The organism is Stenotrophomonas sp. PA-6-5C, from assembly GCF_021605635.1.
In the GTDB taxonomy this organism is placed as follows: domain Bacteria; phylum Pseudomonadota; class Gammaproteobacteria; order Xanthomonadales; family Xanthomonadaceae; genus Stenotrophomonas; species Stenotrophomonas lactitubi.
Map to the genome: position 1 here is coordinate 1 of NZ_WKEE01000032.1, position 54,650 is coordinate 54,650.

At 64.0% G+C, this 54,650-nt stretch carries 49 protein-coding genes and 1 tRNA gene; 36 read left to right on the top strand and 14 right to left on the bottom strand.

Annotated features, from left to right (window positions below; translation table 11 throughout):
- The first annotated feature begins 185 nt into the window (after positions 1-185).
- From folP to GIW57_RS14250, 12 genes are all read left to right on the top strand, one after another.
- Entirely contained in the window at positions 186-1,082 is an 897-nt protein-coding gene (folP, locus tag GIW57_RS14195; protein WP_236511613.1) for a dihydropteroate synthase, read from the top strand.
- Entirely contained in the window at positions 1,082-2,035 is a 954-nt protein-coding gene (gene miaA, locus GIW57_RS14200) for a tRNA (adenosine(37)-N6)-dimethylallyltransferase MiaA (protein WP_236511615.1), read from the top strand. Before folP ends, miaA begins: the two co-directional genes overlap by 1 nt.
- A gap of 95 nt (positions 2,036-2,130) precedes the next feature.
- Positions 2,131-2,406, top strand: a complete 276-nt coding sequence (hfq, locus tag GIW57_RS14205; protein WP_025878916.1) for an RNA chaperone Hfq — start codon at positions 2,131-2,133, stop codon at positions 2,404-2,406.
- A 14-nt stretch (positions 2,407-2,420) separates the two neighbouring features.
- On the top strand, positions 2,421-3,731 hold the full coding sequence (gene hflX / locus GIW57_RS14210) for a ribosome rescue GTPase HflX (protein WP_236511618.1): 1,311 nt from the start codon (positions 2,421-2,423) through the stop codon (positions 3,729-3,731).
- 103 nt (positions 3,732-3,834) lie between these two features.
- Complete coding sequence (locus tag GIW57_RS14215; protein WP_088101362.1) at positions 3,835-4,329, top strand: nicotinamide-nucleotide amidohydrolase family protein; 495 nt, start codon at positions 3,835-3,837, stop codon at positions 4,327-4,329.
- Between the two features lie 35 nt (positions 4,330-4,364).
- On the top strand, positions 4,365-6,047 hold the full coding sequence (gene ubiB, locus GIW57_RS14220; RefSeq protein WP_236511620.1) for a 2-polyprenylphenol 6-hydroxylase: 1,683 nt from the start codon (positions 4,365-4,367) through the stop codon (positions 6,045-6,047).
- A gap of 115 nt (positions 6,048-6,162) precedes the next feature.
- Positions 6,163-6,798: a transcriptional repressor LexA gene (lexA, locus tag GIW57_RS14225; protein ID WP_089240271.1), complete on the top strand. Its 636-nt coding sequence runs from the start codon at positions 6,163-6,165 to the stop codon at positions 6,796-6,798.
- A gap of 201 nt (positions 6,799-6,999) precedes the next feature.
- A complete protein-coding gene (recA, locus tag GIW57_RS14230; protein ID WP_025878921.1) occupies positions 7,000-8,037 on the top strand; it encodes a recombinase RecA in 1,038 nt (345 codons plus the stop codon).
- A 109-nt stretch (positions 8,038-8,146) separates the two neighbouring features.
- On the top strand, positions 8,147-8,638 hold the full coding sequence (recX, locus tag GIW57_RS14235; protein WP_099820106.1) for a recombination regulator RecX: 492 nt from the start codon (positions 8,147-8,149) through the stop codon (positions 8,636-8,638).
- 105 nt (positions 8,639-8,743) lie between these two features.
- Positions 8,744-11,392: an alanine--tRNA ligase gene (gene alaS, locus GIW57_RS14240; protein WP_236511622.1), complete on the top strand. Its 2,649-nt coding sequence runs from the start codon at positions 8,744-8,746 to the stop codon at positions 11,390-11,392.
- A gap of 148 nt (positions 11,393-11,540) precedes the next feature.
- On the top strand, positions 11,541-11,744 hold the full coding sequence (gene csrA, locus GIW57_RS14245; protein ID WP_025878924.1) for a carbon storage regulator CsrA: 204 nt from the start codon (positions 11,541-11,543) through the stop codon (positions 11,742-11,744).
- A 78-nt stretch (positions 11,745-11,822) separates the two neighbouring features.
- Positions 11,823-11,915 (top strand) — tRNA-Ser (locus GIW57_RS14250).
- Between the two features lie 42 nt (positions 11,916-11,957).
- On the opposite strand, the gene GIW57_RS14255 is transcribed toward GIW57_RS14250, so the two are convergent.
- From GIW57_RS14255 to GIW57_RS14270, 4 genes are read right to left on the bottom strand one after another with little or no spacing between them, the layout of a single operon-like run.
- A complete protein-coding gene (locus tag GIW57_RS14255; protein ID WP_191078893.1) occupies positions 11,958-12,206 on the bottom strand; it encodes an AlpA family phage regulatory protein in 249 nt (82 codons plus the stop codon).
- An 11-nt stretch (positions 12,207-12,217) separates the two neighbouring features.
- Entirely contained in the window at positions 12,218-13,009 is a 792-nt protein-coding gene (locus tag GIW57_RS14260) for a hypothetical protein (protein ID WP_236511624.1), read from the bottom strand.
- Complete coding sequence (locus GIW57_RS14265) at positions 13,002-13,586, bottom strand: phage N-6-adenine-methyltransferase (protein ID WP_236511626.1); 585 nt, start codon at positions 13,584-13,586, stop codon at positions 13,002-13,004. The genes GIW57_RS14260 and GIW57_RS14265 overlap by 8 nt, the downstream gene beginning before the upstream one ends.
- Entirely contained in the window at positions 13,579-13,920 is a 342-nt protein-coding gene (locus GIW57_RS14270) for a hypothetical protein (RefSeq protein WP_236511628.1), read from the bottom strand. The genes GIW57_RS14265 and GIW57_RS14270 overlap by 8 nt, the downstream gene beginning before the upstream one ends.
- A 309-nt stretch (positions 13,921-14,229) precedes the next feature.
- Here GIW57_RS14270 and GIW57_RS14275 point away from each other — a divergent pair, with 309 nt between their 5' ends.
- Positions 14,230-14,790: a hypothetical protein gene (locus tag GIW57_RS14275; protein ID WP_236511629.1), complete on the top strand. Its 561-nt coding sequence runs from the start codon at positions 14,230-14,232 to the stop codon at positions 14,788-14,790.
- Between the two features lie 30 nt (positions 14,791-14,820).
- On the opposite strand, the gene GIW57_RS14280 is transcribed toward GIW57_RS14275, so the two are convergent.
- Positions 14,821-15,309: a hypothetical protein gene (locus GIW57_RS14280; RefSeq protein ID WP_236511631.1), complete on the bottom strand. Its 489-nt coding sequence runs from the start codon at positions 15,307-15,309 to the stop codon at positions 14,821-14,823.
- A 240-nt stretch (positions 15,310-15,549) separates the two neighbouring features.
- On the opposite strand from GIW57_RS14280, the gene GIW57_RS14285 reads away from it, so the two are divergent.
- The 14 genes from GIW57_RS14285 (at position 15,550) to GIW57_RS14340 (ending at position 27,160) form a co-directional block, all read left to right on the top strand.
- Entirely contained in the window at positions 15,550-16,221 is a 672-nt protein-coding gene (locus tag GIW57_RS14285) for a phage major capsid protein (protein ID WP_236511633.1), read from the top strand.
- On the top strand, positions 16,218-16,511 hold the full coding sequence (locus tag GIW57_RS14290; RefSeq protein WP_236511635.1) for a hypothetical protein: 294 nt from the start codon (positions 16,218-16,220) through the stop codon (positions 16,509-16,511). The genes GIW57_RS14285 and GIW57_RS14290 overlap by 4 nt, the downstream gene beginning before the upstream one ends.
- A gap of 1,238 nt (positions 16,512-17,749) precedes the next feature.
- Complete coding sequence (locus tag GIW57_RS23705; RefSeq protein WP_268927391.1) at positions 17,750-17,881, top strand: hypothetical protein; 132 nt, start codon at positions 17,750-17,752, stop codon at positions 17,879-17,881.
- 61 nt (positions 17,882-17,942) lie between these two features.
- The gene (locus GIW57_RS14295) at positions 17,943-18,788 is read left to right on the top strand and encodes a HEAT repeat domain-containing protein (protein WP_236511637.1); all 846 of its coding nucleotides are present in this window, start codon (positions 17,943-17,945) and stop codon (positions 18,786-18,788) included.
- Positions 18,779-19,597 carry a hypothetical protein gene (locus GIW57_RS14300; protein WP_236511639.1) on the top strand — a complete coding sequence of 273 codons (819 nt, stop codon included), beginning with the start codon at positions 18,779-18,781 and terminating at the stop codon, positions 19,595-19,597. The genes GIW57_RS14295 and GIW57_RS14300 overlap by 10 nt, the downstream gene beginning before the upstream one ends.
- On the top strand, positions 19,594-20,295 hold the full coding sequence (locus tag GIW57_RS14305; protein ID WP_236511641.1) for a YIP1 family protein: 702 nt from the start codon (positions 19,594-19,596) through the stop codon (positions 20,293-20,295). The genes GIW57_RS14300 and GIW57_RS14305 overlap by 4 nt, the downstream gene beginning before the upstream one ends.
- The gene (locus tag GIW57_RS14310; RefSeq protein WP_236511642.1) at positions 20,292-21,509 is read left to right on the top strand and encodes an efflux RND transporter periplasmic adaptor subunit; all 1,218 of its coding nucleotides are present in this window, start codon (positions 20,292-20,294) and stop codon (positions 21,507-21,509) included. The genes GIW57_RS14305 and GIW57_RS14310 overlap by 4 nt, the downstream gene beginning before the upstream one ends.
- Complete coding sequence (locus GIW57_RS14315; protein ID WP_236511644.1) at positions 21,509-22,204, top strand: ABC transporter ATP-binding protein; 696 nt, start codon at positions 21,509-21,511, stop codon at positions 22,202-22,204. The genes GIW57_RS14310 and GIW57_RS14315 overlap by 1 nt, the downstream gene beginning before the upstream one ends.
- Complete coding sequence (locus GIW57_RS14320) at positions 22,197-23,426, top strand: ABC transporter permease (RefSeq protein WP_236511646.1); 1,230 nt, start codon at positions 22,197-22,199, stop codon at positions 23,424-23,426. Before GIW57_RS14315 ends, GIW57_RS14320 begins: the two co-directional genes overlap by 8 nt.
- Positions 23,427-23,552: 126 nt before the next feature.
- The gene (locus tag GIW57_RS23710; RefSeq protein WP_268927392.1) at positions 23,553-23,687 is read left to right on the top strand and encodes a hypothetical protein; all 135 of its coding nucleotides are present in this window, start codon (positions 23,553-23,555) and stop codon (positions 23,685-23,687) included.
- 62 nt (positions 23,688-23,749) lie between these two features.
- Positions 23,750-24,664: a hypothetical protein gene (locus tag GIW57_RS14325; protein WP_236511648.1), complete on the top strand. Its 915-nt coding sequence runs from the start codon at positions 23,750-23,752 to the stop codon at positions 24,662-24,664.
- Positions 24,651-25,466 (top strand): hypothetical protein, encoded by an 816-nt coding sequence (locus GIW57_RS14330; protein WP_236511650.1) that lies wholly within the window; start codon positions 24,651-24,653, stop codon positions 25,464-25,466. The genes GIW57_RS14325 and GIW57_RS14330 overlap by 14 nt, the downstream gene beginning before the upstream one ends.
- Positions 25,467-25,520: 54 nt before the next feature.
- Positions 25,521-26,399 carry an ABC transporter ATP-binding protein gene (locus tag GIW57_RS14335; RefSeq protein ID WP_236511652.1) on the top strand — a complete coding sequence of 293 codons (879 nt, stop codon included), beginning with the start codon at positions 25,521-25,523 and terminating at the stop codon, positions 26,397-26,399.
- Positions 26,396-27,160 (top strand): ABC transporter permease, encoded by a 765-nt coding sequence (locus GIW57_RS14340; RefSeq protein WP_236511654.1) that lies wholly within the window; start codon positions 26,396-26,398, stop codon positions 27,158-27,160. The genes GIW57_RS14335 and GIW57_RS14340 overlap by 4 nt, the downstream gene beginning before the upstream one ends.
- Before the next feature lie 169 nt (positions 27,161-27,329).
- Here the strand turns inward: GIW57_RS14340 and GIW57_RS14345 are convergent, their stop codons facing one another.
- The gene (locus GIW57_RS14345; protein WP_236511656.1) at positions 27,330-27,761 is read right to left on the bottom strand and encodes a DUF4189 domain-containing protein; all 432 of its coding nucleotides are present in this window, start codon (positions 27,759-27,761) and stop codon (positions 27,330-27,332) included.
- 114 nt (positions 27,762-27,875) lie between these two features.
- Entirely contained in the window at positions 27,876-30,206 is a 2,331-nt protein-coding gene (locus GIW57_RS14350; RefSeq protein ID WP_236511658.1) for a TonB-dependent receptor, read from the bottom strand.
- A gap of 178 nt (positions 30,207-30,384) precedes the next feature.
- Between GIW57_RS14350 and GIW57_RS14355 the strand changes: the two genes are divergently transcribed.
- Positions 30,385-30,867 carry a LuxR family transcriptional regulator gene (locus tag GIW57_RS14355; RefSeq protein WP_236511660.1) on the top strand — a complete coding sequence of 161 codons (483 nt, stop codon included), beginning with the start codon at positions 30,385-30,387 and terminating at the stop codon, positions 30,865-30,867.
- 57 nt (positions 30,868-30,924) lie between these two features.
- Here the strand turns inward: GIW57_RS14355 and aceE are convergent, their stop codons facing one another.
- Positions 30,925-33,597 (bottom strand): pyruvate dehydrogenase (acetyl-transferring), homodimeric type, encoded by a 2,673-nt coding sequence (gene aceE, locus GIW57_RS14360; protein WP_236511661.1) that lies wholly within the window; start codon positions 33,595-33,597, stop codon positions 30,925-30,927.
- Positions 33,598-33,868: 271 nt separating this feature from the next.
- Here aceE and GIW57_RS14365 point away from each other — a divergent pair, with 271 nt between their 5' ends.
- The 4 genes from GIW57_RS14365 to GIW57_RS14380 all read left to right on the top strand — a co-directional run bounded on the left by GIW57_RS14365 (position 33,869) and on the right by GIW57_RS14380 (position 40,100).
- Positions 33,869-34,384 (top strand): sigma-70 family RNA polymerase sigma factor, encoded by a 516-nt coding sequence (locus GIW57_RS14365; RefSeq protein ID WP_100464763.1) that lies wholly within the window; start codon positions 33,869-33,871, stop codon positions 34,382-34,384.
- A gap of 20 nt (positions 34,385-34,404) precedes the next feature.
- On the top strand, positions 34,405-35,418 hold the full coding sequence (locus GIW57_RS14370) for a FecR domain-containing protein (RefSeq protein WP_236511662.1): 1,014 nt from the start codon (positions 34,405-34,407) through the stop codon (positions 35,416-35,418).
- Between the two features lie 141 nt (positions 35,419-35,559).
- On the top strand, positions 35,560-38,493 hold the full coding sequence (locus tag GIW57_RS14375; protein WP_236511664.1) for a TonB-dependent receptor: 2,934 nt from the start codon (positions 35,560-35,562) through the stop codon (positions 38,491-38,493).
- Positions 38,494-38,504: 11 nt separating this feature from the next.
- Entirely contained in the window at positions 38,505-40,100 is a 1,596-nt protein-coding gene (locus GIW57_RS14380; protein WP_236511666.1) for an alkaline phosphatase D family protein, read from the top strand.
- Between the two features lie 55 nt (positions 40,101-40,155).
- Here GIW57_RS14380 and GIW57_RS14385 read toward each other — a convergent pair whose 3' ends face one another.
- From GIW57_RS14385 to GIW57_RS14400, 4 genes are all read right to left on the bottom strand, one after another.
- Entirely contained in the window at positions 40,156-42,264 is a 2,109-nt protein-coding gene (locus GIW57_RS14385) for a phospholipase C, phosphocholine-specific (RefSeq protein ID WP_236511668.1), read from the bottom strand.
- 10 nt (positions 42,265-42,274) lie between these two features.
- Entirely contained in the window at positions 42,275-44,653 is a 2,379-nt protein-coding gene (locus tag GIW57_RS14390; RefSeq protein WP_236511670.1) for a TonB-dependent receptor, read from the bottom strand.
- A gap of 118 nt (positions 44,654-44,771) precedes the next feature.
- Positions 44,772-45,698, bottom strand: coding sequence for a c-type cytochrome (locus tag GIW57_RS14395; protein WP_236511672.1), 927 nt, complete (start codon positions 45,696-45,698; stop codon positions 44,772-44,774).
- A complete protein-coding gene (locus GIW57_RS14400) occupies positions 45,695-47,041 on the bottom strand; it encodes a cytochrome c (RefSeq protein WP_236511681.1) in 1,347 nt (448 codons plus the stop codon). The genes GIW57_RS14395 and GIW57_RS14400 overlap by 4 nt, the downstream gene beginning before the upstream one ends.
- Positions 47,042-47,224: 183 nt before the next feature.
- Between GIW57_RS14400 and GIW57_RS14405 the strand changes: the two genes are divergently transcribed.
- Positions 47,225-48,376, top strand: a complete 1,152-nt coding sequence (locus GIW57_RS14405) for an alpha/beta fold hydrolase (protein ID WP_236511674.1) — start codon at positions 47,225-47,227, stop codon at positions 48,374-48,376.
- A gap of 4 nt (positions 48,377-48,380) precedes the next feature.
- Here GIW57_RS14405 and GIW57_RS14410 read toward each other — a convergent pair whose 3' ends face one another.
- Positions 48,381-49,520 carry an MFS transporter gene (locus tag GIW57_RS14410; protein WP_099820119.1) on the bottom strand — a complete coding sequence of 380 codons (1,140 nt, stop codon included), beginning with the start codon at positions 49,518-49,520 and terminating at the stop codon, positions 48,381-48,383.
- Positions 49,521-49,707: 187 nt separating this feature from the next.
- On the opposite strand from GIW57_RS14410, the gene GIW57_RS14415 reads away from it, so the two are divergent.
- A complete protein-coding gene (locus GIW57_RS14415; protein ID WP_236511676.1) occupies positions 49,708-50,403 on the top strand; it encodes an alpha/beta hydrolase in 696 nt (231 codons plus the stop codon).
- 156 nt (positions 50,404-50,559) lie between these two features.
- Positions 50,560-52,755, top strand: a complete 2,196-nt coding sequence (locus GIW57_RS14420; RefSeq protein ID WP_236511678.1) for a TonB-dependent siderophore receptor — start codon at positions 50,560-50,562, stop codon at positions 52,753-52,755.
- Positions 52,756-52,809: 54 nt separating this feature from the next.
- On the opposite strand, the gene GIW57_RS14425 is transcribed toward GIW57_RS14420, so the two are convergent.
- Positions 52,810-53,511 (bottom strand): pirin family protein, encoded by a 702-nt coding sequence (locus tag GIW57_RS14425; RefSeq protein ID WP_100464797.1) that lies wholly within the window; start codon positions 53,509-53,511, stop codon positions 52,810-52,812.
- A 140-nt stretch (positions 53,512-53,651) separates the two neighbouring features.
- Between GIW57_RS14425 and GIW57_RS14430 the strand changes: the two genes are divergently transcribed.
- Positions 53,652-54,572 (top strand): LysR family transcriptional regulator, encoded by a 921-nt coding sequence (locus tag GIW57_RS14430; protein ID WP_089240309.1) that lies wholly within the window; start codon positions 53,652-53,654, stop codon positions 54,570-54,572.
- The last annotated feature ends 78 nt before the right edge of the window (positions 54,573-54,650 follow it).

Consider the following 54,650-nt stretch of genomic DNA (forward strand, 5'->3'; position numbering starts at 1 on the left):
GGGGTGTCCGCGGCATGGATGCCGCGGCCAAGCCCCAGGGATGGGTTTACGGCGTCCCCCGCAGCCGGACCCACCCCGCCATCCCACGGAAACCCGCTGTTGCTGTGGCTTGCGCCCTGGCCTCTGCGGGTGCAGGGCGCAGCCCTGCCGCCGTAAACTAAGCTTCGTTGCCCGCAGGATCTGCCATGTTCGATATCTCTCCCCAGCTCGATTGCGCCGGCCGCATCCTGCGCCTGGACCGTGCGCGGGTCATGGGGATCGTCAACGTCACCCCGGATTCGTTCTCCGACGGCGGTGCCCATGACACCACCGAAGCGGCGGTCGCGCATGGCCTGAAGCTGGTGGAGGAGGGCGCCGACCTGCTCGACATCGGCGGCGAATCCACCCGCCCGGGTGCCGCGCCGGTGTCGATCGATGAGGAGCTGCGTCGTGTCGTCCCGGTCATCGAGCAGCTGGCGGCGCGCACGGCGGTGCCGATCAGCATCGACACCTTCAAGCCCGAGGTGATGCGTGCCGCAGTCGCTGCAGGCGCCGGGATGATCAACGACATCTTCGGCCTGCGCCAGGAGGGTGCGTTGGAGGCGGCGGCAGACACTGGCGTGCCGGTGGTGCTGATGCACATGCAGGGCGAGCCGGGCCACATGCAGGCCGACCCGCAGTACGACGATGTCTTCACCGAGGTGCATGGCTTCCTGGTGCAGCGCTTGTTCGCTGCCGAGATGGCCGGCATCGCCAAGAAGAATCTGCTGATCGATCTTGGCTTCGGCTTCGGCAAGACCACTGTGCACAACATCACCCTGCTGGCCCGCTCCGAGCGCTTTCTCGAGCTGGGCGTGCCGATGCTGGCCGGGCTGTCGCGCAAGCGCAGCCTGGGCGAGCTGACCGGTCGCGAGTCACCAGAAGAGCGCGTCGCTGCGTCGGTGGCCGCACACCTCATCGCCGCCCAGCGCGGTGCCCGTATCGTGCGAGTACACGACGTTGCAGCCACGGTCGATGCGTTGAAGGTCTGGCAGGCGGTCGACGCGGTGCCCGCTGTCCGGGTGGATGCCAAGCCGACCCTCCGCTGGCCGGACGAAGACTGATGGCAGTCGATCAGCGGCCGCTGGCGATCGCCGTGATGGGGCCGACCGCCAGCGGCAAGACCGCGACCGCGATCGCGCTGGCGCAGCGGCTGGATGGCGAAATCGTCAGCGTCGATTCGGCGCTGGTCTATCGCGGGCTGGATATCGGTTCGGCCAAGCCTGATGCTGCCGAACGCGCGCAGGCACCGCACCACCTGCTGGACCTGCGCGATCCCTGGCAGACCTATTCGGCCGCCGAGTTCGCCGCCGACGCCGGCCGCGTGGTGGCCGACATCGTCGCCCGGGGCAAGACGCCGATCCTGGCAGGCGGCACGGGCCTGTACTTCCGTGCGCTGCTACAGGGGCTGTCGCCGATGCCGGAGGCCGACCCGGCGATGCGCGACGCGTTGAGCGCCGAGGCCACCGAGCGTGGCTGGGCGGCCCTGCATGCCGAACTTGCCACCGTCGATCCCGCCGCCGCCGCACGCATCCATGCCACCGACCCGCAACGTATCCAGCGGGCGCTGGAGGTCTACCGCCTGACCGGCACGCCGATCAGTGAATGGCAGCGTCGTCCCGGCGTCGCGCCGTTGCCGGTGCGTACATTGAAGCTGATCCTGGCGCCGCGCGACCGCGCCGTGCTGCACCAGCGCATCGAGGCGCGCTTCGACGCTATGCTCGCCCAGGGCTTTCTCGACGAAGTGCGCTCCCTGCGTGGGTTGCCGGAAATGCGGTCGGTTGCCGCGCCGCTGGACCTCCCGGCCGTCCGCGCGGTCGGGTATCGCCAGGCCTGGGAGTACCTGGACGGCGAGGGGGACCAGGCCCGCTTCCGTGACAAGTCCATTTTCGCCACCCGGCAACTGGCCAAGCGCCAGCTGACCTGGCTGCGCGGCGAGCTTGATGCACGCTGGTTCGACCCCCATATGGATAGGGAGCGCCTGGCAGGCGCGGTGTCGACCTTCGTTGCACGCTGAACCGACGCTGGCCGTGTACCATCATGGGCCGGCAAGCGGCTCGGGTGCCGCGGCAACGGCCGGCTACCAATAAGAACAATAATCAGGAGTGTGCAATGTCCAAGGGGCAATCGCTGCAGGATCCTTTCTTGAATGCACTGCGGCGCGAACGCGTGCCGGTTTCGGTGTACCTGGTCAACGGCATCAAGCTGCAGGGCACGATCGAATCGTTCGATCAGTTCGTGGTCCTGCTGCGCAACACCGTCAGTCAGATGGTCTACAAGCACGCCATTTCCACCGTGGTGCCGGCGCGCAACGTCAAGGTCGGCCCGGGTGGTGGGTACGTGCAATCAGGTGAGGATGGTCAGGCGGGTGATGAAGCAGACGAATGATGTTGGAGCGGTGAATGTTTGACCGCTCGAAAAAGGGCGAACACGCCCTGTTGATCCAGCCGCATTTCGGCAAGCTGGAAGACGATGTGCTGGAAGAATTCGGTGATCTGGCCCGCTCGGCTGGGGCCAGCATCGCGGTGACCATCACCGCGCGCCTGGATCGCCCCAATCCATCGACCCTGCTTGGCAGCGGCAAGCTGGATGAGATCAAGGCCGCCGCCGAAGCAACCGGCGCGGATCTGATCCTGGTCAACCACGCGTTGAGCCCGGGTCAGGAACGCAATCTGGAGCGCTTCCTGGAGCGTCGGGTGATCGACCGTACCGGTCTGATCCTGGACATCTTTGCCCAGCGAGCGCGCAGCCATGAAGGCAAGTTGCAGGTCGAGCTGGCCCAGCTGCGCCATATGGCGACCCGCCTGGTTCGTGGCTGGACCCATCTGGAGCGCCAGCGTGGTGGTTCGATCGGCCTGCGCGGCCCGGGTGAAACCCAGCTGGAAACCGATCGTCGCCTGCTGCAGAAGCGGGTTGAACAGCTGCAGAAGCGGCTGGAAAAAGTCGAAGTACAGCGCACCCAGATGCGCCGTGCGCGTGTGCGCAGCGAATTGCCGCGCGTGGCCCTGGTGGGCTACACCAATGCCGGCAAATCGACCTTGTTCAATGCGATGACCGGCGCCGAGGCCTATGCGGCTGACCAGTTGTTCGCGACCCTGGATCCGACCGTGCGCCGGATCGCCGTGCCCGGTGGCAACGTCGTGCTGGCCGATACGGTTGGTTTCGTGCGCGACCTGCCGCATGACCTGGTGGCGGCCTTCCGCTCGACCCTGTCTGAAGCGCGGGAAGCGGATTTCCTGCTGCACCTTGTCGATGCCGCCGATCCGCACCGCGAGGAGCGCATCGCCCAGGTCGACGAAGTGCTGACCGCCGTCGGTGCCGGTGACCTGCCGCAGCTGCTGGTGTTCAACAAGATCGACCGCATCGAGGGTGCCGACGTGCGCCACGATGGCCAGGACGGCGTGCCGGACGAATCGCGGCGTGAGCGGGTGTGGATTTCCGCACGCGACGGGCAGGGCATCGAGCTGTTGCAGGCCGTGCTCGGCAAGCGCTTGGGTCTGCAGCACGTCACCGGCGAGCTGCGCCTGCCGCCCGGTGCCGGCCGTCTGCGCGCGCGCCTGCACCAGCTGGAAGTGGTCCGCAGTGAACAGGCCGATGAAGAAGGCTGGCTGTTGCAGGTCGATCTTCCCATCGCCGAGGCCGAGAAGCTGGCGGCCAGCGCCGATGGCGAGCCGATCCGGGCCCTGCTGCCGGAAAAGCTGCCCGAATGGTGAGGTAGTGCCGGCCGCTGGCCGGCAGTTCCTGCGGCCCCGTGCCGCGACACCACGTTGCGATCTGCGGTACAACGTGCAGGTTCTTCACCTTTCAGCTACCCCGATGTCCTTCCCGACCGACGCCGAACTCAACGCCCAGGCCGCTGCGCTGGGCCAGCGCCTGCAGCAGGCTTCACTGCAGCTGGTGACTGCTGAAAGCTGCAGCGGTGGCTGGATCGCCAAGTGCATGACCGACATCGCCGGTTCTTCGGCGTTCTTCGACTGCGGCATGGTGGTTTACAGCTACGAAGCCAAGCAGCGCCTGCTCGGTGTGCGCGCGCAGACACTGGAACAGTTCGGTGCGGTCAGCCGCGAAGCCGTGCTGGAGATGGTGTCCGGAGCGCTGGTCAATTCCGGTGCCGGCATCGCGGTGGCCGTGACCGGTATCGCAGGGCCGGGCGGTGGCAGCCCGGACAAGCCGGTCGGCAGTGTCTGGATCGGCTGGAAGCGCCGCGGCGGCTATGCCCGTGCCGAATTGTTCCAGTTCGACGGTGACCGTGAAGCCATCCGCCGGCAGACCGTAGCGGCGGCATTGCACGGTATCGACGCCCAGCTGTGACATGCTGCTCCGGCAATCAACCGGAGTAGGCAACGATGTGGGAGACGCTGGGCACCGTCCGTGACCTTGGTAGGCTGCAGGAAATCGCCGCCGTCCTGATCCGCTACGGCTTCGGCGACGTCGTGCGGCGCATCGGCCTGGCCACGGTACTGGAACGTACCGGCCGCCTGCTGCACTGGAACGAGGAGCGGCAGGAGATGCTGCGGATGACCGCGCCAGTGCGCGTGCGCAGCGCCCTGCAGGAGCTTGGGCCGACCTTTGTGAAGCTGGGCCAGGTGCTCGCCACCCGCGTCGATCTGCTGCCGCCGGACTGGATCGCCGAACTCTCCGAGTTGCAGAACGCGGTCCCTGCATTGCCCTACGAGAAGATCCGCGACCAGCTGGAGGCCGACCTCGGTGCGCCGCCGTCGCAGGTGTTCGCCTTCCTTGATGAAACCCCGATGGCGGCTGCTTCATTGGCCCAGGCCCACCGTGCGCGGCTGCGGGACGGCCGCGAAGTGGTGTTGAAGGTGCGCCGCCCCGGTATCCGTGACGTGGTTGAAGCCGATCTGCGATTGCTGGCACGGCTGGCCGAGATCGTCGAAGCACGCCTGCCGGACCTGCGCCGCTACCGGCCTGCCGAGGTGGTGCAGCAGTTCACCGTATCGCTGCGGCGCGAGCTGGATTTCGCCGCGGAGTGCCGCAACGCCGAGCGCATCGCGCGCAACTTCGAGGGCCGTGACGACATTCTGATTCCGGCGGTGCACTGGCAATGGACCTGCGAAAGCCTGAATGTCCAGGATTTCGTCGACGGCATTGCCGGCCGTGATCTGGCCGGTGTCGATGCAGCCGGCCTCGACCGCCGTGAACTGGCCCGCCGTGGTGCCGACATCGTATTGAAGATGGTGCTGGAGGACGGCAGCTTCCACGCCGATCCGCACCCGGGCAACATCATCTACCTGCGCGACGGCCGCATCGGCGTGATCGATTTCGGCATGGTCGGTGCCTTGTCGGAGGTACGCCGTTTCCAGGTCGCGCAGCTGCTGCATGGTCTGGTGGAACAGGACCCGCAGGGGGTGGCCGATGTGCTGCTGGACTGGGCGGGGGGCGTGGAGGTGGACGAGAACCGGTTGCAGCACGACATCAGCCTGTTCGTCGACCAGTACCGTGGCGTGCCGCTGAAGGACCTGCGCATCGGCCTGATGCTGGGCGACATCACCCAGCTGCTGCGCAGCTACAACCTGACCCTGCCGGCGGATCTGGCATTGATGATCAAGGCCTTCCTGACCCTGGAGGGCATGGGCCGCCAGTTGGACCCCGATTTCGACATGGCCAGCGCCGCGCGACCGTTCCTGGAGCGGGTGGTACTGCAGCGCTATGCGCCGCAGGCGCTGTTCAAGCGCGGCCGACGCAGTCTGCTGGGCATGATCGACTTTGCCGGTGAGTTGCCGCGGGATCTGCGCAAGCTGGTCCAGGCTGCGCGCCGTGGCCGCCTGCAGCTGAAGGTCGAGACCAGCGCGCTGCAGGGCTTCGGCGACCAGGTCAATCGCGCCGCGAACCGGCTGGTGATGGGCATCGTCACTGCGGCCCTGATCATCGGCTCTTCGATCGTGATGCACAGCGTAGGCGGCGTCTCCAGCCGCTGGCTGCTGGCGCTGGGCGTGTGCGGTTTCATCGGCGCAGGGTTCTGCGGGGTGTGGATCCTGTTCTCGATCTGGCGCAGCGGTAAACACACCTAGATGTGTACTGCGGAATCGCGCAGCGATTCCTGTAGAGCCGACCGCTGGCCGGCTGCTTTCACCTTGTCGCCCACGGCACTTGCAGTCCGGAGTGTTAGTAGTAATACTACTAACCATGGACCTGACCGACACCCAGCAGGCGATCCTGCAGTTGATCGCCGAGCGTATCGAGAGCGAAGGGGCACCTCCTTCGCAGACTGAAATCGCACGTGCCTTCGGCTTCAAGGGGGTGCGTGCAGCGCAGTACCACCTGGAAGCGCTGGAGCAGGCGGGGGCGATCCGTCGCGTTCCGGGCCAGGCACGCGGCATCCGCCTCGTGCAGGCGCCACCGGTGGAGAAGGTTGCCGAGCCGGGCCTGCCTGACAGCGTCCTGCGCCTGCCGATCCTGGGTCGGGTCGCGGCAGGTCTGCCGATCGGCGCCGACATCGGCTCGGATGATTTCGTGGTGCTGGACCGGGTGTTCTTCTCGCCGGCGCCGGACTACCTGCTGAAAGTGCAGGGCGATTCAATGATCGATGAAGGCATCTTCGACGGCGACCTGATCGGCGTGCACCGCACCCGCGACGCCCATTCCGGGCAGATCGTGGTGGCGCGCATCGATGACGAGATCACCGTCAAGTTGTTGAAGATCGCCAAGGACCGGATCCGCCTGCTGCCGCGCAATCCCGACTACAAGCCGATTGACGTGCTTCCGGACCAGGATTTCTCGATCGAGGGCCTGTACTGCGGGCTGCTGCGACCAAACCGTTGACGATTCACCCTGTAATTCCCGCGGTCTTTTGTGGCGATTCTCTGGTTCTGCTGAGGTTGGTACGGATGTCCGATAATTTTTTTCCGAACGCCGGGCAGAATCTCAGCCTGTGCGATACGCCAGCCTTAAAGTGAACCCATGGCCAAGAAGACTTCCAAAGACAGCACCTCCAACGACGTGACCTCTGCAAGGACCAATCCGATGGACGAGAACAAGAAGCGCGCCCTCGCTGCAGCTCTGGGCCAGATCGAAAAGCAGTTCGGCAAGGGCTCGGTGATGCGCATGGGCGACCGTGTGGTCGAGCCCGTCGAGGCGATTCCGACCGGTTCTCTGATGCTGGATATCGCACTGGGCATTGGTGGCCTGCCCAAGGGCCGCGTGGTTGAAATCTACGGACCGGAATCCTCCGGCAAGACCACCTTGACCCTGCAGGCCATCGCCGAGTGCCAGAAGCTGGGTGGTACGGCTGCCTTCATCGATGCCGAACACGCACTGGACCCGATCTACGCTGGCAAGCTGGGCGTCAACGTCGATGATCTGCTGCTGTCGCAGCCGGATACCGGTGAGCAGGCGCTTGAAATCGCCGACATGCTGGTCCGCTCCGGCTCGGTGGACATCCTGGTGGTCGACTCGGTCGCCGCGTTGACCCCGAAGGCCGAAATCGAAGGCGAGATGGGCGACCAGCTGCCGGGCCTGCAGGCTCGCCTGATGAGCCAGGCGCTGCGCAAGCTGACCGGCAACATCAAGCGTTCGAACACCCTGGTGGTGTTCATCAACCAGTTGCGCATGAAGATCGGTGTGATGATGCCGGGCCAGAGTCCGGAAGTGACCACCGGCGGTAACGCGCTGAAGTTCTATGCCTCGGTGCGCCTGGACATCCGCCGTATCGGTGCGATCAAGAAGGGCGACGAGATCATCGGCAACCAGACCAAGATCAAGGTCGTCAAGAACAAACTGGCGCCGCCGTTCAAGCAGGTCATCACCGAGATCCTGTACGGCGAAGGCATCAGCCGCGAAGGCGAACTGATCGACATGGGCGTGGAGGCCAAGCTGGTCGAGAAGGCCGGTGCCTGGTACAGCTACGGTGAAGAGCGCATTGGCCAGGGCAAGGACAACGCTCGTGGCTACCTGCGCGACAACCCGCAGGTTGCCGCGAAGCTCGAGGCCGAGCTGCGCGAAAAGTTCCAGCCGACCGAAGCCGTCCGTGAGGAAGGCGAAGACGAAGGCGACGACGAGTAAGGCTTGCTGTGGGGCAGGGCGGCGCCGTCAGTGACGTCGCCCTGTCCTGCAGATTCGGTTTCCCCGACGGGGGACGCGCCAGGGACGGCGCATTTGATTGAAGGCGAGCATGAACGATTCCGACGCCCCGGAACCCGGCCGCAAGCGCCGTGTACGCGAACAGACCCCCGTCCAGCGTGCCCTGGGGTTGCTGGTACGGCGGGAGCATTCGCGCAAGGAGTTGACCCGCAAGCTGACCTCCCGGGGTATCGAGGGCGAGGCGGCGCAGGCCGCGGTCGACAAGCTGACCGAGGCTGGCTGGCAGGACGACACCCGGTTTGCCGAAAATCTGGTGCGCATGCGCGCCAATACCGGCTACGGCCCCATCCATGTGCGTGCCGAACTGGGCACCCATGGACTGGACAGCGAGCAGATCGCTGCCGCCATGGAGACCTTTGAAGGCGACTGGACGGAGAACGCCCGGGATCTGGTCCGTCGCCGCTTCGGTGAGGCTGGCCCGCAGGACCTGGCGCAGCGTCGCAAGGCCGCCGATCTGCTGGCCCGCCGGGGCTTCGATGGCGACAGCATCCGCCGTGCGACCCGTTACGATCCGGACGACTGAGACTGATGGCGCCGGGCCTGATACCCTTTGGGGTTTCGGCGGTCCGTTCGACCCTGGCCACTGCGGCCGGCGGCACGGGCCCCGGCCCGCAGACTGCCAGCCCCCATGAACGCATCCGCCAAATTCACGACATCCCAGATCCGCAGCGACTTCCTTGAGTTCTTCAAGGGCAAAGGCCACACCATCGTGCCGTCGGCGCCGCTGGTGCCGGGCAACGATCCGACCCTGCTGTTCACCAACTCCGGCATGGTGCAGTTCAAGGACGTGTTCCTGGGCGCGGAGAAGCGCAGCTACGTGCGCGCGGCCGACGTCCAGCGCTGCCTGCGTGCCGGTGGCAAGCACAACGATCTCGACCAGGTGGGCTACACCGCCCGCCATCACACCTTCTTTGAAATGCTGGGCAACTGGTCCTTCGGCGATTACTTCAAGAAGGATGCGATCGCCTGGGCCTGGGAGCTGCTGACCCAGGTCTGGAAGCTGCCCGCCGAGCGCCTGCTGGTCACGGTCTACCAGACCGACGACGAGGCCTACGCGCTGTGGCGCGACATGATCGGCATTCCGGAAGAGCGCATCGTGCGCATCGGCGACAACAAGGGTGCGCCGTTCGCCTCGGACAACTTCTGGCAGATGGCCGATACCGGTCCGTGCGGTCCGTGCACCGAGATCTTCTACGACCATGGCGACCATATCGCCGGTGGCCCGCCGGGCTCGCCGGACGAGGACGGTGACCGTTTCATCGAGATCTGGAACCTGGTGTTCATGCAGTTCGATCGCCAGCAGGACGGCACGCTGATGCCGCTGCCGGCGCCGTGCGTGGATACCGGCATGGGCCTGGAACGCCTGGCCGCGATCCTGCAGCACGTGCATACCAACTACGAGATCGACCTGTTCCAGGCGCTGATCCGCAAGGCATCGGAGTTGACCGGCACCGCCGATCTGGAGAACAAGTCGCTGCGGGTGATCGCCGACCACATCCGCGCCTGTTCGTTCCTGATCGTCGATGGCGTGCTGCCGTCCAACGAAGGCCGCGGCTACGTGCTGCGCCGGATCATCCGCCGCGCACTGCGACACGGCTGGATGCTGGGCGTGCGCCAGCCGTTCTTCAGCAAGCTGGTGCCGACCCTGGTCGAGCAGATGGGCGAGGCCTACCCGGAACTGCCGGCGCAGGTCGATACCGTCGTGCGTGCACTGCAGGCCGAAGAAGAGCGTTTCGCCGAAACCCTCGATTCGGGCATGAAGATCTTCGACGACGTTGCGGCCAAGGTCAGCAATGGCGTGATCCCGGGCGTGGACGCGTTCCGCCTGTACGACACCTACGGCTTCCCGCTCGACCTGACCCAGGACATCGCCCGCGAGCGTGACCTGACCGTGGACATCGACGGCTTCAACGCCGCGATGGAGACGCAGCGCGAGACCGCGCGTGCGGCCGGCAAGTTCGGCGGTGGCGTGACGCTGTCGGCCGATCTGGTCGCCACGCTCAAGCCCACCGTCTTCCTCGGCTATGACCGCCTGCAGGCCGACGGCCTCAACGTGGTCGCGATCCTCAAGGATGGCCGCCCGGTGGACGCTGCCCAGGCCGGTGACGAGGTCATCGTGCTGACCAGCCAGACCCCGTTCTACGCCGAGTCCGGCGGCCAGGTCGGTGACACCGGCACCTTGTCCGCTGCCGGCGTGCAGGTGCAGGTGAGCGACACCCAGAAGTTCGCGGGCCAGTTCCATGGCCACGTCGGCAAGCTCACCCAGGGCAGCCTGAAGATCGGTGACGTGCTGTCCGGCCAGGTCGATGGCGAGCGCCGTGGCGCCACCATCCTCAACCACTCGGCCACCCACCTGCTGCATGCTGCCCTGCGCGAAGTGCTGGGCACCCACGTGCAGCAGAAGGGCTCGCTGGTGGCGCCGGACCGCCTGCGCTTCGACTTCTCGCATTTCCAGCCGATCAGCGCCGAGGAACTGGCGATCATCGAGCGCAAGGTCAACCAGCAGGTGCGCGCCAACAACGCCGCCGAAGTGCACAACATGGGCATGCAGGAAGCGCTGGACTTCGGCGCGATGGCCCTGTTCGGCGAGAAGTACGGCGAGAACGTGCGCGTGCTGAAGATGGGTGACTACTCCACCGAGCTGTGTGGTGGTACCCACGTCAACCGGACCGGTGACATCGGTCTGTTCAAGATCACCTCCGAGGGCGGCGTATCGGCCGGCGTGCGTCGTATCGAGGCCGTCACCGGCCAGGGCGCGCTGGACTACGTGGATGCCGAGGAGGCGCGCCTGGCCGAGGCCGCGGAACTGCTGGGTGGCAGCGCTGCCGACGTGGTCGAAAAGATCCGTGCGCTGGGCCTGCGCCAGAAGCAGCTGGAGCGCGAGCTGGAGGCCGTGAAGGCCAAGGTCGCTGCCGGCGCCACGGCTGATCTGTCCGGCCAGGCCGTCGAGGTCGCCGGCGTGAAGGTCCTCGCCGTCCGCCTGGAAGGCTTCGACGCCAAGGCCCTGCGCGATGCCATGGACCGCCTGAAGCAGCAGCTGGGCAACGCGGTGATCGTGCTGGCCGGTGCCCAGGACGGCAAGGCAGCCCTGGTCGCGGGCGTGAACGGCAGTGCAATGGGCAAGGTCAAGGCCGGGGAACTGTTGTCCCATATCGCCGGTCAGATCGGGGGCAAGGGCGGCGGACGCCCGGACCTCGCCCAGGGTGGTGGTGAGGACGGGCCCGCCCTTGCCACCGCGCTGGCTGCGGTCGTCGAATGGGTCAGCCCCCGCCTGTGATGAACCCCTGCCGTCCCCCTCCTTGTAGGAGCGGGACGGCTGACGGTACCATTGCGAATCTTTTCCCTTTGTCGTGGGCGCGCTTCTTGACGGAGCGTCAAGCCGGTGGGGGATACCCTTCCACACGGTTCCATGGAGACTTAAAAAAATGTTGATCCTGACTCGCCGCGTCGGCGAAACCCTGATGATCGGTGACTCGGTGAGCGTCACCGTGCTTGGCGTCAAGGGTAACCAGGTGCGTATCGGCATCACTGCGCCGAAGGACGTCGCTGTGCATCGCGAAGAGATCTACCAGCGCATCCAGCGTGGTGACGAAGCCGGCAGCACCGGTGGTGAAAATTCTGCGGAATAAGGCTTTACCTTCGCGCGTGATTAACGTTATGATTCACGCCCCGCTGAGGTGCAACGCACCAGACGCGGAGAAAACCCCGGAGCGATGCCCGAGCGGCTGAAGGGGCTCCCCTGCTAAGGGAGTATAGGGTCAAAAGCTCTATCGAGGGTTCGAATCCCTCTCGCTCCGCCAAGTTCAGAACTAAGCCACTGGAAACAGTGGCTTTTTTCTTTTCTACGCCGCTTGCCCCATGTTTTCACCCACATTCTGTGGATTCGTCACTTCGGCGATAAAGCGGTCGATGTCCTCTTTCAACCATACCGCACGCGCTCCGATCTTGTACGAGTGCGGGAAGGTGCCTTCCTTCATGCGTCGATAGATTGAAGACTGGCCGAGGCTGGTACGCACGGCGACAACCTCAATCGGTTGCAGGTCAGCGTGCAGTTCGGCGACGGTGATTTCGCGAATGTTCTTCGGCGGCATGTTGTCCTCCTTCAGTTCGTGGCCAGCGCAGCGCGCAGCTGCTCGGTGGCCTGGTTTGCGGCGTCGCGCAGGCGCTGGATTTCCTCGGCCTGCTCGATGATTCGATCCGCGGCGACGGCCAGCTGCTCGCGCAGCACATCCTTGGCCGGCTGCTTCATGCGGCGCGGTTCGTAGGGGAAAAGCTGGGCGGTCATGCAAACAGGTCCAGTTGGCCCGGGCAGCGCCGGCCGAGTGGCCGCGACGGCCAAGGGCGCGGGCCTTATGCGGATCAGGCACTCTCCCTCGCCACGCATCTGCCACGGTCTGCCGGCGATGGGCACAAGGTCGTGGCAGCCACCACTACCGCCCACGCGGTCCTTGATCTTCACCTGGTAGTAGTCCCTGCCGCCGAACTGTGTGTGGTGCCCGGGATGCGGCCGCACAGCCCGCACTTCATCTTCGTAGTTCCACGACCCTTCCAGATCGCGGTCCATCGAGAGAACCTGATCGCCAACTTCGAACGGTTCCAGGCTGTCGACTTCGCCGTGCGCAGACTTCTGGACCGGAGGGAAGAAGTCGCGGATGGGGAAGAAAAGCCCGCGGCCGTTAGCGTCAGTGAACTCGGCAATGGGGAAGTAGGCAACGGCGATGCCGCCATCCCGAACCAGGTAGAAGGCAGTACCGCACGGGGTCGGCCCGGCCGCCTCGTGCTTCCGCAGCGACTGGCGCGACCAGCCGCTTTCCAGCAAGTCGAGGACGACACGCTCTGCGAGATCCATTCCGATCTCCCGGTGCATCACGCGTTCGCGCTGTGTGTCAGCCATGAGCGCACCTCCGCCAGCACCAGCGCAGCCATGCGCGCGCGGCGCGGTATGCCTGCCGGGCCAGCCAGAAGGCGCCGGCCACCAGCAGGAACAGCGACCCGGCGATGCCCCACGTCAGCGCGGTGGTGAGCAGCTGGTCAGCCATGGGCGGGCTCCTTTTGGAACACCAGCAACAGACAGTCGACGGGACTGTTGTGGCCTTTGCCGGTGTGCTCGGGAAGTTCAAAGCTCGGACGGCCTTTGAAGAATCTGACGGTTGCTCCGAGATCCAGCGCGTGATGGAACCAACCAACGTTCGTGCGGGGACGAGGAACACGGCCACCTCTGCCTGCACGGCCAAGTCAATGAAGGGGCGGATGTTGGACCACGGCGGGTTGCAGAAGACACGCTGACCTGCCCAGCTAATAGGGGCCTCGGCAGTTGAGGCGACCGGCAACAGGCCATTCCCTGGCTCGCTCGCCCCATCCATCGTGAAGCCGAACTCTGCGTTTAGGGCGTCGAACATGCCGCGTGGCGTACGCCAGTTTTGCTTGCGCCCCTTGCCGTACCAGTCGATGTAGGATTCGCCGTCAGCCATTGCCCACCGCCTGGCTGTCGAGCAGGGCGTGCTCGGCGCAGTTCGCGCGGCTGTTGGCATACGCCCGGACCTCACTGGCGGATTCAAGGAACTCGGTGTCCTTGGTCGAGTTAGCAATGGTCCTGAGCGACCTCGCCGCAGCCAGCAGTGCGCCACGCGTGCGTTGCAGAACCAGGGCGTCAGCTTGTGCTGCCCGCCAGAACGGCTCCAGCCAGTGACCAGCCGGCGGCAGCGTGTGACCCTGAGCGCCAACCCATAGCGTGCCCGTGATCGAATCAGCAACGCGCGAGCGGATGCCTGCCGGATCGGCGTCGAGCGAGTAGGGCAGGTCCACTGCCTGCGCGGGCGGGGCGGCGATAGTCGGACACGGCCCCTCATGGCACTCTGCCAACGTGCATGCCCAGCCGCTCGGTGGCAGAGCGCAGCGCTCGACCGGCAGGATGGACCACGCGTCCTCGTTTTCAGCTGCAAGCGCCTCGGCATCGGCGCGACGAACCAGCCAGAGTGCGGCCGACCTGTCAGCGGTCCACTCGGAGCCTACCTGCCCCCACGCCATGTATTTCTCGCCGCTGCCGTTAGAGACTGCGAACCCACCGCTGCAGACCGGCTCCGCCACCGGCTGGCGGGCGGCGATCCGAAGCGCATGGGTGAGGCTTACGACCGGATGCAGGGTGAGCTGCAGTGGCTTGGCCAGCAGCTGGGTCGTGAGGCGCCTGGCTTCGATCCACTGAGTGCTCACCCGGACCTGGCCGGCCGCGTCACCTCGGGCGACATCACCCGCGACGTGGCCCTGGAGCTTGCCCAGCACCGCCACACCGGCCAGCTGCAGCAGAGCCACACGCAGGCGCAGCAGGATCGGCAGCAGCAGGACGTGCAGTACCAGCAGGGCATCGCGTCGGTGCAGCAGCTGGGCGCACAGCTCCGCGCGAGCGACGCACAGTTCGACCAGAAGCTGGCGCTGCTGACGCCCAGCATTGAGCTGATCCAGCGCACACTGCCGCCGTCGCAGTGGCAGACCGAGATCCACCGTGCGTACCTGGCCCTGCCGGCCACCGCCATCGCTGCTCCCGCTGCTGCAGCACCTGTGGCCCGGAACGCGCCCAACCCGATCAGGGCGAACTCTGCCGCACCGGTGGCGCCGCAGATCACGCCCGAAAACGCGTTTGATCTTGGGGTGCAGGCCGCGAAGGCGCGCGGGCAGTAAAGAAAAAGGGGCCTTTCGGCCCCTTTCTCTTTAATCGACCTTCGGAATGGAAACCACGTTGAAAAGTGGTTCATCCCCGATCTGGCGACCATCCGGCCGAACGAGCCACGCCGACCATTCAGTGAATCGCCGGCGGCATCCAGAAAGACCGTTTCCCTTGCTCCAGACTCCATCGAGACCGAACACAGCATCGCCATTCCCGTGCTGGGAGTAGATTGCGAACGAATCCCCGATGATGATCGAGGCGTTCCAGTTTCCTTGCTGCCGATCCACGGTGGCCTCGATGCCGGGCACACGGATCTCGACCTGGTATTCCCCACCCACATAGGTGACGGTTCCTATGTCCCGGGGGAAGAAAACGCCGGTGTGTTCGCCTGTCAGACAGATAGCGGAAAGGCTGCCGCCCTGGCCATGGTTGGCGTCGACTGACATGAACCACTGGCCCTTGTTGATGTAGAAGCGTCCTGCTGGCACTTCCGATGCTTCGGCCACAAAGAACGCAGTTACGGGAAAGCTCATTCCATTGCCCCTTTTTGATATAGCCGGCTTGCCCCGGCTCTCCGAATGTACCCGGGGGATCGCCCATTGACGCGCCCACCAGCGCTGGCATCTTGACCACCGAGCGGCACACCAGCCGCCCCGCGTGTGACGTAAGCCGGGTTCGCCGCCGGTAGCGCTGTAACGAGCTTCGCGCCCTCGGAACGCGGAAAGAACCTCAGCCCTCGCGGGCTGGCCATCTTTCCTTCCGAGGCCATTCCTATGCCGCTTACCGCTGCGCAGATGGTGTCTGGTGCCAATACCCAGCTCCAGACCTATGCGACCAACGACCCGGTCGACCAGTTCACCACCCAGCGCCCGCTGGCCAACTGGCTGATCCAGAACCGCCAGGATTCGATCTTCGGCAACGGCGTCTTCAACGAGAAGATCCGCTACACGAACGACTCGAACTACCAGAACTACACCGGTGACGACCAGGTCACCTACAACCGCAAGAAGACCGTGCGTCTGGCGCCGTTCCAGGCGTATGAGGCCTTCGACGGCTTCACTCTCAACGAGACCGAGCTGGCCAACAACGGCATCATCCTCACCGATGACCGCAACGCGGTGATGACCGAAGCCGAGAAGATCCAGATCGTCAACATCCTCCAGGAGAACTGGACCACCCTGAAGGATGGTTTCCAGGAGAACTGGGACATCGAGGTGCACCTGGACGGTGCCACCAACCCGAAGGCGGTTCCGGGCTTGGACGCGCTGGTCAGCACCACCCCGGCAGTGGGCACCGTCGGCGGCATCGATCGCGCGGCCACCACGTACTGGCGCAACTGGGCCGATATCGGCATCAGCACTGCCACCGCCGGCAACCTGATCTCGCATCTGGAAACCCTGTGGCGCAAGTCCATCGCCTACGGCAAGTTGGGTGGGGGCGTATGAGCATGGAAGCCCAGCCGAGCCAGGACGGCCGCATTCGCATCTCCCTGGGGCCGGTTGAAAAGTGGATTGTTGGCGTCTTCACCAGCTTCACGATCGCCGGTGGCATCTGGTTGGTCGGCTCTATGCAGGCCGTGCTCACCCAGCAGCAGGTCACGAACCAGCAGATGACCACGGTCCAGCAGCAGCTGCAGACCATCGACACCCAGCTGGCGGACGTGCCGGCGCTGAAGCTCGAACTGGCCAAGCAGCCGTGCAGGTCGAGCAGAACAAGCAGGACATCCGCGAGCTGAAGCAGCTCACTCGATGCTCCCCGCGACAAGTTGGAAGATCGCTTCTTCGTCCTGCACCGCTCTGGCTCCGGTGCACGCCCAGGCCGTCGCTGGCCGACCTTCAATTCAAGAAGACCCCGATGAGGCCAGAAGGCACGACATGGGCTGTATGAGGTGGCAGCAGCCCTGTGTGCCTGTATGTCAGAGCAGGGTGGATGACCTTCTACCGCACTAAGGGCGTTTCGGTTCTTCCGCGACCTGGACCCACAGTCGTCGGCGCCAGCCCGGGAAGACATCTTTAACTCCACCAATAGAGGCGCATCCCAGATTGGTCAACACAAGGGAATGTTGTGGGCGTTGGTTGCGATCCTGGGCCGTTTAATCGGAGCATGCAGTCCGACGCCAAAGGTCGCCCTGCCAGTTGGAATAAGAAGTGGGGCTTACTTCGGGAAGGGCAGGGGGGGCGATGCCGACCCCACACCTGGCCGGCGCTTCGCCGATCTGCCGGCACATCTTTCGTTGAAGCCGTCGAATCGCTGAGATGGTCGCCAAGGTTGGCCATACGTATGCGACGCAAACAGTCAAGTGGCGTCATTGCCCAAGGCTCGAAGTCAGAAGCGCTGAGAGGCAGTTCATCGCGATGTCGCCTTTGACAACAGGGTGGCTGTACGGCGTACACGCAGTGTAGACGCGGGATGCTTGGTTCTTGCTTCGGAGGCAGATCGTTGACGCGTCCGAGCAATTGCATGATGTCTTCGGACAGTTGCTAAGAGACTCCTGCAGTTAACGCTGGGCGCCGGCAAGCCGCCGCCACTGCAAAGAACCCGGTGGCGGTCACCAGCACAGGTATCAACTAACAGGATGCACTCTGCCATAGCGACGCCGACGAGTTACAAACGGCTGGCCTAATTTGACAGTTCCGCGGCTCTGCAAAGCCACTGTTCTTGAAAGCAGCAGTAGATACACCTTCTTGGTGGTGGACCTGTCGTAAGTGGACGCTAGGTAGTAGTTGAAAGCTCCTGTCCAGGCGCCAGAGAAAAGAGCTGTGACACTGCGAACCTTCTTGCGCGTGAACGTGCTGAACATCAATGGTCCCTAGGGAGGGCGGGCAGCGTCCCGAACTTGTGGCGCGTTGCGTCGCGTCTTATTCGGAAAATGTCGCTAATGAACATTGAGGTTTCTGAGGTCGCGATGCTACGGTCAGGTCGCGCTCAGGGTCTTGCGCGCGTTTACAACCTGCAGTGATAAGGAGAATCGATATGAAAATCACGCTCCCGGCACTCGCATTGGCTGTCGTTCCCGCTGGATTTGGTGATCCCCAAGCTGTAGCTCCGGTATTCGTTGCAATCGTTGCCCTTGATCTCATTCTCTACGCAGGCGATCTGCACTGAGGGTAGCGTGCGCTGCGTGACGTCAGTCGCGCAGCGCTCCTTGAAACGAGCTTCCAGAGCAATGGGCATCATCATGTTTCCCAACGAAGGTATGGGCCGGTTGCAGGCTGCATTGAACGACACCAGAAATGCAGAGGGCGAACTGCTATCTCTGGTTCCAATGATTGCTGAAATCGCTGCTGGGAACAGCTGTGCGCAGTTCTTCGCTGACTATTTCTATCGCCATAACAAGGGGCAATCGGCTCTTGATAGGGTTGGAAACCTGCTTCCGATTCTCGACGAAAACGGCTACTCGGTTGCACTGGGCGTGGAGGCTGCTGGGCGCACCCGCCCGCGGGAAATGTGCAGTGTTCCGCAGGACTGTGTCATCGCTCTAGTAAGTGAATGCTGCGTGCATTTGGAAGTCTTTCGCAGCCCTTATGGAGAGCAGGGGGAGCTTGAAGACAGCCGCGCTGTGGAGAACGGCTATACCGAGGTGCTGAAGCGTGGCTGCGCTCTGTTCCTGGATGGGAAACGCGACCATATAGTGGCCTGGTCAAAGCGGGCGTACGTAACGTTGGTCGTAAGCCGACAGGCGTTCGGTCGGCACTTGATAACCCGCCACGACTCGCAGACCGGTCAGGCAATCTATGCCACGGCGGCCAGTCAGCACCTCTCTCGCTTGCAGCATGCTTGTGAATACATCGCGAATTTCGGCGATGTGAAGTTGATCCCGGTGCTCCAGAAGCTCTTGCGCCACCCGGCACATTTCATTCGGTGGAAGGCCATCGAGGCACTCCTGAACGTCGACCTCGACATTGGCTTGCGCGCTCTGGATGCGCTGCGCGACGATCCGCACCCACACATCATGGCTGCCGCGAACACAGCGTGGACGCAACTTCAGCAGGGCAACACGGCATGCCGCTGATCAATGCCGCCACTGACGAAATGATGGATCTGCAGAGCTTCTGCGATTGGGTGGAAGCCCAAGATCCCCTTCGCTTGCAGAATATCGCCACGTGGCCCGAACTCTGGAAGAATTTTCATGCGCTGCACAATACACCCGGCCTGTTTTGTAGCTTCCTAGCTGATGAGCTTGAGCAAGAACTGGCATCGTTTCAGAGCGACAACCGTTACAGCGGCCAAAGCTTCATTCTGGCGCGGCGTAGTGGATTCTATCTTAGGGTAAATCTATGGCCTGCTGCCGACGATCCGTTCGCTGACGTAAATCGGGGACATTTTGATCGGTTCTATGTCTACGGTAGCCAGTATGCACACGATCACAACTTTGACTTCCTGACCATCGGCTTGCATGGTCCTGGATATCAGACGGATTTGTGGACCTATGACAATGCCAGCGTCGCGGGCAGTGTTGGCGAGCAGGTTGCATTGACCCCGCAGGGGCGGCAGCGCCTTGCACCCGGAACCATGCTGCTGTTTCGCAAGAGTGTGGATGTCCACGCTCAGTGGCCGCCAGAAACGCTGTCGGTTTCGCTGAACTTTATCCCTGAAGTCACTCCGGTATCCGAGCAGTACCTCTTCGACATACATGCCGGTCGCATCGCCAGCATTGAAGAGTTGCTTCCCTCTACCCGGAACCTTGAAGTACTGGTCCGTGAGCTAGGCGATTCCCGAATGAAATCCCATTTTGAGCAGATGAAATCTGAACTTACAAAGCAAAAAGAGGCTCGGCGGGCCGAGCGCGGACTGAATGGAAATTCTGGAGGATCAGCATGACGATTGCCGGAGCTAGGGTCTTGGGTGATCTGGTGCTCGCGCCGCAGCAGGCATGGGACCAGATCAGTCACAAGGGAAAGTCGGTACTGCCTTTGCTGCTCCTGGTCGTGGCAACGGTCGCTGCGTGGTCGGCCTACTTCGCAACGGTAGATATTGCTTGGTTGCAGGACCGACTGCTGGCCGAGTCCAGCGGCTTGAGTGGCCAAGAGCTCCAGCTGATGCATGATTTAATGGGACGAGGCCTTCTTGGCTTGGTCACCATCGTCTCGTCTCTGGTGATCGCAATTGCCGTCATACTGCTGACCGCAATCTATCTGAGCCTCGTCGCGCGATTTCAATACGTTGAGCGCGTTGGCTCGTCCTGGTTCGTTTTCGCTGCGTGGCTGACCGTGCCTGATTCGTTCGCACTGTTGCTGACGGCCATGCGGTCTGTGCTCGGCGGTTCTCACCAGATTCTTCCGGAGTCAGCCAATCCGTTGGCATTGGCCCAGTTGGTGGGTCTATCTGCAGACAGTCCCTGGCTTGCGCTGGCTGGTGCAGTGGGCATCCAGACGCTGTGGGCCGTCGTGCTGTGTGCCATTGGTGTTTCGCGCTGGATGAAGCTCAGTGCGCTGCGAGCAGTGATCATTGCAACCACGCCGATAGTGCTGATCTACGTCGTCTGGGCAATCATGGTCCTGGCGGGAATTGGCGTATGACGCGACGCCATCTTGCAGCAGGTATCGTGCTGGCGGTTGCAGTGGGCAGTCTGGGACTGTCGATGCACAAACGTGGCGCGCCGCCCCAGGTTGAGTTGGAAGTCGTCTCCCCGCGCGCCTTGCGCGCCACTGTGCTGGGCTCTGGCACATTCGACTTCCAAGATGCCGCCGCTCTCTCGCCGCAGGTAATAGGTCGCGTACGCGAGGTTATGGTCAAAGAAGGAGACGCTGTCCAGCAGGGGCAGCTTGTAATGATTCTTGATCAGGAGGCGCAGAAGGCTGAAGTCGAACAGCGTGTGTCCCAGGTCCGCCAGAAGCAAGTGGATATCCAGCTGCAGGAGGCTATGCTGAGGCTCAGGCAGCAGCAGGCCCGGCGTAGTGCGGAGCTCGTTGCTGACCGCTTGGTTGACGTCGCAAGCGACGAAAAAGTGCAGCATGAAGCCGAGCTGGCGCGTTTGAAGCTCGCTGCCAGTCAAGAGGAGCTGCGCCAGTCGAAGGCCGCTCTGGCGCAGGCAAACGAGAGCCTGTCAAAAACTCTAATCCGCGCGCCGATTAGCGGTGTGGTGACCACAGTCGCCTTGAAGGTAGGCGAGACCGCAGTGCCGAGTTCCAATGGAATCGTCGGTTCCAATCTGATGACCATTTCCGATCTCTCCACTATGACTGCCACCATCAAGGTGGATGAAATGGATGTCGCTCGGGTAGAGTCAGGGCAGACAGCAAGGGTTTTTGCCGGCTCGGCCGTGGACAAGGCGATCACTGGCGTCGTGGAGAGGATCGCGCTGGCGCCGCCACGGAAAGGCACGGATCTCAATACTACCGAACGTAGTTACGAAGTGGAGATTTCACTGCAGGAAGGTGATCATGGTTCGTTGCGCACAGGCATGAGTTGTAGAGCTGAGATACTCGTGGATGAGGGGCGTGAGCCAATTGCTGTTCCAGTGCAGGCCGTCCTGACAGGGACCGTGGAAGATGCCGACGAAACTTCGCATCGCGACAGGAAGCGACACCGCCGTCAGTATGTGCTGGTGGAGTTGGGGGGTACTGTACTTAGGCGCTACGTGGAATCAGGACTGTCCGACGACACATACGTCGAGATCGTCTCAGGGCTGGAGTCTGGAGAACGTGTGGTGGTCGGGCCGGGCAAAGTCATGCGGCATTTGCGTGACAACCAGTCAGTCAGGGCCAAGCTCGCCGGTTCCGGTGCGCCATGATGCATCCGACCCTGCAGTTGAGATCGGTGCACAAGTACTACGACATGGCGGGCGAGAATCTGCACGTACTACGCGGAATTGATCTGCAGATCAGTGCGAATGAGTACGCCGCGATCATCGGTCATTCTGGCTCTGGAAAGTCAACGCTGATGAACATACTTGGTTGCTTGGATCGCCCGACAGAGGGGCAGTATCTACTTGGCGGACAGGATGTGTCAGCCTTGGACGAACCAGCCCTGGCCAGAGTTCGTAACGAGCGAATTGGCTTCGTCTTTCAGAGCTTCAACCTGATGCCGCGTGAATCGGCTCTCAGTAACGTTGCCCACCCGCTTCGATACCGTGGCATGGCGCGCAGTGAACGGGAAGAGCGCGCGATGAATGCGCTGCAGAAGGTTGGACTCTCCGAGCGCGCTTGGCACCTGCCGAGCCAGCTGTCAGGGGGGCAGCGTCAGCGCGTGGCCATAGCCCGAGCTCTATGCGGAGAGCCCAGCATCCTCCTGGCGGATGAGCCGACCGGAAATCTTGATGCATCCACTACCGAAGAAATAGTGGGCTTGTTTGATGTGCTCTGGCGGGAGGGTAGCACGATCGTGATGGTTACCCATGAGCAGGACATAGCCCAACGATGCCAGCGCAGAATCCGCATCGAGAACGGATCCATCAGCAGCGATTGCCGGAGTTCATCACATGGCTGAGCTTCTCCTCATTCTTGAGAACGCCTTAAAAAGTATTCGTGCGCATGCACTCCGCAGCCTGTTGACGGTACTGGGGATCATCATTGGTGTCGGATCTGTCATTGCCGTCGTGTCAATTTTCCAGGGTATGGCGGCATCAATCACAGAGCAGTTTGCTGGTCTCGGTGCCAACAGTCTGAGCGTGCGTGCTGAAACCTCGTTCGAGGACCAGCTGCAGGGCCGTCGTAGTCGTATCTCTCTCCTTGACTTCCAACAGCTGCAGGATAGCGTGCAGTACTTGGCTGAAATCTCACCCACGCTCGACGTAATGGGTGACTATGGCGGAACCGTCAGTGCCGGTCGTGTAGAGGCATTCACCCGGGTAATTGCGAGTTCGCCTTCTTACCAGCACTCGCGTCAGGTCTATCCCCGCTTGGGGCGCTTCATTACCGAAGCGGACAATGACTCGCGCCGGAGAGTATGCGTGATTGGAGAGGCCCTGCGGAAGAATCTGAATCTGCGCGAGAATCCCCTGGGCGATTATATCCGCATCGACTCGGAATGGTGCAAGGTGGTCGGTGTCATGGAGGAGCGGGGCGAGGTATTCGGCTTCAGCCAGGATGACTTTGTCTTGGTACCTTTCTCAACCGGGCTGGCGCTTGTGCGTGACGTTGCACAGATCGACCTGCGTATCGACCTCCACGTACGGGATCGCACGAATATTGAACTCGTAAAGCAACGCTCAGAGCAGGCGCTTCGTCGGTCAAGGCGTTTGAGCAACGATGTTGCGGATGACTTCAGGGTCGAAACTCCAGATCAGCTGGGAGACTCGCTCAAGACCATTATCAATTTGGTGAGCACTGTATTTGCAGGGGTGGTCGGGATCTCATTGCTGGTCGGTGGAATCGGAATCATGAACATCATGCTGGTTTCCGTCACCGAGCGAACCCGTGAAATCGGCATCTGCAAGGCGCTGGGCGCAACGTCACGCTCGATTCTGCTGCAGTTTCTTGGGGAAGCGATGGTGCTGAGCGCTATAGGCGGACTGATAGGCGTGGTGATCGGCTACGCAGGAGGGGCGCTAGCTTCGGCGTTGATTCCCGGGCTGCCCGCGGCTGTAGTGCCATGGTGGGCGGTGATTCTATCAGTTGCGTTCTCTGGGTTGGTGGGGGTGATATTTGGAATTATTCCCGCCGCAAAGGCTGCCCGGCTCGATCCTATTGAGGCGTTGCGTTACGAGTAGCGAGATCAATCAGGCGGCGGCTGGCGACATCTGCTGCCACCAATGCAGTTTCGTGTGCGATGGAGTGCACGCATGTCGGAAGGGATATCCATTCGAGTGGCAGTTAACAACTACAAGGAATAGACCATGAAGAACGGAAACATTGAAGCTCTCATATCGGATCTGGAGATGCCGGTCGGCCTGAGCTGTGATGGTGGGAACATCGGTGGTTGGAAATGCGCCGCGATCAAGGGCGCGGTGAAAATTATAACCAACCTCTGAGGTAATACGGCTGGTCGCCCACCGTGAGGTGGGCGGCTTCCTCGGTGGAGGGAGGAGGACATATGAACGCTGAGATACGACCGCAGAGTGGGCCAGGGCGACGCGAAATTGCCGGTCTGAATGTCGGTGATCGTGCGGATGGGCTCGCCAGTATTCTTGCGATTTTGGATTCTCGATCAAATGGCATTGAAGACTACATGCCCTTACTAAAGGCTGCCGCGACTGTCGAGTTCAAAGGTTTGGCGGAGTTGCTACTGTCCTGCATGGATGACCACTCGTTGGAAGGAAGGGGCGCCTACCAAACCGACGACCACATAGAGATTTGCCGGGATGAGGTCAAGACCATATTGCTTACCAAGGTCCCCCAAATGGGCCTTAAATTCAGTGCGGTGAGATCCGATGGCGGACCCAGTTTCTCGCGGGACCAGTTGAGTTTGTTGGCGAATGATGCATGTTTTCTGTTCTTGGGGAGTGGCACCATGCAACTTCGTCATCTGGAGGTCGTGCCGGACTCAGATGGTGAGGTGCTGCAGCATTGCAGTGTAGTTTCATATTCTGGCGGCGACATGGTTGCCATACGCCGGGGTCAGGATGCATTTGAAACCATGTCTGTGGACGGTACGATCTGGCTGCTCCAGCTGGTAATCAACGATCATTCGGACTTGGTGTGCCACTACGGCCGCCAATCCCTGCGGCGAACTGGAGTTTCTTCAGCGAGCGTCCATGCCAGTCGCCTCGAATTCGCAATGGACATCCTAGGTCGATTTCCTGCAGAAGGAACGCCGGACAGGTTGGAGAAGATCTATGAAGCAAGCCGGTTCTACTTCGTTCGCTGGAAAGCGGTGAAAACGCTGCTGCGCTTGGACCTGCAACGTGGTGCAGGTTTGCTGATGCGCGCCAGCTCGGACGCTCACCCGCAGGTTCGCGCGGCCGCAGATCGCACAATCCAGAGCCTGCGGCAGCATGGTCACATTTGAGGGTGATACATTGGCATATTCCTGGGATTTGGATAGTGAAGAATCGATCAGCCTTGATGAGTTGATCGAGTTTCTTGACGGGCAAGGAGAAAACGTCCTCAATGACAACCTAGAGTTCGCAGCGATGATGATGCGCAAGTTGTACAACAACCGCACATTTCTATCCGAGACCATCCTGCGCCAATTGGCTGACGAGAGAAGGTTCGACTCAATAAATCCTTACACGCCGCAGGTGTTCATGCTCCACCGCGCTGATCATTACTTCATCCGTGCCGCTATCTGGATTCCGCCTACAGGAATCACCGGAGAGGAAATCTTCTTCTATGAGGATCCACATGATCACAACTTTGCTCTACTGAGCCTTGGGTACGAAGGGCCGGGTTATGAAACGGTACTTTTCGAATACGACCATCAGAGCGTGATCGGCGACGTCGGGGAGAAGGTGGAGGTTCGCTTCCTTGAGCGTACGCGCCTGTCGCGTGGTCGGGTAATGTTCTACCGAGATAGCCAGGATATTCATGTGCAGTTTCCTTCTGAAAATTTCTCTATCTCCATCAATGTTGTCGTACCTAAGATGAAAATGAGCCGGCAGTATTCATTCGATCTGGACCTGTCGCCGCAGACGACGTGCGCAACCATTCGTGAGAATTTGATATTCCACACGCCGACTATCATCAGCCGATTTGCTCATGACCTTGGCGTGTCGAATGTTCCGGAGATCCTCCGTGGCCATGTGGCTGCCAGTGCGGATCAGAGTGCCCAACGGATTGCTGATGAATTTCTCCGGGCACTTGAAGTCTAAGGCGCTGACGACGACATGACCGCTACTGGAAGCATTGAGGCAAGGAAGATCTTGATGGATGAGGCAGTCTGGGTCGAAGACCTGCACAAGGAGTTCCCCGGTCCAGTAAAGGCGCTGACTGGAGTGTCACTGCGGGTGCTTCAAGGGGAGTCAGTCGCGATCGTCGGACCCAATGGTTCGGGCAAGACTACGTTGTTCAAGAGCATCGTTGGCCTGATCGAGCCGACTTGTGGGCAGGTTCGTTTGCTGGGCCGGCCGCTGGTAGGAACCGGCCGGCGCGGACTTGAACGTACTGGTCTGCTGCTGGAAGGTCGGGCCAACCTCTATGAACGATTGAGCATCCAGGAAAACTGCGAGTACGCCTGCCGCCTGCGCGGTAAGAGGATGGACCGAGGCTACGTGCAAGCCTTGGCTGTACAACTTGGACTGCACGCATTGCAGCGAGCGGTGCGCCGTCTATCTACTGGCAATAGACAGCGCGCTTCGCTGCTGTGTGCACTGGCCCACCGTCCGGACCTGATCATGCTGGACGAACCCACGTTGGGGCTGGACGTGGAGAGTACCCAGGCCCTGCAGTCCGTGCTGAAGGAAGAGCAGGCGCGTGGCGCCAGCGTGATCACCATTTCCCACGATGCTGGGTTTGTCGCGGCTACGGCCGAGCGGGTGGTCGGCATGGAGGCAGGGCGGTGCGCGTTTGAGCGCGCCGGAACCCTTGCCAGCACTGCTGTCGAACGCCACCGCCTGACCGTGCAGGCCATCCATCCGTTGCCCGCATCGGTGCTGGCCGCCCTTTCGCGGACCGGTACGTTCGCCGCCCAGCTGAGCCAACTGCAGGCCCTGGCGCGAATCTACCCTGATCTGTGCCACGCAAGCATCACGTCAGTAGATGTTGTAGCAGAGGCTACCGCTCCACACACCAGGGATCTGCCATGACCCTGCTGCGCTTCTACAGTGCAGAGATCCTGCTTCATTTCCATCGGCAACGTCGCTACGCGTTCGAACTCGTGGTCAGTTCGTTGGTCCTGCTGGCGGTATTTGCCGGCTTGGCATACGGCATGGCTTGGCTGCCCAGCACGGATCTTCTGCCGAAGCAGTCGTCGCTGGCTTTAGGCTTCGTCGTATGGAGTTTTGCCAGCGCGTCGTACAGCGGCGTGGCCGGAGAGGCAGCGGACGAGGTGCGGCGGCGCACGCTGGAACAGCTTTGCGTAGTGGGGCGTCCGCTGGCTGTCATCCTGCTGGTGCGCAGCAGTGTGCAGATTGCAGGTGCTCTGACGGGGACGCTGGTTCTGTTGCATGTGACGTTCTGGATCGTTGGTCTTCCGCTTGACGTCCCCGTGCTTCCACTGATCACGATCCTGCTGGTGTCAGCGCCCTCCTTGCTGGGCCTTGGTCTGATCATGGGCGGTCTGAGCGTGCTGTTCAAACAGGCTGAGGCAGTCAATGCGCTGATGCTGCTTGGAGTTGTCGCGCTGGTGGGTTTGCCGGCCTATCCCGGCAACATGCTGGCGCTGCTTCCCTTCAGTCATGCTGCCGCGTGGATCATTGCCGAACAGGACGGGCTTCTGCTGAAAGGCGAAGGGCCACGATTGCTGTTCATTGTCGGCAATGCGGCGGTGTATCTGGCGGTGGGTCTGGCCGTGTTCAACGCCTGCTATCGCGCGGCTCGACGGCGTGGAACGCTGGGTCACAACTGAGGTGACTGGAGGCTATAAGCGCTGATGTACGAGTTTCGCCTTCAACATCTGTATGGTTGGCCCGTGCTCGCCGTGCCCTGCCGCATCGGCCTTGTTCCAGCACGGCCTTTGCCTACACCCTAGCCGCCCAGTGTTATCGACGCTGGGCGGCTGTCTCACCGATCAACGATCAGTCGCTGCGGCCGCTCGCCGCTGCCGGAGTCGGCGCCGGCGCGCCGGGATGCCACGGTCGCTCGATCACCCGGGACGGCTGCTCGCCCCACATCACCGCCAGCGTGCAGTCGTTGGCGCGTTCCCGGCACATCTTGTCTGCCTTGCGCTGCGCGCCTTCCGGACTGGCCTCGGCCAGGGCGAAGCCCATGGACACCGTTCCGGTGAAGATGGCCGAATAGCTCTTGCCGCTGGCGACGGCCGACTGCCCGCAGTTGTGGGAGCGGGCGGCACAGTACTTCACGGCGTTCTGCATCGCGGCGCTCACCGTCGCCTGGTTCATCGAGTAGCCATAGGCGCCATCCGCATCGTAGGCAATGGCCGAGGCCGCGCCTGCAGTGGACGAAACGCCCAACAGCAGCGCACAGGAAATTGCATGCATCCAGTGCATTGAATCCTCCTTTTCGTCGATGGTTGACCGGAGGGCCGATGGTAATCGCGCCTGTCGTGCGCGCAACCGCGCCCGCGGTTCACGTTCCTCGGGCGCGATGCTGCCGCCCCTGGTTCAAAGCTTCACGGTCACACCGACCTGGAACCCGCGACCGGGCAGCGGTGCGATGTACTTCAACGGCGAGTTGTGTGGGCGGGCGTCGTCATCCAGAAGGTTGCTGCCGTTGACGAATACTTCCATCCCGGCGATGTAGGCATTGCGTACCGGCAACTCGCGGCTGACCTGCAGATCGACCAGGTTGAATGCATCCAGCGGAATCTCTTCGCTGACGTTGCGGCCCAGGTACTTCTGCTTGTCGTAGTAGGTGCTGGACAGTTGTACCTTCCAGCGGTCGCGCTGCCATTGCAGGTTGGCACCATAGCGGTTGGTCGGCATGTTCGGCAGGTACTCGCCATCGTTGTGCGCGCGCAGCGTGTCCGGACGATCGGCCTGGTTCCTGACCAGATCGGCGAAGGCGGACAGATTCAATTTCCCGTAGCCGCCAAGGTCGAGCGCCTGCGAGGCATCGATCTCGAATCCCTTCACCGTGGTGTCGGTCTGCTTCCAGTACTTCAGCGGCAGGCGGTTGGCCATCTGCATGCCGGAGTGGCCCTGGTAGAGGTAGTTTTCGTACTTCATCCGGTAGGCGGTGGCTGACAGCGCGAAGCCGCCAAGATGAAACAGTCCGGTCAGCTCCAGGTTCTTCGCGCGTTCCGGCTCCAGGTTCTGGTTGCCTTCTTCCTGGGTCATCACCGAATAATGCGCGTTGCTGGCATACAGCTCGTTGATCTCCGGTGCGCGCTGCGAAGACGAATAGCGCACCTTGGCGGCGAACAGCGGGCCGAGTTCGACATACGAGCCCAGGCTGTAACTGTTGAGACGATAGGAGCGGTCCGGCAGCGTGGTGTTGGCAGCATTGCGCGAGGTCTTGAAGCGGCTGGGCTGCAGGTCATGGTCCACGCGTTCATGGCGGACACCGGCATCGAAGGAAACCCAGCCGAAGTCGAGGGTTTCCTTCAGGAACACGGCGTTGCTGCGCGTTTCCACATCAGGCAGGTAGCGCAGCGTGCCGCTGCCGGTGACGTCGCGCGCCTGATGGCTCAGGCCCAGCACGCCGCTGAGCGGCCCGACGGGTTGATGCACCAGCAACAGTTCTGCCTGGGTGCTCTGGAAGTCGTAGTCGTTGGCCCTGGTCGAGCCCAGGCGCTCGCCCGAGGTGTTGTCCAGTTTTGAAACCCGCAGTTCGGCACGTTCGACGTACGGCAGCGGATCTCGCAGCAATGCTTCCAGGGCGTAGCGCTGCTGCTTGATCACCACGCCCACCGGCAGGCCGTCGGCAGGGTTCGCGCCGAAGGACAGGTTCTGCATCGAGAAGCCCGGCACACCGTATTCGCTGTCCTTGGCATCGATGCTGACGCCGACGTAACCGCGATCGAAGAACCAGGTCGAGCCGAGTGCAACCTGCGAACTGCGTGAGTAGCTGTTGCCCAGCCGATGGTGGTAATCGGGGGTCACATCGTTGTTGATCTGCTTCTGTACGTACGAAGGCGTGCCGGCGACATAGGCCGGGTTGACTGGATTGATGTAAGTGCGGCGCTGCCAGACCGAGGTCGGGCTGTTGGTATAGAAGGAAAAATCGCCATCGGCCCAATCGGGGTTCTCGGTCATGAACTGGTCGATGTAGGGTTGCGAGGCCTTGTTGTAGAGCTGCTGGACGCGCGCTTCCTTCTGGCAGCTGTCGGCCAGCGCCGAATTGACGCCGCCGGTGGCCGGGAACAGCCGGGTGTTGCAGACGCCCGCCTTGCTGTGGCCGGGAATGTCGTAGTACGAGATGCGTTGCCGCGAGACCTGCAGGTTCGTCGAGACATTCCGCTGGTTGTTGAAGTTCATGCGGAAGCCCTGCGCATCGGCCGCGTTGAAACCTTTGCGCAGGACCAGTTCCATCGACTGGTCCTTGTCCTCCATCGTGCGCGAGATCAGGCCGGAGTCGATGTCGACGCTGCCGCCGATGGCGTTGCCGCCGTAGCGGACGGTATCGGAGGATTTGTTGACGGTGACGCTGTGCACGAACAGCGGATCGAACGGAATGTTGATGTCGCCGCTGAAGGCGTTCATGCCGAGGATGGACTGGCCGTCTTCCAGGATCTGCACGCGGTTGCCGCTGAGGCTGCGGATGACCGGCGCACCGGCATTGGGCCCGAAGGCGCTGTTCTGCACGCCGGAGACATGTTCAAGCATGCCGCCGAGGGTGCGGTTCTGCGCCTGCGGGGTCTCGACGGTGACGATGCTGTCGATCCGGGAGGGCTTGCTTGCCTCGACCTGGGCGGCGGGCAGGGTGGGGCCGTCGCTGGCATGGACGTTGTGGACGACGAACAGGATGGCTGCAGCAAGCAGGTGACGACGCATGACACACTCCGTGAAAAGAATGTGAAAGGTTATAACGTAACTATTCAGCGTCACAAGACGGAGGGGAGGGGGGGCATCGGCCAGCGCTTGCACGACCGGACGTTGGCGCGCAGCATCCGCTTTTGCGGGTACCCCACAACGCGCCTGCAGCACCTCCCTCACTCGAAAGGAGCCTCGCATGAAGCTGTTGTCCGCCGCGTTGCTGTCCGTGGCCCTGCTGCAGGCGATGCCTGCCCTGGCTGAAAGCTCGAAGTCCTCGCCGCTGCTCGGCCGCTGGTCGCTGGATATCGCCACGTCCGCGCTGCCTGAAGCACAGCGTCCGCAACGGGTCGTGCTGGAATTCAAGGACGCCGGCGCGGGCAGGTGGAGCTCGCACGTGGATATCGTCCTGCATGATGGCAAGACGATGAAATCCGAAGGTACGCTGGCGCTGGACGGCACGCCCGCGGCGCTGACCGGCAGCTACGGTGCCAACCAGGCGACGCTGAAACTGCCGGCGCCGAACACGCTGGTGATGCAGCTGGTCGATCACGGTGCGCCGGCGTCCACCCGTGTGTATACGGTGGCCGCCGACCGCTCAACGATGACCGAAACCAAGGCGTTCTTCGCTCATGACGGTACGCCGATCCTGCAGACCAACCTGTTCAAGCGGTTGCCGTAGCGATGTGATGCAGCGACATCCGCAGAGGCGCGCTCTGCGGATGCTGCTGCTGCGTTGTCATGCTGCGGCGGGGTCGCGCTTGCCAGTATCGATCCCGTACCGGTCGATCGCCTGCTGCAGCAGGCTTCGTTCGACATGCCCATCGTCGGCCAGGGCCTTCAGTGCCGCCAGCACGATGAAGTGGCGATCGACCTCGAAGAACGTCCGCAGCGATTCGCGTGTATCCGAGCGGCCGAAACCATCGGTGCCGAGTGCGATGAAGCGACGATCGCTGATGAAGGAACGGATCTGGTCGCCGACGATCTTCATGTAGTCGGTTGCCACCACCACCGGGCCAGCGTGGTCCTGCAGGCACTGCTGCACGTAGGGGACGCGCGGCTCGTCGGCCGGGTGCAGCAGATTCCAGCGCTCGACAGCCAGGCCGTCGCGGCGCAGTTCGGTCAGGCTGGTGGCGCTCCAGACGTCGCTGCTGATACCGAAATCCTGCTGCAGAAGATCGGCGGCGGCCAGCACCTCGCGCAGGATCGAGCCACTGCCCATCAACTGCGCGCGAGGCTGTGCAATGGTGTCGGCAGCGGCGGGGCGCAGCAGATAGAGGCCCTTCAGGATGCCGGCTTCGGCGCCGTCGGGCAGGGCCGGGTGCGGGTAGTTCTCGTTGAGCAGGGTGATGTAGTAGTAGATGTCTTCCTGGTCCACGTACATGCGGCGCAGGCCGTCGTGGATGATCACCGCCAGCTCGAAGTTGTAGGTCGGGTCGTAGGACACGCAGCTGGGAATCACCGAGGACAGCACGTGGCTGTGGCCATCGTCGTGCTGCAGGCCTTCGCCCATCAGCGTGGTGCGGCCCGAGGTGGCGCCAAGCAGGAAGCCACGGGTGCGCGCGTCGGCCGCGGCCCAGGCCAGGTCGCCGACGCGCTGCAGGCCGAACATCGAATAGAAGATGTAGAACGGAATCGTGGCCAGGCCGTGGTTGGCGTATGCGGTACCGGCGGCGATCCACGAACAGATCGCGCCGGATTCGTTGATGCCTTCCTGCAGGATCTGGCCATCCCTGGCTTCTTTGTAATAGCTCAGCTGGCCTGCATCCTGCGGCGTGTACAGCTGGCCGAGGTGAGAGTGGATGCCGATCTGGCGGAACAGGCCTTCCATGCCGAAGGTGCGCGATTCATCGGGCACGATCGGGATCACCAGCCTGCCCAGCTCGGGGTCCCTGAGCAGGGTGGTGAGGATGCGCACGAAACCCATGGTGGTGGACTGGCCGCGATCACCACTGCCCTGCAGCTGTGCGTTGAACGTGGACAGCGCTGGCAGCGGCAGCGGATCGACCTGTGCCAGTCGTGCCGGCAGCTGGCCGCCCTGCGTTTGGCGACGCTGCGCGAAGTAGAGCGCCTCCGGGCTGCCCGGCGCCGGGCGCAGGTACGGCATTTCCTCCAGCTGTTCATCGCTGACGGGCAGATCGAAACGGTCGCGGAAGGCGCGCACCGCATCGGTGCTCATCTTCTTCAACTGGTGATTGATGTTCTGGCCTTCGCCGGCCTCACCCATGCCGAAGCCCTTCACCGTCTTGGCCAGTACCACGGTCGGCCGGCCGCTGGTGTTCACTGCCTGCTGGTAGGCGGCGTACACCTTCTGCGGATCGTGGCCGCCACGTGTCAGCGCCCATATCTCCTCGTCGCTCATGTGTGCGACCAGCGCCAGCAGTTCCGGGTAGCGCCCGAAGAAGTGTTCGCGTACGTAGGCGCCGCTCTGCGACTTGAAGGTCTGGTAGTCGCCATCCACGCACTCCATCATGCGCTGGCGCAGCAGGCCGCTGTGATCGCGTGCCAGCAGGTCGTCCCAGCCACCGCCCCAGATCACCTTGATGACGTTCCAGCCGGCGGCACGGAAGGTGCCTTCCAGTTCCTGTATCACTTTGGCGTTGCCGCGCACTGGTCCGTCCAGGCGCTGCAGGTTGCAGTTGACCACGAATACCAGGTTGTCCAGTCGCTCGCGCCCGGCCAGCGAAATGGCCGCCAGCGATTCGGGCTGGTCCATTTCGCCATCACCGAGGAAGGCCCAGACCTTGCGGCCCTGGTGCTGCTTCAGCCCGCGGTATTCCAGATAGCGCATGTAACGGGCCTGATAGGCCGCGGTCAGCGGGCCCAGGCCCATCGATACGGTGGGGAACTGCCAGAACTCCGGCATCAATCGCGGGTGCGGATACGAGGACAGGCCCTCGCGCCCGGCTTCGCGCCGGAAGTTGTCCATGCGCTCGGCGCTGATGCGGCCTTCCACGAATGCACGGCCATAGATGCCGGGTGCGGAATGGCCCTGGATGTAGATCATGTCGCCGTCGAAGGTGTCGGTACGGCCACGGAAGAAGTGATCGAAGCCCACGTCATACATGACCGCGGCGGATTGGTAGGTGGCGATGTGGCCGCCGACATTGGAATGCTTGCCGGCGCGCAACACCATCACCATGGCGTTCCAGCGGATCATCGCGTTCAACCGCCGCTCGATGGCCAGGTCGCCCGGGTAGGTGGGCTGGCGCTCGGGTGGAATCGTGTTGGTGTAGGCGGTCCACGCGCGGGTGTGCAGGTCGCCATGCTGCTGCACATCAAGCTCATCGAGCTGGTCCAGCAGGTAGTGCGCGCGGGGGCGGCCGCCAGCCTTGATCACCGCGTGCAGGGACTCGCGCCATTCGCGGGTTTCCTGCGGATCGGTGTCGAGAGGGAAGTGTGCCTGGTTCATGCTGCGTCTCCAGAGAGCGCCGGCCGGCATCTGCGCGACACCGCCGGCAGGGCGACAGCTCTGGAGCGGAGTCGCGCCGGCAGGGCCGTGGCGCGGGGGCGGCCTTGGTGGCTGCCGGGGAGACAAGCGTAGGCGGCGCATGGGTTGGCCGGTAGACAGGTGAGGGTTGGGTCTGCGCGAACCTGCGCTTTGCCCGGCGCCGCTGCAATGCGGTTGTCATCGTCGGTGTGCACCCTGCTGGGTTTTCCAGCCTCGGGGTGGTTGGTCGGTTGTGAACAGCGTCAGGATCTGGGAGAAGAGCTACGCCCTGCGGCGCCGCCTGCTGCGTGGCTTCTTCCTTCGGCGTGGTTCACACGCTGCCGATGCCGAGGATCTGGCGCAGGAGGTCTACCTGCGCCTGCTGCGCAGCACCGGCGAAGACGCCGCGGCGATCGAGAACCCTGAAGCCTATCTGTTCGCCGTGGCAGCCAACCTGGCCCGTGAACAGGCACGTTCGCGCTCCGGCCTGCCACAGATCGAGGACGTCGACCTGCTGGCCGAGGTACTCAGCAGCGAAGAGGACATCGAGGGTGATTTCGAGCGGGCGCAGCGCTGGAGCGGGATCCGCGGCGCTATCGCACAACTGCCCCCCACCACGCGGCGGGTGATGGAACTGCATTACCGCGAAGGGCTGGACTGCCAACAGGTGGGGGCACAGCTGGATGTGTCGGTGCACATGGTGCGCAAGCACATCGGCAAGGGGCTGGATGCCTGCAGGAAAGCGCTGGGCGCTGGGAAGGACGGATGAACCGGCAGGAGCCTGCAGCGATGGATGATGAGGTGGCCGAACAGGCTGCGCACTGGTTCCTGTGCAACCGCGAGGGTGACCTGAGCGCTGCGCAGCGCGCCGGGTTCATGGCGTGGATGAAGGGCTCGCCCGAGCACGTACGCGCGTACCTGCATGCCCTGCATCTGCACCGGCAGGTGGGCGCGGCGATGTCGGTGCACCCGCAGGAACAGGGAGGCAGGGCAGCGCTGCCGATGCTGCCGGCAACGGCGAAAGTGGTGCCGTTGTTCGCCGCGGCCGTGCCCGCACCGCACGCCGTGGCTGCAACACGAACGCGCCGGCCGCTCTGGAGGCGGGTGGCTGCGGTGGCGTGCGGCCTGGTGCTGGTGGCCGGTCTGCTGCCGTGGCTGATGCCGCGCGAACAGATGCTGGTCGCCGGGCACGGGCAACTGCGTGAGGTGGTGCTGGCTGACCGGACCCAGGTGCGGCTGAATGCAGACAGCCGTCTGCGGGTGAACATCGGCTGGTTCAGCCGCCGCGTCGAGCTGCTGCAGGGCGAGGCCACCTTTGATATCGCAGCGGATCGCCGGCCCTTCCAGGTGAGGGTCGGTGATCTGCAGATCCGTGACATCGGCACCGTGTTCGATGTCTCGCGACGGTTGCAGAGCACGCGTGTCGGCGTGGTTTCCGGCGAGGTGGAGGTCTGGACCGCCGGTGATGTGCAACGCCGGCTGGCGCAGCTGCCCGCCGGGCGGGTGGTGCAGGTCGATCACCTCAGTCATGCGGTGCAGCCGCTGGAAATTCCGATGTCGATGCTGCTGGACTGGCAGCAGCGCCGGGTGTCGTTCCGTGATGAGCGGCTGGACGAGGTGGCTGCTGCGTTCAACCGGCACAACCAGGTGCAGGTACGGGTGACCGATGATGTGGCGCGCGCGGCGCGCCTGTCGGGCAGTCTGGAGGCGCATCGGGTCGCCGCGTTGCAGGCATTCCTGCAGCGGGACGCGCGCTTCGTCATCCGCCGCGAACAGGACACGGTATGGGTCTCCAGCCGCTGATCCTGGTCTGCCGATGGGCTGTCAGAAAAAATTCATCGAATCGGCGTTCTCCACTTCCGCCGATGCCGGCTCTTACTTGGGAGAAGCCGCTGTCGAATGCCGACGCGGCAGCAGCAATCCTCTCTCCTGCAAGGAACCGTGATGCGCAAGAAGCTCTATCTGTCGGTGGTACTGGCCTTGTCTCCCTGCCTGGGCGCACATGCGCAGGCGGTGTCGTCCAGCGGGCTTGAGACCAAGGTAACTGCAGCGATCGCCGCGCAGCCTTTGAGCCAGGCACTGGAGCAGCTGTCACGCAGCTCCGGCGTGCAGTTCCTGTATGCCGGCGCGGGCAATGCACCGATGGCGGGCGCGGTACCGCGGGGGGCCACCGTCAAGCAGGCGCTGGACACGCTGCTGGCCGGCACCGGCCTGCGCTACACGGTGGTGGATGGCAACGTGATCGCCATCGATGCGGCACCGGCCCAACGGGAAAACAGGCCGGCCGCACCGGCACCCCGGCAGCCGGAGGCCGTGGTCGCTCCGACGCTGGGAACGATCAAGGTGATCGCCGCCCATGAGGTGATCGATCAGAAGAAGACCTCGCCGGTGATCAAGGATTCGGTGATCTACGATGAGATGGACAGCTACGGCGATGAGACGCTGGCCGAAAGCCTGATGGCCGCGCCGGGCCTGAGTGCGGTGGAAGATGCGGGCGAACCGCGCTATGTGACCGTGCGTGGCGTGCAGGCCAATCTCAACTACACGACCATCGACGGCATCGCGATCGCAAGCGTGGGTGGCAGTGGCTCCGGCGAGCGCATGAACAACCTGCAGCTGATTCCCAGCGACATCGGCACCCGCACGGACATCTACAAGAGTTTCAGCGCCGAGCAGGCGCCAGATGCCATTGGTGGTGTGATCGACATCATCAGCCGCAGTGCCTTTGACCGCTCCGGCAAGTATGTGTTCGCCGACGTGGCCGGCATCTATTCCACGGCCGAGACCAACGTGGGGCGCAGCGCGGGTGGCGACCACAAGACCCTGGGCCATTTCGGCAAGAGCGCCAAAGCGGTGTTCTCCAACCAGTTCGGTGCCGATGATCAGTTCGGCATCGTCGCTGTTGCGCGCTATGAACAGCGCTCGCGCAACAGCGTCAAGCGCTGGGTCGAATCGAACTATTACTACAACGATGCCGGCAAGTACCTCACCGATGGAACCACCGGCCCGGACGAGGCGAAAGGCTGGAACGGCCTGCGCGCGCCGGGCAACTTCAGCACCGGCACCTACACCAACTACATCACCAACTTCGGTGGTTCGGCCAAGCTGGAATGGAAACCGTCGGACGATCCGTTCTATGCCTCGCTGCTGCTGTACTCGTACCGGTTCTACGAGAACTCGACGATGAACAAGACCGATCTGTATGGCAACGCCAAGTTCCCGATACGCAACCAGACCGAGGACGGCGGCACCACCCAGATCAACAGCATCTACATCAAGAACCGCCATGACCGCTGGGACCGCAGCAATCGCGGTGCGATCGCCAGCTTCAACTGGGATATCGGCGACCTTTCGCGGCTGACGCTGCGCGCCGGCCACACCGAAGAGACCTTCCACAACACCCAGGTCTACTGGGGCGTACGCGCGTACCCGAGCAACCTGTTCGTCGACTATGCCAACGACAGCCATGGTTTTCCGAACGCGGTGGGCGTCTCGGACTCCAGCCTGCTGACCAGCTCGGCGTTCAAGCTCAATCCCGCGCAGGCCTACATCTCGCCGCGTGACGCCAAGGAGAGCATCGACAACCTGCGTGCCGACTTCAGCTACAACATCGACGCCGATGCGCGCGGCTTCGGTCTCGCCGCGGGTGCCGAGTATCGCCACCTGAAGATCTGGCAGGACATCGATTTCGATTACTACAAGACCAGCGCGACCTTGAACGACTATCTGTATCCCGGTTCGACGCTGCTGGGCAGCGTCCCCGGCTTCCCGCTGATCGACAACCGCAAGTGGCATGACGAGCTGTACCCGAAGCTGGGCAACAACGATGCGGCCTACCCGAATGCCGATTTCACCAGCGACTACAAGTACGTGGAAGACATCGCCAACGCCTACGTCTCGGCGCATTACGCCTGGGACCGGCTGCTGCTGATCGGCGGCCTGCGCTATGACCACACCACCTTCGATGCGTTCAGCCCGTTCAGTGATGATGGCGGTACCACCTACACCTCGGCATTCCGCAAGAGCAGCGGCGGCTACAACAACCTGCTGCCGTCATTGAACGCGACCTTCAAGCTGAGCGAGAACCAGCGCCTGCGCTTCTCCGCCAGCCGCACGCTGGGCCGGCCGACACCCAGCAACATCGCCCAGGCCACCAGCACCAGCTGTGGCGATGACGAGCTGGGTGGAGGTTTCTGCACCATCAAGCAGGGCAATGCCTCGCTGCAGCCGCGCCGCTCAACCAACCTCGACCTGGCCTGGGACCTGTATTTCAACGGCAACAACGGCCTGGTGTCGGTCGCGTTGTTCGACAAGGTGATCAAGGACGACATCTATACCCTGACCACGTTCGAGAACATCGGCGATGTCCGCTACCGCGTCACCCAGCCGATGAACACCGATGAGTCCACGCTGCGCGGTGTCGAGTTCGCGGTGGCAAACCGCAATCTGCAGTGGGGCCGCCATCGCTTCGACATGTACCTCAATGCGACCCGCCTGGACGGGCAGACCAACTACCGCATCAGTGATGGCAGCGAGCGCCGCCTGGACCGCCTGCTGTACCAGCCGGACTGGTCGGTGAACGGCTCGGTGATCTGGCGCATGCCGTGGAAGAGCTCGCAGCTGCGCGTGTCCGGCACCTACCGCAGCCGCATGCTGGTCGACTTCGGCGATACCCAGTGGCTGGACTCGTACTACGACCCGTACATGACCTTCAACCTGGCCTTCAGCCACAAGGTCAGCAAGCACGTGACGCTGAAGTACGAGGCCAAGAACCTGTTCAATACCCAGCCGACCTACAGCACCGGTCCGAGCGGGCGCTTCCGCACCGAGATCGATGACTACGGTCGCTTCTTCTACTTCCACATCATCTACAACTGAGGGCGGCCGTCTTGGATACGATCAATCGCAGGCGCTTCCTTGCCCTGTCGGGACTTTCCGCATTGGGTGCGTGGGCCGGGACTGCCCGCGCGCTGGCTGCACAGAGCGATGCGGCAGCACTGAATCCGCGCAATCTGCTGGCCTCGCCGCGCTTTGCCAGTACGCCCTTCACCCTGGGCGTGGCGTCGGGTGATCCGTCGGCCGACGGCTTGGTGCTGTGGACGCGGCTGGCCACCGAGCCGCTGGTGTTCGGTGGCGGCATGCCCACCCGGCCGATGGTGGTGGGATGGCAGGTGGCCACTGACGAGACCATGCGCACCGTGGTGCGGCAGGGAACCTCGCTGGCCCACCCCGAACTTGGCCATGCGCTGCACGTGGAACTGGATGGCCTGCTGCCTGGGCGGCCGTACTGGTATCGCTTCACCGTGGGAGGCCATGCCAGTGCGATCGGGCGCACCCACACCCTGCCTGCGGCGAACGCACCGATCACGCGCGTGCGCTTCGCGGTGGCCGGCTGCCAGCATTTCGAGGAAGGGCACTACACGGCCTGGCGGCACATTGCCGAGGAACCACTCGATTTCGTGTTCCATTACGGCGACTACATCTATGAGGGCGAAAGCCAGACGGGCGTGCGGAAGATGAACGGTCAGCCGTTCACCAACCTGCGCAACCACGTTGGCCCGCAGACCTATACGCTCGACGACTATCGCCGCCGCTATGCACAGTACAAGACCGATGCTGATCTGCAGGCCGCGCACGCCGCGTCACCGTGGTTCGTGACGTTCGACGACCATGAAGTGGACAACAACTGGGCGGGTGCCGAAGACCAGGACGGTACGCCCAGCGAGCTGTTCCTGCTGCGCCGCGCACAGGCGTTCCAGGCGTACTACGAAAACATGCCGTTGCGTGCTTCGTCGTTCCCGCGCGAGGGTCATATGCAGATGTTCCGTCGCGCACGCTACGGCACGCTGCTGGACCTGCACCTGCTCGATACCCGCCAGTACCGCAGCAAGCAGGTGGACATGGCGCAGCGCGGACAGGTGGAATCTGCCGAGCGCAGCATTGTGGGTGCGAAGCAGGAGCAATGGCTGTTCGATGGCCTGGCCGATGCCGCGCCACGCTGGCACGCGATCGCGCACCAGGTCTCATTGGGCAATTACATGCGCGAGAAGGACGGCGTGGTGCAATCTTCCGATGACCAGTGGTCCGGCTACCTGTCCAGCCGCCGGCGCCTGCTCGATCACATCCAGAAGGTGGGCTTCGGTAACGTGGTGACCGCCTGTGGCGATGCACACCGTCACTATGCCAGCGACCTGGTGCAGGACAACGTCGATTCCGGGGTGATTTCCAGCGAGTTCCTGGCGACGTCGATCAGCTCGGGCGCTGACGGGCAGGGCGTGGATGCCTATGCAGAGAACCAGCTGCGGCACAGCCCCCACTTGAAGGCGACGACGGACAAGCGCGGTTACGTGCTGTGTGATGTCACCCGTGATGCCTGGATCGGTGACATGAAGACGCTCGATACGGTCATGCGGCCGAACGGCGCGCTGCAGAGCTGGAAGCGCTATGCGGTGGAGCACGGCCGGCCGGGGTTGCAGGAGGCCTGAGCCGACTGTCCTGCGCTGTAGAGCCGGGCAGGCGCCCGGCTCTACAGAAGAACGTTCAGCCGTGTTCGAAGCGCAACGGTGCGGTGCCCATGGCAGGGTCGCTCGTACCAGGGCGGCCATCTTCGGCACGGCCGGCCAGGCGTTGCTCGACGCCCTCCGAACGCACGATCAGGTCGTACCAGCCTGCGGTCGGTGTCGGGTCCCAGGCCAGTACGGTTTCCGCTCCGGCCACCAGCTGGAGTTCCCGTGCAGGCATGTGGCCCGCGTAGGCGCCGCCCTGTACCTGGACCCTGCGCGCTGAAGGCGATCTATTGCGCAGCACCAGCCGCAGCTGGCCGTCGGCACGCTCCACCTGTGCATGCAAGGGTGCGAGCGTGCCATCGCCGCGATAGTGGCGATGGAATCCATTCGGCCCCAGCAGCCAGAGGTCGTAGCGACCCTGTGCATCCAGCGGCCAACGATCCTGCAACGGGGCACCCGGCACCACGGTGTAACGGCGCGGGATGGCATCCAGGTGCAGGCGGTCGTAGACATGCAGCACGGCCGTGGCGCCATCGCTGGCGAGCTGCAGGGTGATGCCCTCGCCATCCACCGACGTGGCCTGCACCTGCGGCCGATAGGGCAGTGCCCGCGCCGGACGCACGCCCGGCTCCTGGCGGGCCGGATGCAGGCCATCGGGCAGCGCAGGCACGGTACGGCCGGGCAGGGCGGCGGCGCGCGCTGCCACGGCGGTGACATCCGGCAGCGCCTTGACGAAGGGACGCGTGTCGCGCTGGGCGAAGTCGAAGGCGTTGCTGAGATCACCGCAGACCGCACGCCGCCACGGCGAGATGTCCGGTGCGGCCACGCCGAAGCGACGCTCGATCAGACGCAGCACCGAGGTGTGGTCGTACACCTGCGAGTCGACCCAGCCGCCACGGCTCCACGGCGAAATTACATACAACGGAACGCGCGGGCCGAGACCATAGGGACGACCGCGCAGCCCGGCGGCATCGTATTTCTCGTCGCCCGGTGCCGGGTTGCGGTGGTATTCGCCCTCGGTGCTGACCGCCGACGCACCGGCCCAGCCATCGCCAAGCGGGGAGGGCGGTGCCGGTGGCGGTACATGGTCGAAGAAGCCATCGTTCTCATCGAACATCAACAGCAGGGCAGTGCGGCTCCACACCTCCGGGTCGGCGGTCAATGCATCCAGCAGGCGTGCGGTATAGGCGGCGCCCTGCGCGGGGCTGGACGGCCCCGGATGCTCGCTGCCGGCCGCATCTGCGATGATGAAACTGACCTGCGGCAGGCGGCCGCTGATCGCGTCCTCGCGCAGCTGCGCCAGGCCACGGGTGCTGACGCCGCGTGCGCGCAGCTCCGGGTCGTGCCCCGGGTCGCCGCGGTGTGCCTGGCGGAAGGCCTCGAACCCGGCCAGCGGGTTGTCGGTGAAGTTGTCGGCCATGTCCTGGTAGATCTGCCAGGACACGCCGGCCTGCTGCAATCGCTCGACATAGCTGGTCCAGCGGTACGAGTCCGGATGGCCGCCCTGCTCGGGGAAATTGTCGTGCGAGTTTGCGATCACCGGGCCGCCTGCGCGGGCCTGGGCGTCGTTGTGGCCGGTCCACAGGAACACGCGGTTCGGGTTGGTGCCGGCCTGCATCGCGCAGTGGTAGGCATCGCACAGGGTGAACGCATCGGCCAGGGCGAACTGGAACGGCATGTCGCTGCGCTGGAAGTAGCCCATCGAATGGTTCTGCTTGGCCTTCGGCCAGTGCGCCATGCGTCCGTGGTCCCACGCCTGCTGTGCATCCGGCCAGGTGTGGGGCGTGCCCTCAACTCGCATGTAGCCGAAGTGCGCAGCGGTATCCAACGGGAAAGGGGCGATCGCGCGCTGGCCGCTGGCATCGGGCTGCAGCCACAGGCTGCGCGGGTGGTCGCCACCGGGCAGCGGCGATGCCGGCGCAACGAAACGGTCACCGAAGCCACGCACGCCCGGCAACGTGCCAAAGTAGTGGTCGAACGAGCGGTTCTCCTGCATGAACACCACGATGTGCTGCAGGTCCTGCAGGCTGCGCGTGCGCGAAGCAGGGGCGATCGCTGCGGCCCGGGCGATGCTGGGCAGCAGCGGCGAAAGGCCGGCGGCGACGCCGGCCTGCAACAGTCGGCGTCGGCCGGTATCGGTCACAGGGTCACACTCACAAGTCCACGCGGAAGGAGATGCCGACGGTGCGCGGGGCGCCGATGAAGGCGTTGTCGCGGCCGTCCACCCCTGCAAGGTAGCGCTTGTCGGTCAGGTTGCTCACCACCAGGTTGGCGCCCATGCCCTTCAGGCGCGGCGACAGGCCCTGCAGGTCGAAGCCGATGTTGGCGTTGAACACGGTAGCCGACGGCAGCTTGTTGACGTTGGCCGCATCCAGGTAGCGCTCGCCGAGGTAGCGACCGGACAGGCCGAAGTTCCAGTTCTCACCCTGCCAGTCGGCCGACACCACCAGGATCTGCTCGGGCTGGCCGATCACCTTGGCGCCGTCGACGATGCCCAGCTGCTTGTCGCGCGCGTCGTTGCCGCTGCCGAGGTACTTGGAGCGGTTGTAGGTGTAGGCGGCATTGATGCGCCAGCCATTGTCCCAGCCGTAGCCGAAGGCTGCTTCCAGGCCGTTGCTCTCCACGCCGCCGAAGTTCTCGTAGACGCCATCGGTTTCGCCGAGGTAGTCGATGCCGCTGACCAGACCGGCCGGCAGGTAGACGATGCGATTGTCGAACTTGATGTTGTACAGGGTGACCGAAGCGGTCAGCGGCCAGCGGCTGATGCGCATGCCCAGTTCGATGTTGTCGGCGGTTTCCGGTTCGACGTTGCGGAAGCGCTGCGGATCGGTTTCACCCAGCACGCCGGAGGGGATCGCGGCGAAGTTCTGCGAGTAGCCGGCGAACAGCTCCATGCCCTCCACACCCGGAGCCCAGGTGAAGCCCGTGGACAGCAGTGGATCGGACTTCGAATCGGACTTCACATTCTCGGCGGCGCCGATCACACGGCGACGCGACTGGTCGACGAAGAACTGCTTCACGCCGAGGCGCGCGCTGAACGGACCGAAGCGGGCCACGTCCTCGACGTAGTACATCTGCTCATCGACCTTGTACTTGTCTTCGAACTGCACCCAGTAGGGCTGGTGGTCGAAGGCGATGTCCTGGCCGACGTTGAGCAGGCGGTGCCAGTCGCGGCGCACGGAACGGTCGAGCTTCTCGACCCACAGGCCACCGCGGATCGTGTTGTCGATCGCGCCGAAGGTCTGCCGCCATTCGACGTCGGCGGTGACGCCCATGCGATCGTTGTCGTAGTGGGAATGGCGGTAGGACTGTGCGCCCTGCACATTGCCGGCGTAGCAGTTGGGGTCGTACTCGGCGCTGAAGCCGAGTCGCGGCGTGCAGTTGGCCAGACGCTGGGCGGAACTGCCATCGGGGTTCACGAAGTAGATCTGGCCGCGGTTGCTGCCGCCGTAGACCGTCCTGCCGCCGAGGTACTCCGACTGCGGGCGACCGGCGCCATCGTCGCTGACATCGGCCAGGTACGGCGGCAGCCAGTCACCGCGGCCCTGCATGCGGTGCCCGTACGCAGCCATCGAGGCTTTGAAACCGTTGCCGCCATCGAAGGCCGCGCGCAGGTAGCCGAAGGTGTTCTCGCGCAGTGCGCGTGAACCGGAGCGGTAGTTCTGGTCCAGATACGGAATGCCGGTGAGGGTGCCGACCAGGCCGTCGCGGTCCGGGTTGGTGGCGAAGCCCTTCGGTGAAACGCTGGTGTACTCCGGCTCGTCGGCATCGTTGTAGGACAGGTAGCCGGTCAAGGTCCAGCGGTCCAGCTCGGTGATGAATTTGCCGGCGATGTTGTCGTTGCTGGTGTGGCCGGTGCCATCGATCCAGTCATGCACGCGCGCCGAGGATGCGCTGATCCACGCGCGGGTATGTCCGGCCAGCAGGCCGGTGTCGTAGCGCACGTAGTACTTGCGCGCCTCATTGTCGCCGGCACCTACCACCATGCGCAGGCGCTGTTCCTGCAGTGGATCGCTGGTGAGGAAGTTCAGGGTGCCGCCCAGCGCCTCGTTCGAGCGCGAGGAGATATCGGCCGTGCCCTGGCTCACTTCCACCGTTTCCAGGTCGAGCGTGTCGATGTAGCGGTTGGCCAGCGAGCCGCCGCCATAACCGGAACCGCCATTGGGCAGGCCGTCGATGGTGGTGCCGATCTGCTGGGTGTCGCGGTTGGTGACGAAGCCGCGCATGCTGATCTGCGTGCCCCAGACCGACGAGCCGGTGGCATCGGCTTCGCTGACGACCACTCCGGGCACTTCGTTGAGCGCGCCATTGACGCTGCTCAATACGGTCTGCCGGTTCAAGGTTTCCTGGCGCACCGAGGTCTTGGCATAGCTGGTGGCCTGGCCGATCACCTGCACCTGGTCCAAGGTCCGCGCGTCGGCGCTTCGCGTATCGGCGGCATCGCCCTGAGGTGCTTCAGCCAGGGCATCCAGTGCGGGAGCAATCAGCAGGGCAAGCAGCGAGATACGGGGAAAGCGCGCAATCGTTCGCATCGAAACCGGACCTTCAGGGGAGGAAAGTCCGGGAGTGTCGGCAGCGCCGATGACATGGCGGTGACGCGCAGATGCAGGGAGTGTGTTGTGTGACGGCCGGCAACACCGGCGGCGTCCCTCAGTATCGCGCGTCCTTCGGTTTCGGGTCGCGTGGCCAGTCCTTGGCCTTGCCGGCGAAGTCCGGGCGCGGCTGGTGGATGAAGTAGCTGGCGATATCCACCGCATCCTGGTCGGGCATCACCTGCTGGCCCAGCGGCGGTTCACGGGTCACTGCCGGCGGCATGTTGTGCTTGACGAAGCCCGCGGCCTTGTACAACCGCGCCATGCCGGCACCGATGTTGAAGCTGCGCTCGCCCCACAGCGGCGGGAACGCGATATCGCCACTGGCATCTCGCTGGCCCTCTCCGTTGTTGCCGTGGCAGGCAGCGCACTGCGCGGCATACAGCGCCTGCCCACGTACCGGGTCCGGCGTCAGCGTGCTGTCGATCGGCCCTTCGCTGGGCGCGGCTACGCGTGCACCCTCCGGTACCGGGCGGCTCAGCCACGCCATGTATTCCAGCATCGCGCGCATCTCCGGTGCATCCTTGGCCAGCGGTTTGCCGTTCATCGAACGCTGCAGGCAGCCGTTGATGCGCTCGGCCAAGCCGATTTCCCTGCCCGGGCGCGGCATGTAGCGCGGGTAGCTGCCACCGCCGGTGTTGAAGTAGTGATTGCCGAACGGTCGCTTGCCTTCGGCCATGTGGCAGGAATTGCAGTTCAGATCGTTGCCGACGTTGTCCGGCAGCAAGCGTGCGGTCTCGTTGAGCAGGCGACGGCCGAACATCACCGCGTCTGCGTTGCCGAGGCTGGCGATCTCTTCGGCACTGGGCACGTGGTACTGGCCCACCACCTGGCCGTGACCGTCGAGGATATCCAGAGTCCTCGCCACCTCCGCATCCAGGTCCGGGTACAGATGCTGGTACAGCAGCGTGCCGGCGCCGGCCAGCAGCACCGCAACCACTGCGCTGGCGATCATCGCTCTGGAACGCTTCTTCGAACGCCTCATTGCGCCGTCTCCTGCGGGACCACATGCACCGGCTTGTCACGCACTACCCGGCGCATGCGCGCCACGTCCAGTTCACTGACCGCACTGGCCTGGTTGCCCCAGCTGTTGCGGATGAAGGTGAGGATGTCGGCGAGCTGCGCATTGGGCAGCTGCTCGAAGCCCGGCATGGTGAATGCCATCCGGTCATGCGGCGTGTGCGGCGTGCGTCCACCGATCAGGGTTACCTGCACCAGCGAGCTGGGATCGTCGGCGAACACGATGGAGTTGCCGGCCAGGGCAGGGTAGACCCGTGGCATGCCACGGCCATCTGCACGATGGCAGGCCTGGCAGTGTTCGGCGTAGGCTAGCGAACCGGCCACCCGGTAGTCGCCGCCGCGCAGTGCGGCGGTGGTGGTGTCGCTGCCCGGCGTCCACTGCGCGCTGCGGCCTTCCCGTGCTGGCAGCTGCTTCAGATACCGCGCCATCGCCAGCAGATCGGCGTCGGACAGGTACTGCGTGCTGTGCTCGACCACATCGGCCATGCCACCGAAGGCCGCGGAACGATCGGTGCGGCCGGTACGCAGGAACTCGACGATCTCGGCTTCGCTCCAGCTGGCCAGGCCGGTAGCCTCGTTGCGCAGGTTCTTCGCATACCAGCCTTCCAGCACCGAGCCGGACAGGAACTGGCGGCTGCCGTCATCGGCCATCGTCTTTTCCTGGAAGGCCAGCCCGCGCGGGGTGTGGCAGGCGCCGCAGTGGGCGAGGCCTTCAACCAGTTCGGCGCCGCGTTGCTGGCCGGCATCCAGGGTTGGATCAGGGGTGAAGCTGCGTGGGCGTGCGAACAGCAGCTGCCACCAGGCAAGCGGCCAGCGCATGTTGGCCGGCCATGGAATCGTGCTCTCGGCGTTGCCCTGCCGGACCGGCTGCACTGCGCCCATGAAGTAGGCATACAGCGCCTTGATCTCGGCATCGCTGGCGATCACGTACGAGGCGTAGGGCATTGCCGGATACAGCGGCTGGCCGTCATGGCGGATGCCACGCCGCACCGCGCGCTCGAAATCCGCATAGTCGTACGCGCCGATGCCGGTATCCGGGTCCGGGGTGATGTTGGTCGAATACAGCGTGCCCATCGGCGTCTGCATGCCAAGCCCACCGGCGAAGGGCTTGCCGCCCGGTGCGGTGTGGCAGGCGGCGCAGTCGGCGGCACGTGACACATACCGGCCCTGCTCGATCAGGGTCGGGTCGTGGATATCGACCTCGGCCTGTTGCCGCGGGGCGAACCAGTACGGCGTGCTGCGGGCGATGCCGTAGGCGGCGGCCAATGTGGCGGCCAGGGCAATGGCGAGCTTGAACGAGGTGCGCATGCCGGCACTGTGGCCATTGATGCGATGGCGTTCATTGATCCGGATCAATGCTTCGGCCGGTCGCGACATTGTGACAAGCTGAATCGATCCTGCGCTGTCATCAACCCGTCATCCGGCTGCGATAGATGGCGTCGGGCGTGACCGCTAACCTGCCACGCTGTCGCACTTTTCCCCTGACTGCCCATGAAGCGCCTGCTGCTGCTTTTGCTGGCGTGCGCCGGCCTGTGGCTGGCTGCATGCTCTTCTTCGATGACCGCCTCGTCCACCTCGCTCAGCGACCGCCTGATCGCGCCCGGTGGCGTTTCGACCCTGCTTGATCAGCCGCGGATCGCCGCGGCCGTGGCTGCGTTGCCGAACCGGCATGGCTTCGCCGCGGGCCGTGATGGCGTGCCGATCTTCTGGCGTGTTTTCGATCCGGGTGACTATGGTGCGCGCTACCGCTACCTGCCGCAGCAGCACCAGAACGGCCTGCCGCTGGATACCGGGCTGAGCCTGGCGGTACCGCAACCGTTCCGCGCGCAGGCGCCGCGTGGCACCGTGGTCCTGCTGCACGGCTGGATGATGAACGGTGATTCGATGCTGCCGTGGTCGCTGCAGCTGGCCGAGTCGGGCTACCGCGTGGTCACCCTGGACCTGCGCAACCATGGCCAGTCCGGCGCCGGCCCCTCTGGCTACGGCACCTATGAATCGGACGATGTGGTGGATGTCATCGCCGAACTGCGCGCGCGCGGCGAGGTGACCGGTCCGCTGTACCTGTTCGGCGTTTCCTATGGCGCTGCCACCGCACTGTTCACCGCCGACAAGCTGGGCGACCAGGTCGCAGGCGTGGTGGCGATGGAATCGTTTGCCAATGCCGGCGTAGCGATCCGCACCATGATTCCGCATCTGATGGCGCTGCAGCCGGAAGGCTTGAAGGCAAAGGCCATCGCCTCGTATGCACGCTGGCGCTACGGCAGCCAGGACATCAACCAGGTGGTGGCCGCCGCCAGCCGCCGCATCGACGTGGACCTGGACCAGGTGGACGTGGCACGCGCGCTGGCCGATACCCGTGCCTGCGTGCTGCTGCTGCACGGGCAGGGCGACCAGCACATTCCGGTCAGCCAGGGGCGTGCGCTGGCACAGGCCAACCCGCGTGCGCACTACATCGAGATGCGCGGCGAAGATCACATCACCCTGCCGCTGCGGTTGGACCTGCTGGCCGGGGTGGTCGATGACTGGATGGCGCGCGACGAACACCACCCGAAGTCCGCGTGCCCAGCGCCGCAGTTGCCGGCCCAGGCCGAGTGGCTGGTGCACGGCGTCGATGCACCGGCAAAGACCCCAGCGCGCAGCTGAGCCTTCAGGGCAGGCGGCGGGCCAGTGAACGCGCCGACGCCGCCACGCCCAGCAGCATCGCCGCCACGCACAGGAAGGCAAAGCCCAGGCTGGTGGCGTGGGCGAGCGCGCCGATCGCTGCGGGGCCCGCAAGGATGCCGGCATAGCCCAGCGTGGTGACTGCGGTGATCGCAATGCTCTCCGGCATCGCGCGCTGCTGGCCGGCCATCGAGAACAGGGCGGGCACGATGTTGGCGCAGCCCAGGCCCACCAGCACGTAGCCGACCAGTGCCATCGCGAAGGAGGGCACCAGCGTGGCCAGCGCGAAGCCGGCTGCTGCGGTGATGCCGCCAATGACGATGGTGCGGGTGCGGCCAAGGCGCTCGACGATGCCATCGCCGAACAGGCGCATCGCGGTCATCGCCAGCGTGAACACCGCAAAGCCGGCACCGGCCTGGTCGCGCGGCACCTGCCGCACTTCGGCCAGGAACACCGCGCTCCAGTCGAGCATCGAGCCCTCGGCCAGGAACACCACGAAGGCGAGCACGCTGATGAACAGCACGACGCCGTGCGGCACGGCCAGCATCGGGCCATCATGCAGGATGCGCTGCGGGCGCCAGTGCGGGGCCGACAGCACGGCCACCAGCAGCATGGCCGCCACGGCGACCAGTGACGCCAGCCACAGCGGCGTACCGAGAACCAGCAGGCCGGTCATGCAGCCGGCGCCGACGAAGCCACCGATGCTGTAGAACGCGTGGAAGCCGGACATCATCGGGCGGCCCGCATCGCGCTCGACGGCCACCGCCTGCATGTTCATCGTGCAGTCCATCGCGCCCACACCCGCACCGAACACGAACAGCGTCGCCCCCAGTGCCAGCGGCGTAGGAGCGAGCGTCAGCAGTGGCAGGGCGAGCAGAATCAACGCCGTGGTGGCGATCATCAAGCGGCGCGAGCCCAGCCGCGCGGTCAACGCACCTGCCAGCGGCATCGCCAGCAATGAGCCCAGTCCCAGGCACAGCAGCAGCCCGCCGAGGCTGGCATCGGACAACCCGGCCTTGGCCTTGGCGAACGGCACCATCGGTGCCCAGGCAGCAGTGGCAAAGCCGGGAATGAAGAAGGCAGCGCGGGTCGCGTGCTGCTGGGCGCGGGGAGAAGAAGGCGTCATGCGCGAGGAAGGCTCCAGAGGATCACCCTCATGAAAACGTTTTCAGGCGCGCCGGGCAAGTGCCATGCGTGACATCGAGCGACGCATACGATTGCAGTGGTCCGGATGCGTCACCGTTGATTAACGCCATCGGTGGAGAGTAGCCCGACGGTCGGCATTCCGCCCGGCCGCTGCCGGAGATCAGCGCATGAGCACCACACCGACCATCCTCCTCGTCCATGGGTTCTGGGGCGGGGCCGCACACTGGGCCAAGGTGATCCTGGAACTGCACCGCAAGGGCCACGACCAGGTGAAGGCGGTCGAACTGCCGCTGACCTCGCTGGTCAACGACGCCGAGCGGACGCGCCGGATGATCCGCCAGATTGATGGCCCGGTGGTACTGGTCGGGCATTCCTATGGGGGCGCGGTGATCACCGAAGCCGGCAACCAGCCCAATGTGCAGGGCCTGGTCTACATCGCTGCATTCGCGCCGGACAGTGGTGAGAGCCCCGGCGGCATTACCCAGCAGCACCTGCCCGAAGCAGCACCGAACCTCGCCCCGGACAGTGATGGCTATCTGTGGCTGCGTGCCGACAAGTTCCATGAGAGTTTCTGCCAGGACCTCAGCGCCGACGAAGGCTGGGTGATGGCGGTGACCCAGAAGGCGCCGCTGGCCAGCACCTTCGGCGATGCGATCAGCGATCCGGCGTGGAAGCACAAGCCGAGCTGGTACCAGCTTTCCAGCCAGGACCGGATGATCTCGCCACAGAACCAGAAGGCCATGGCCGAACGCATGCAGCCCAAGCGCCTGCTGCAGCTGGAAGCGAGCCATGCCTCGCTGGCCTCGCATCCGGCCGAGGTGGCAGCACTGATCCTGGAGGCGGTGGCGTCCGTCGACGGCTGACGTTTGCCACGGGGCAGCGCCTGCTCAGGCCCGGGCGCCACCCACGACAGCGGAAGCGCAGGAGAGTAAACTCCTGCGCCTGCGGCCCTTGGCCGCCATTCCCTCTTTCCCTCGAGCCGCCGCCAGAGGATCCCACCCCTTCGTGGAGGTCCCGTCGTGTCGTCCGTGCCTGTTCGTTTTTCCGTCCTCTCCCTGCGTCGTCGCCCGTTGGCGAGGGCTCTTGCCCATGGTCTTCTGCTGATCTCAGTGGCCGCTGCCGGCGCCGCCTCGGCGCAATCCGCACCGGCTGAAGAAGAGGGCAAGACGCCCTCGCAGACGCTGCAGACCGTGCAGGTCACCGCCAACCAGCTGGGCACCATCACCGAAGGCAGCGGCGCCTACACGCCGGGCACCATCGCTACCGCCACCCGCCTGGTACTGACGCCGCGGCAGACCCCGCAGACCATCAGCGTGATCACCCGTGCGCAGATGGACGACTTCGGCCTGGACGGCATCGATGACGTAATGCGGGTGACCCCGGGCATCAGCATCGTCACCTACGACAGCGAGCGCACCGAGTACTACGCACGTGGTTTTGCCGTGCAGAACTTCCAGTACGACGGTATTCCGATGTCGCGCGACTCGGCCTACTCGGCCGGCAATACGCTCAGCGATACCGCGATCTACGACCGCATCGAAGTGCTCAAGGGTGCCACCGGCCTGCTGACCGGCATGGGCGATCCCGGTGCGACCATCAACCTGGTGCGCAAGAAACCGGGCAGGGAATTTGCGGGCAGTGCGACGCTTGGCGTCGGTCGCTGGGACGACTACCGTGCAGAAGTCGATGTCGGCGGCCCGTTGACTGCCGATGGCCGCGTGCGCGGGCGCGCGGTAGGTGCCTGGCAGGACAAGCATTCCAATCTGGATTTCTACCAGCGCACCAGCAAGGTCGGCTATGCCGTACTGGAAGCCGATCTGGGCGAACGCACGCTGCTGACCGTGGGGGGCGACGTGCTGGAGAGCGACCCCAAGGGCTCGACCTGGGGCGGCATTCCGTTGCTGGACAGCCAGGGCAATTTCAATGACATGCCGCGCTCGTTCAACAACGGTACCCGCTGGAGTGGCTGGCGCCAGTACGTGCGCACCGGCTTTGCCACGCTGGAACATACGTTCGACAACGACTGGGTGGCCAAGCTGCAGCTCAACCACCAGGTCAATGGCTACGATGCCGCGCTGGCAGGTGCGGCCGGCGGCAATCCCGATCCGGTCACCGGCGAAGGCGTTTCGTTGTGGCTGGGCAAGTATGTCGGCAAGACCGTCAGCAACGCTGCCGACTTCTACCTGAGTGGCAACTTCGGTCTGTTCGGCCGCCAGCATGAACTGGTGGTCGGCGGCAGTGCGTCGCGCAAGCGCTGGACCAACACCGGTTATTCGCCGCAGCCCGGATACCCGACCGCCGTTGCCGACTACAACAGCTGGAAGGGTGACATCCCGGAGCCGGAATGGCAGCGCGGTTATGGCAACAACGAGGTGACCCGCGAGAACGGCCTGTACGTGGTCGGTCGCTTCGACATCGCCGACCCGTTGAAGGTGATCGTCGGCAGCCGCCTGGCCAGCTACCGTTCGCCGCAGACGCGCGAGACCGGCGTGTTCGTGCCGTATGCCGGCGTGGTCTGCGACCTCGGCGAGCACTATTCGGTCTACGCCAGCTACAGCACCATCTTCAAGCCGCAGGGTGAGCGCGACGAACAGGGCAAGGCACTGGATCCGCTGGAAGGCCGCAGCTATGAAATGGGCCTGAAGGCGGAGTTCTTCGACGGCCGCTTCAATGCCAGCGCGGCGCTGTTCCAGCTTGACCAGGACAACTTCGCCCAGCCTACCGGTGGCAAGACGCCGACCGGCGATATCGCCTATCGCGCATTGATGGGCGTACGCACCAAGGGCTACGAACTGGAGATGTCCGGGCAGTTGGCCGAGGGCTGGCAGGTGCAGGGCGGCTTTGCGCACAAGATCGCCCGCCAGGCAGGGACCAAGGTGTCCACGCTGGAGCCGGAAAACCAGTTCAGCCTGCACACCAGCTACCGCCTGCGCGGCGACTGGCGGGGCCTGACCGTCGGTGGCGGTGCGCGCTGGCAGGATTCCACGTTCGGCAACATCACCAACCCGGCCGATGGTGCGTCGGTGGTCCATCGCACCCAGCCGTACTGGCTGCTGGATGCCATGGCGCGCTACCAGTTCAACGATCGCCTGTCGGCCACCGTCAACGTCAACAACCTGCTGGACAAGCGCTATTACACGATCTTCAGCTGGTACAGCACCTACACCTGGGGCGAGCCGCGCAACGTGCGGCTGGCGGTGACGTACAAGTTCTGATCGCGTTGCGACATGACAAGCCCGCGATGCTGGACGGCATCGCGGGCGTGTGGGTTACAGCGGCAGGTCGAACACCAGCACTTCGGCGTCGTTGCCGTTTTCCAGGGTCAGCTGTGCCTCGTCGCTGACCTGCAGCGCGTCACCCGCTTCCAGGGTGATGCCGTTGACCTGCAGCTGGCCCCGCGCCACCTGCACATACGCGCCGCGGCCGGCAGCCAGGGCGTGATGCAGCTTCTGCTCGCCATCGAGGATGGTGGCGAAGATGCGCGCATCCTGGTGGATGTGCAGCGAGCCATCGGCGCCATCCGGCGAGGCAATCAGGCGCAGCTGGCCGCGCTTGCTCTCCGGCGTGAAGTGGGTCTCTTCATACGACGGCGTGATGTTCTCGGTCTGCGGAAAGATCCAGATCTGCAGGAAATGCACCGGATCGGTGGCCGAATGGTTGAACTCGCTGTGGCTGACGCCGCTGCCGGCGCTCATACGCTGCACGTCGCCGTAGCGCAGCACCGAACCGGTGCCCATCGAGTCCTTGTGCTCCAGTGCGCCGCCCAGCACGTAGGAGACGATTTCCATGTTGCTGTGGCTGTGGGTGCCGAAACCCTGGCCGCCGATCACCTTGTCTTCGTTGATGACCCGCAGCGGGCCGAAGCTCACATAGCGGGGGTCGTAGTAGTTGGCGAACGAGAAGGTGTGGCGCGAGGACAGCCAGCCATGCTCGGCCAGGCCACGGGTAGCGCTCTTGCGGATCTGCAGCATGATGGAATCTCCTTGTTCGATGGTTTCGATGGGGCGGGGTGGGCTGGTAGCCACTGTGTTTCCCCGTTGAAGAGAAGTATCCGCTTGCACCTTGGGTTTGAAAAACGGATAGTTTTGACAGCCATCATCGAAAATTTCGAATGCTCAAGCTCAGCCTCGATGCCCTGCAGATCCTGGACGCGATCGACCGCCGAGGCTCCTTTGCCGGCGCCGGCAAGGCCCTGCACAAGGTGCCCTCGACCATTTCCTACACCGTGGCCAAGCTGGAAGAGGATCTTGGTGTGCAGCTGTTCGACCGGATCGGCCCGCGGGCGGAACCGACCGAGGCTGGGCGCGCGTTGCTGGAGGAGGGCAGGCACCTGCTGCGTGCGGCACGGGAGCTTGAGCTGCGGGTACGGCGCGTAGCCTCGGGCTGGGAGGCTGAATTGACCCTGGCGGTGGATTCGGTGTTCCCGACCTGGCTGCTGGGACCGGATATTGCTGCATTCCGTGAGGTGGCGGCGCCGACCCGATTGCGCCTGTTCGGCGAGGCGTTGTCCGGTACCTGGGAAGCGCTGCTGGACCGGCGTGCCGACCTGCTGGTGGGCGCGCCGGGCGAGGGCCCCAGTGGCGGGGGTTATGTGGTCGAACCGCTGGGCAGCGTTGGTTTTGTGTTCGCGGTGGCGCCGGGGCATCCGTTGGCGACGGTGCCGGGTGTGCTGGGCCGCGAGCAGTTGGCGCCGTATTGCGCGATCGCGGTATCCGATTCGGCACGGCGGCTGCTGCCACGAACAGTGGGCCTGTTGATGGGCCAGGAGACGTTGACCGTGCCGGACATGGCCAGCAAGTTGAAGCTGCAGTGCCAGGGGCTGGGATTCGGTTTCCTGCCCGAGCCCTGCGCGCGCGCGGCGGTTGCGCGTGGCCAGCTGGTGATCCGCGAGGTCGAGGAGCACAAGCCGGAGGAGACCTTCTGGCTGGCCTGGCGCACGGGCGAAGATGGCGCGGCTCTGCGTTGGTGGCGCGAGCGCTTGCGGCGGCCGGAGTTGCTGGCGCAGTGGTGGCAGACGATGGCAGAGGGATAGGGTTCGGCAGGGCTGCGCCCTGCACCCGCCGAATCGACGGCAACGGCAACGGCAACGTCAACAGCCAAAGCCAAAGCA

Bases quoted from the DNA above. Each gene is read 5' to 3' on its own strand.
- GIW57_RS14370 (WP_236511662.1), top strand. From the start codon at position 34,405: ATGGATGATGAGGTGGCCGAACAGGCTGCGCACTGGTTCCTGTGCAAC.
- alaS (WP_236511622.1), top strand. From the start codon at position 8,744: ATGAACGCATCCGCCAAATTCACGACATCCCAGATCCGCAGCGACTTC.
- hfq (WP_025878916.1), top strand. From the start codon at position 2,131: ATGTCCAAGGGGCAATCGCTGCAGGATCCTTTCTTGAATGCACTGCGG.
- GIW57_RS14320 (WP_236511646.1), top strand. From the start codon at position 22,197: ATGGCTGAGCTTCTCCTCATTCTTGAGAACGCCTTAAAAAGTATTCGT.
- aceE (WP_236511661.1), bottom strand. From the start codon at position 33,597: ATGAACCAGGCACACTTCCCTCTCGACACCGATCCGCAGGAAACCCGC.
- GIW57_RS14375 (WP_236511664.1), top strand. From the start codon at position 35,560: ATGCGCAAGAAGCTCTATCTGTCGGTGGTACTGGCCTTGTCTCCCTGC.
- GIW57_RS14425 (WP_100464797.1), bottom strand. From the start codon at position 53,511: ATGCTGCAGATCCGCAAGAGCGCTACCCGTGGCCTGGCCGAGCATGGC.
- csrA (WP_025878924.1), top strand. From the start codon at position 11,541: ATGTTGATCCTGACTCGCCGCGTCGGCGAAACCCTGATGATCGGTGAC.
- recA (WP_025878921.1), top strand. From the start codon at position 7,000: ATGGACGAGAACAAGAAGCGCGCCCTCGCTGCAGCTCTGGGCCAGATC.
- lexA (WP_089240271.1), top strand. From the start codon at position 6,163: ATGGACCTGACCGACACCCAGCAGGCGATCCTGCAGTTGATCGCCGAG.
- GIW57_RS14415 (WP_236511676.1), top strand. From the start codon at position 49,708: ATGAGCACCACACCGACCATCCTCCTCGTCCATGGGTTCTGGGGCGGG.
- GIW57_RS14315 (WP_236511644.1), top strand. From the start codon at position 21,509: ATGCATCCGACCCTGCAGTTGAGATCGGTGCACAAGTACTACGACATG.
- GIW57_RS14255 (WP_191078893.1), bottom strand. From the start codon at position 12,206: ATGCCGCCGAAGAACATTCGCGAAATCACCGTCGCCGAACTGCACGCT.
- GIW57_RS14325 (WP_236511648.1), top strand. From the start codon at position 23,750: ATGAACGCTGAGATACGACCGCAGAGTGGGCCAGGGCGACGCGAAATT.
- GIW57_RS14300 (WP_236511639.1), top strand. From the start codon at position 18,779: ATGCCGCTGATCAATGCCGCCACTGACGAAATGATGGATCTGCAGAGC.
- ubiB (WP_236511620.1), top strand. From the start codon at position 4,365: ATGTGGGAGACGCTGGGCACCGTCCGTGACCTTGGTAGGCTGCAGGAA.
- GIW57_RS14405 (WP_236511674.1), top strand. From the start codon at position 47,225: ATGAAGCGCCTGCTGCTGCTTTTGCTGGCGTGCGCCGGCCTGTGGCTG.
- GIW57_RS14345 (WP_236511656.1), bottom strand. From the start codon at position 27,761: ATGCACTGGATGCATGCAATTTCCTGTGCGCTGCTGTTGGGCGTTTCG.
- GIW57_RS14305 (WP_236511641.1), top strand. From the start codon at position 19,594: ATGACGATTGCCGGAGCTAGGGTCTTGGGTGATCTGGTGCTCGCGCCG.
- GIW57_RS14330 (WP_236511650.1), top strand. From the start codon at position 24,651: ATGGTCACATTTGAGGGTGATACATTGGCATATTCCTGGGATTTGGAT.
- miaA (WP_236511615.1), top strand. From the start codon at position 1,082: ATGGCAGTCGATCAGCGGCCGCTGGCGATCGCCGTGATGGGGCCGACC.
- GIW57_RS14350 (WP_236511658.1), bottom strand. From the start codon at position 30,206: ATGCGTCGTCACCTGCTTGCTGCAGCCATCCTGTTCGTCGTCCACAAC.
- GIW57_RS14275 (WP_236511629.1), top strand. From the start codon at position 14,230: ATGGGTGAGGCTTACGACCGGATGCAGGGTGAGCTGCAGTGGCTTGGC.
- hflX (WP_236511618.1), top strand. From the start codon at position 2,421: ATGTTTGACCGCTCGAAAAAGGGCGAACACGCCCTGTTGATCCAGCCG.
- GIW57_RS14215 (WP_088101362.1), top strand. From the start codon at position 3,835: ATGTCCTTCCCGACCGACGCCGAACTCAACGCCCAGGCCGCTGCGCTG.
- GIW57_RS14400 (WP_236511681.1), bottom strand. From the start codon at position 47,041: ATGCGCACCTCGTTCAAGCTCGCCATTGCCCTGGCCGCCACATTGGCC.
- GIW57_RS23705 (WP_268927391.1), top strand. From the start codon at position 17,750: ATGAAAATCACGCTCCCGGCACTCGCATTGGCTGTCGTTCCCGCTGGA.
- GIW57_RS23710 (WP_268927392.1), top strand. From the start codon at position 23,553: ATGAAGAACGGAAACATTGAAGCTCTCATATCGGATCTGGAGATGCCG.
- GIW57_RS14355 (WP_236511660.1), top strand. From the start codon at position 30,385: ATGAAGCTGTTGTCCGCCGCGTTGCTGTCCGTGGCCCTGCTGCAGGCG.
- GIW57_RS14390 (WP_236511670.1), bottom strand. From the start codon at position 44,653: ATGCGAACGATTGCGCGCTTTCCCCGTATCTCGCTGCTTGCCCTGCTG.
- GIW57_RS14280 (WP_236511631.1), bottom strand. From the start codon at position 15,309: ATGAGCTTTCCCGTAACTGCGTTCTTTGTGGCCGAAGCATCGGAAGTG.
- GIW57_RS14310 (WP_236511642.1), top strand. From the start codon at position 20,292: ATGACGCGACGCCATCTTGCAGCAGGTATCGTGCTGGCGGTTGCAGTG.
- GIW57_RS14340 (WP_236511654.1), top strand. From the start codon at position 26,396: ATGACCCTGCTGCGCTTCTACAGTGCAGAGATCCTGCTTCATTTCCAT.
- GIW57_RS14265 (WP_236511626.1), bottom strand. From the start codon at position 13,586: ATGGCTGACGGCGAATCCTACATCGACTGGTACGGCAAGGGGCGCAAG.
- folP (WP_236511613.1), top strand. From the start codon at position 186: ATGTTCGATATCTCTCCCCAGCTCGATTGCGCCGGCCGCATCCTGCGC.
- GIW57_RS14285 (WP_236511633.1), top strand. From the start codon at position 15,550: ATGCCGCTTACCGCTGCGCAGATGGTGTCTGGTGCCAATACCCAGCTC.
- GIW57_RS14335 (WP_236511652.1), top strand. From the start codon at position 25,521: ATGGATGAGGCAGTCTGGGTCGAAGACCTGCACAAGGAGTTCCCCGGT.
- GIW57_RS14410 (WP_099820119.1), bottom strand. From the start codon at position 49,520: ATGACGCCTTCTTCTCCCCGCGCCCAGCAGCACGCGACCCGCGCTGCC.
- GIW57_RS14295 (WP_236511637.1), top strand. From the start codon at position 17,943: ATGGGCATCATCATGTTTCCCAACGAAGGTATGGGCCGGTTGCAGGCT.
- GIW57_RS14395 (WP_236511672.1), bottom strand. From the start codon at position 45,698: ATGAGGCGTTCGAAGAAGCGTTCCAGAGCGATGATCGCCAGCGCAGTG.
- GIW57_RS14260 (WP_236511624.1), bottom strand. From the start codon at position 13,009: ATGGCTGACACACAGCGCGAACGCGTGATGCACCGGGAGATCGGAATG.
- GIW57_RS14290 (WP_236511635.1), top strand. From the start codon at position 16,218: ATGAGCATGGAAGCCCAGCCGAGCCAGGACGGCCGCATTCGCATCTCC.
- recX (WP_099820106.1), top strand. From the start codon at position 8,147: ATGAACGATTCCGACGCCCCGGAACCCGGCCGCAAGCGCCGTGTACGC.
- GIW57_RS14430 (WP_089240309.1), top strand. From the start codon at position 53,652: ATGCTCAAGCTCAGCCTCGATGCCCTGCAGATCCTGGACGCGATCGAC.